A 57,671-nucleotide genomic window follows, 5' to 3' on the forward strand; every position below is an offset into this window, starting at 1 on the left:
CAATAGTTAGAAGGCAAAAGTTGTAAATGATTTTCTATCATTTGTTTAAATATACATATTGTCCATAAACAGCCCTATGGTCGCGGCTATAAGCATAAGGCTTTTCCCCACGAAAAATGATTGATATTTACTGAAGTGTTCTCTGCGTAGACGATCTGTCAATTCAAAGCAACCCCTGCCTAAGGATGCCTTTCGCCCACTTTTCTTGATTTCCGAAACGCTAGTTTATTGAAATTTAAGGGAATTTACTTGAACAGTCTCAAAAAATAAACGTATAAGAGGACAAAACATCCTCAATTTATTCAGCAGATGGGAAAAGCACAAGTTATGTTGTATTGAGTTCAGATATGAGAATTATAGATGCAACCAATCAATTTGTGAATTTTCCGATCTGCTATATCCTGATTTGCTAAAATCTCAATCACGAAACATGATTAGGACTGGACACGATGGGATATTTCTTGTAAGGAAAAAAGATGTTGCTGACTATGTGACCTTATGGAATCCAAATATTCTTAAGTATGATAAGAGGACAGATACTTGTGGGTACGAATCGTACAACTTTGGCGCTTCAAAAGGGCTAACTTTTGATAGAGTGTTGATTTTCCCTAACGGTCCTATCAATAACTACTTGAGAAATAGCACTCATCAGTTGAATGGTCAGACAAAAGCTAAGTTTTATGTTGGTATTACAAGGGCAAGATACAGCGTAGCATTTGTTTGTGATTATGAAAGTTGTAATGATGCTATGCAGATTTACAAACCTATACAACAGTAGTCGTCGTTCTGCACTTCCAATGAAATGGTGGGAAGGGAGTATGCGCTCCTGATACACCGATAGGTTCATCTTCTTTGTTATAGACTATCTGATCGTTGCTGACCCATGGTGACAAGGCTTTGATGTAATCTCTGGCATCGTCCAGGCTGTTGGATTTGGTCTCCAGAGCCATCAGGTTATCCATTACTTCAGTGGCATCGTTTAGGGGATAGACTTTGTCTATGGCAGCCAATTCCCGGCAGATGTCGCTGGTGCGGTCATCGAGGATTACTACGAGCTTATAATACTTCGCTTTGGCTTTCTTATAACCCTGCAATCTCCCAAACTCTCGTATCCGGAGAGCAGTGTGTTCCGCAAGTCCCTGCCAGTAATGCGAGGATTTATTGGCTATATCACCAAACTGCTCTTTGAGAGTGTCTGCCAGCATATCTTTGGTATATCCCTGTTCTATGGCTTTGGATAGCACATCAGCGAAGTTTTGACGGATATCAGCATCAAAATGGTTACCGAGCCAGAAAAGTTGCTGCTTCTGGATAGTGGATGAGAGATGCTGATCTTCAATTCCCCACAGACCAATGGATGTCTTGACTGGTGCTTGCACTTGAGTATCTCGCAATCCGAGCCGGATACAGCGGTCTATTATCGCCTTTGTGGGCTCATTTACTAGTGCTGCGAAGTCGTCTCCCAACTGGGTGTTGATGATGTCCATCATCTTGTCTATTTGGTCTTTATTGAGTTTCTCAGATCGTGGCATGTCACTCAGCATCTGGATGGTAAGCTTGGAGGCATCCTTGATCTCGGTCTTCCAGGCATTGTTGAGGACCCTGTAGTACTCAATCATCAGCTTATCATAGTAGTTCATTAGTAGGAGAACCTCCGGACCTTGACCCTATTCCTACCAATATCATATTCGGAGAAGCGCTGTAGTCGCTGCATTCCCATGCATCATCAGCCTTGATCCTAATCTCTTCCTCGCTCATCTTCTCCGACTGCAGCCAGGGTCCCCGGAACTGATTCCACCAGTTCTTATAATGATACTCACCTGCGTAATGATCAACCTCAACTGGTTGTTGATCAGCCACCAGATATTCAATAGGCTGCTCCGAACCATCCTCTCTCAGTAGCACTATCTGGCTGCCCGATAGCGCCATCTCCTCCAGCGTTTCTTGCCCTTTGCGATTCTTGTTTTGCTTGGTCATCTTGATCTCCTTCTCGGTTACCCGACTGTTGATTAATAGGTTCTACTTAAACCCCCTCGCAATAGCGGTCAAGTCCTTTCTGCACAATATGATAAGAAAGAATCGATTTTATGGGCTCTCATTTGTCACAGCAATATGCCATTTGCAAAAATCGTGAGCTAATTTGCAAAAGCCTTGATCCTTTCATTTGCAAAAATCGTGAGCCAATTTGCAAAAACCTTGATCCAAACCGAGTGCAAAAATGCCATTTGCAAAAATCAGTGAGCCAATTTGCAAATTCAAGTGACCCTTTACACGAATTGTGTGGGATTTGGGATTTGGGAATTTTCGATTCCGCAACATTGGCATGCTGCGCTACTACTTGACAGCGTTAATCAAGCCTTAATCAAGCGTTAATCAAGCGTTAGTTTTATTACGCTTGATTAACGCTTGATTAAGGCTTGATTAACGCTTTGAAAAGAGGAAGGAATAGCAAAAGACTGATAACAAAGCAAGTTGGAGCAAGTTGGAACAAAGTTGAAGCGCAATTAAAACACATTTTGGAGAACACTTTGGTGCAACAGGTGGAGTATGATTTGGAGCCCTTATTGCTCAAGACTCACTAACCGACAACGAATTGGGACTAATCGAATAACCGATCTACCGATTCCAACAACGCCCTTTCCCTCTTTTCCAAACTGAATCTTGTCGCAATACTCTTGGAAATAATGTCTCTACCCGCGTCAAGCACAAGTGCTCTGTTCAGAGCATCTTGTAAAGACAGGGCATCTCGCTTGGTAAAGACAATCCCATATTGATCAATGATCATCGGAATACCGGCTACGCTTGATCCGACCGGCACGCAACCCATGAGCATGGCTTCCATCAGCGAGTTTGGCATCCCTTCGGAGATCGAGGGCTGGGCAAAGATCATGCTATCCCGCATTAGTTCAAAAACCATAGTTTGTGGAAGGGGGGGCATCAATCTCAGGTTCAGAATCGAGGATACATGAAAACACGCCTCGATATCCGGCATCCAACAATCCCTGATGCCGACGATAACAAATTGATAATCATGCATTTGCTTTGCAGTCTCGATCAACAGATCATAGCCTTTGTTGTACAAATCCTCATAGCGTGGAGTGCTGCCCACCGCCAAGATGTGAATGTGCCGATCTCTGTTTATACTAACCGGCGGAGAGGTCGTAACCGCATTGTAAACGACATCCACGGGAGTTTCAAGTCCTGCTACCAAACGTTTGATCCCTTCGGGGTGTCCCTCGGGATTGTAGTAAAAATTATCCGAATCAATTAGCGTCTCATGATTGACGATAACCCGGTCGCAATGTTTCAACGCGAAAGACGCGCATTTGCCTCTGAACGCATTGACATAGACACCCATGCCGAGCTGAGGATAACGCACAGCGTCATATCCACCCACGAAGATCAGCGACTTTTTTCCCAAAATGCGTGCCGTGAGCACCGCTATCGCAGCATGATAATCGGCAAACCACACAATCACGAGCTTGGTCTTGAAAGAAATCAGTATCCTTATCATCATCAAGAGAATACGCCAAAAATAGACCCCCTTGGAAATATCCTGCGCCAGATAGATCGCGGAGAGACGGAACCGTTTGGTGAGAATGTTTTCGTCTATGTGGATGAAAGACGATCGGCTGGGTTTGATAAAGATGGCGGGCGGGAGCGCTTTATTCATATCAAAGCCTTGTCGATCAGCGCTGCAAGCCGCATCGCCTGTTGCTGACGCGAAAATCCGTTTATATAATCCTTGTCCGTTTTCAAGTCCGATAGTCTGCCAGCCTGCCATAGTTCATAGACCTCTTTCAGACAGCGCTTTATGCCATCAAAATCACTGTGTTCCGCTACAAATCCACTACCTGCCTTAAGGACAATCTCTGCCGCCAAACCTTTCGGAGGAACGATCGCGAGGATGGCTTTGCCGCTGCGCAGATAGTCAAAGATCTTTCCCGTCAATACCGAATCGGTGTTTTTTCCTGAAGGGATGAAGAGCAACAGCGCGTCTGCATTATACATTGCTTGCAGACTGACGCGATGCGGTTTGAAGCCTTCAATATTCACTATTTCGTTGATCAACGCATCTTTGGCAAATGCGCCCAAAACAAACGTGGGAGTGTTTTTACCGATGATCTCCACCCGGAAGTGCTTGGGATTGATTGCTCCACTCTGCGCCAGTTCCGAGATCGCTTTCCAGAGAGGATCGGGTTGGCGCCGGTCATAAAAGGAACCGCTGTAGAGGAGCACGAAAGTGTCGCTTGAAGGCTTGACGGTCAAGCCCTTGAAATCGTCTTCATCAAAGCCGTTGGGAATTATCTCAGACGGCTTTTCTCGTATAAAGGGGTAGCTGCGCTCAAAGTTGTCTTTCATGATCTGAGTCAGATAGACGATGCCGGCGCTTGCCATCAGAATCCCGGCTTCGAGGATCAGTTCCCGGCTCTGAGTGGAAGCGGGATAATCCAGATTGATACGCTCAGGATTATTCGTCCATTCATCACGGAAATCGCAGATAAAGTGAACTGAATAACGGTTTTTCAGTTCCAAGCCTAAAAACAATACTGATGGCGGACCGGAACTGACCACCGATATAGCAATATCCCGATGCGCCGTCAGGATAGCGTGGAGTTTCTTTCTGGCAAAGGGTAGCCACAGTTTTTCGGTATCGGGGATCAGAAGTCTTTGCCTGATCAGCTTCACCAGCCAATTTAAACGTAAACCCCACAGCAATTTGAAGAGCCAATTCATGTCCGGACAGAAAGCGCGGTGGACTTCCACGGAATTAGGAAGCTCCAACAGCAACTCCGGATCCTTGGGATGGCGCAGATATTTTGCTTGAACGGAAAGCACGATGATGTTGTAATCCATAGCAGCGAGGTGCTTTACGAACTTCATACTACGGATAGAGGCGACTCCCCCCAAAGGAGGAAAATAATAAGATATAAAAAGGATTTTTCGCATCGCTATTTTCTCAGACGAGCGATCCCGTCGCGCAGCAAGCTTTTCACCAAATCAATATCATAGGGCTGGATAGCTTTGAATACCCATCCCAAGATGAGGTATGCAGTCATAAACAAAAATAATCCGATGAATTGCGAGAGCAGTGAATACTCCATCCCCATGATCAGCAGCCAGGTCATCAAGCCTGCTCCCAGCACGCTCGCCGCGGTTCTAATCACTGGAAGGGGTGTATAATAATCCCTAATCCGTAGTCCGAGGGATGTCTTCATCCAAAACAGATACAATAGCACAGAAATCCAGGTGACGATAACGGTCGCCAAAGCTGCTCCCATCATACCGATTTGCTTGACTAAGATGATATTCAGGATCAGGTTTAGGCATAGCGTGACGGCGGCATTATACAAGATATACTTCGTCTTTCCCAAAGCCAAAAACAATACTCCGAAAACCGCGACCCGCAGGGGAAGAATCAACAAATAGACCTGAAAAAATGGCACCGAACCCAGATATTGCGATGTGTAAAGCAAAGTTACAATGGGCTTTGCATAGATGAAAAAGAGCATGGCGAGCGGGAAGATGATCAGCGCATTTTTGCGTACCGCGCCGCGAAAGATCTCCGCTTTGTTGCAGCTTAAACCCGGTTCGCTCATGCTGGGGAGCAGCACGGAATTGACTGAATTGCTGAAAATGGAAATAAACGGCAGTTCCATTGCCCCGATGGAAAAGACTGCAAATTGCTCCGGTGTGAAGAATCCCGAAATGACAAACTTATCGAGCTGGATGGATAGCATTCCAATCAGGGCAGACAAACCCAGCGGCAAGGAATAGTGAAACTGCTCTTTGAAATATGCTTTGGAAAAGTAAAACCTGCTCTGATGGGCAATAAGTTGATATTGCGCAAATGCCCACTGCAAAAATGCGGAGGCGATCAGAGCGATCACAATCGCAGATAGATTACGCGTCAGAAATGCCGCTGAGAGGATGAGCACGGCATCGCAGGCTACACTGAACAAAGTAAATTGCGCCGCCTTGATCCCTTTGTTCATGCCCAGCATCACAAAACTATAGATCTGCGTGACAAACATAAACACCGGATAGACGGCATAGATGAGGAGCAGGTCTTTCAGCGCCGGGTTGTTGAAACTGGTAGCGATAAATGATCTGCTGATGAGGATCGTCGCCCCGAAAGCGAAGGCGAGGATGCTCACCAGATTCACCGTTCGGCTGATGTATAACCTGCGATCCGCATCGTTTTGGAGCTTGGGAATGAAGTAGAGCAGGCTGTTTGGAATGCCCAGCAGCATCAGAGTGGAAAAAGTGCTATAGATAAGAAAGAGTTGACGATAGCTGCCCAAATCCGCGGGCACGAGGATCCTTGCCAAGATGATTCCGATCACGGATTTCATGCCAAAGCGGACAAATTCCGCCGCGCTGATGATCCCCGCTCGCTTGACTCGATCACTCATACACGTTTCTCAAGCCGTCGAAATGCACTGGGATGATATATTCAAATAGGTCTTGTTCGCGGTAGATGCAGATCAGATAATTCCCTTCCGGCAAACGATCACCGCTCTCGGTGATGCCATTCCAATAATCCAGATTTCTGCCCTTGAGATAGTAGCGGTTGCGGGTATATACGACGCCCTCCAACGAGCTGCGCACTTCCCAAAACCAGTTTCCTTCGATAGGGATGTGCAGGTTGATCTGATACTGGTTGTGGCTGCGGTTGATGGCAAGATCGGCTGCATAACGCAGATATCCTTGTCCCATATCTTGTTTCAGTAAAGTATCTTCTTGAAGTAGTGATAGCGCCGCGATAGTTTTCTCGCCGAAGGTCAATCCGCTCAACTGATTGAAGGCGTCTCCTTTGACAAGACCGTCATAGCTGAACAACGCGATGCCGGAAAAGCGCATCCGCCGAATGATAGCGATGCGGTTGGCGACGTCGAAGATGCTGTATGAACCTGCCGGATCTCCTTCTTTGGGCAGTAGCGAGCCGCCATTAGTATCCCAAGCTCGCACTCCGACCACGATCCTGTCCTTGTAACCCATGCTCTCCATAAGTTTTAGCTGGGATTCAAACTGCCGGATATCAAGATGATATGCCATCGGATAGATCTGATCGACGATCCCGCGATCCAGCCAGTCCTTCCATTCCTGTGCATAGAGATTCACAGCGTCCGAATAATTGGCAAAAACCGCGGCGCTGACGATCAGATCAGGGTTGAGCTCTTTGGCACGGATGTAAGTTTTCTCCACAAATTCGCTGACTTGGCGGATTCGCCATTGATTCCATGTGATCGGGATATTGGTTTTATTATATTCTTTATATCGGTTTTCGGAGATGGGATGAAATCCCAAGTCGTTGTTGGGATAGCGGATATAATCCAGATGCAGACCGTCCAGATCGGGATAACCGAGGATTAGATCGGAGAAAACGTTTAGCAAATAGTCATGCACTTCGGGTATGCCGGGATCGATGAAATTGCCGAACTGGGCGTTGGAATTCATCTTTTTACCCATGCGGTCATGAGTGATCCAATCGTTATGATAACGATAGATATAGTTCTTGGCAATCAGATCGGCAACCAGCGGAGTAGCGTTGAATACCACCACCCAGGCGTGCACTCTCAGATTATGGCGATGCGCCGCCTTCAAGGTATAATCCAGGGGGTCGAAGGAATTGTTTGGCAGGATATAGCTGCGCGGTTCGGGGTTAAAATACTGGTTGGGAACGCGGTTGGGGCGATAGAGAGCGTCCGCACGGTAACGAACCTCCACCAGGAGATCTGTCTGATTTGATCTTAGCGCCTGCGCGATGTATCCATCCACCTGCGCGGCGGAAGTCATGCTCCACGGCAATATCCACATAGCGCGGATTTCAGCGCATAGCCTTGCGGCACAGAGCATTAACAATAATGGAAGAAGACGCAAGAAACTAATGCGCATCACTCTCGATACCGATTTTGATCTCATCCACGGATACTATCGCGCTGCCGTTCTTCATGATCATATCCAGTTTATCGCCGGGATCGATATCATGTATGGAAGTGAGCGCTTTTCCTTCCTTGAGCACCATGCTGAATCCTTTGCTCATAATGGTTTGCGGGGAAGCGAGCCGCAGTTTTTCGCCGGCCAGATTGAGGCGTTCGCGTTGTTTTGCAAGTTCGATAGTGGAAAGCTGTTTCAGTTTATAATCGCAACTCTGTAAATCGTGCATTGCATCTCGTTTGAGCATCTGCCAGAGGTGGCGGAAACCGGTGAGTGCCCGGTTATTAAGCAGTGCAAATTCGTGCTGGAGGGGTGTCAGATAATTAGCTGAACCAAAGATCGCGGAAGATGCCATGTCAAAGCGTTGTTGATAGGCTTGCAGGTGTTTATCTGGATGAAGGAGGGCGAGGCGGTGATGCAGATTCGCCAGATTCGCAGATTCCCTCCCCGTCAGAGCGCTCATGGTCAGACTGATTCTACGGGTGATCGAATTCAAATATCCCATCAAATCAAGCTTGTCCGGAACCGCCAATTCCGCCGCTGCCGAGGGGGTCGGGGCTCTCAAATCGGAAACAAAATCCGCAATAGTGAAATCAATCTCGTGCCCCACCGCTGAAATTACCGGCAGTTTCGAAGCAAAGATAGCCCGTGCCAGAGCTTCATCGTTGAAACAGAAAAGATCTTCCTGCGAGCCGCCACCGCGGGTGATGATGATCAACTCCACGTCTTTGGCTTGGTTGAAATATTTGATCCCCGCGATCAATTGCGATGGAGCATCGGAGCCCTGAACTACTGCAGGGTAAACGCTTACCCTAACCGGAAACCTGCGCGAGAAGATGGTTTTGATATCTTGAAGAGCCGCTCCGCTGGGGGAAGTGACGATTCCGATTCTTTCCGGATAGCGGGGCAATGCTTTTTTATGTGCCTGCTCGAAGAGACCTTCGCGTTTCAGCTTTTCCTTGAGGCGTTCAAACTCAAGCTGTAAAACGCCCGCGCCGGAGAGGCTCATGTCGGAAACGTTCAGATTGTAGCTGCCGCCCTTTTCGTAGAGAGTCAGTCTGCCGAAGCAAACCACCTCCATTCCGTCCTCGGGCTTAAAATCGAGCCGCATATTGAGGTTACGGAAAAAAGTGCAGCGCAGGGTGGCGTTTTCGTCCTTGAGGTTAAAATAAATATGTCCGGAGGAGTGATGGGTAAAGTTGCTGATCTCTCCCCGCACATACATCGCATCTATCTGTGTCTCAATCACCTGCTTGAGATGGAGACTCACTTCATAGACGCTGAATATCATCAGATTATCGTTCATCGTTCCCTTTTGGCGGAGCCCCCCATAATTGTCAATAGACTATCAAGCCAGGCATCTTCGGCTATCTAAGCATTATTGCCTTTTGGTTGGCTGTATGTCCGTTTTGTTCCAAACGGAAGAAGTAAATGCCGGAGGAGACGGGTCTGTCTTTGTCGTCTTTGCCGTTCCAGGAAAGAATGTGTTTCCCTTCGGGGAGGATGCCGTCAAACATGGTCTTGACCCGTTGTCCTTTAATATTATAGATCTTCAGGCTGGCGGGTGCTTTTCCCTGAAGCTCAAAGCCGATTTTGCTATCGTTGCGGAAAGGATTGGGATTTATGGACATCCGGATCGGAACGCTTATCGTCTTTGAGCTTCGCCGCTGTGCCATAAATGCGTATCTCTGTTCGGAAAAACCAATGCTCAGGGATTTTGCTCCTTGGGAAGTTTTGGCTTGCATCCAGAGATAGTTATTGGGATTGGGAATTGTTGCCAGAGAGGATAGATCGAGCCAATTCGTCCATTCTACCATACCGACGTTGTCAAAAAGAGCTTGAACGGTGCCGCCGGCGGAGTTTGTGATCGTGAGCAGGATGTCATAGAAATATGCGTTGGAAGGGAAAGTCAACTCTTTGTAAAACCATGTCCATTCAGTGGTTCCATTGATGTTCGCGGTGATGTTTTCGGTGCCGACGGTGCTTGTCGAGGTTCTGGTATTCCAATAGCGGATGATGATGTTGGCGTTTGTAGCGCTGCGGGTCTTGATCCATCCGTGCAGAGTGTATTTCTTGGTGTTGTCATAGCATTTCATGCGGCGCTTGAAGGTGGCGGTGGTGGTTTGTCCGTTTGAGGGGGCGAGCAAAGCGCTTCGGGCACCGTCAAAGGCGTTCATAGTCTCAAAAGCGGGTATGCTCCACAGGGAACTGCCCTCATCTTCGAAATTGCCAAACCAGATCAATTCTTTACCGAGTCGGAGCTGTCCATCGCTCACGGGAGAGACATTGGTGACGCTGTTTATGCTTCCATAGCGTGGGAGTTTGAAGGGTTGAGTGGTGTTTCCGATCGTGCCGCTGGGTTGCAACTGCTTCTGAAAGTTATAGTTGGAAGTATTCGCAGTGAGATCGTCCATGTCCATCACCACCTTGGCGGAACAATCCTGATAATCCACGATGAGTTTGGTATTGAGCTCTGTGCTGCGCATTGCGAGGTAATCGAGAATATGCGCCGCGAGCACTCCGGTGGCTGGTTTGGGGATAAAATCGTCAATATACAGAGGACGGACGAGGAAGTTTGAGAAACCGGAATGATCCGCATCCGCGTAGAGAATCATCGAAGGCATAGTCTCCGGATAGGTGAGATCAAAGGCAAAGTTTCCCAGCGAATGCGCGATGAGTTTGCCGTTATAGACTTCCAATCCTTGGATGATGTGGGGATGATGCACAATCACGAGGTCGGCTCCGGAATCGACAGTCCATCTGCGAATTTCCAGATCCCACAGGTGTGGAACGTCCGTGCGATAGTTGTAATCCTCATCCTCGAGGTCGCCCAGGAAGGGGTTGTTTTTGTCATAGCCGCTGCCCGGCGTCACGGAATACTCGCTGCCTCCGTGCATTTCCACGATCTTGAGATCGGCAAAGCCCTGCACGGCATTGATTTGCTGCATGATGTAATATGGGGTCATGTAAGCAAAACCAGGTTTGTTGTATCCCGCTTGCAAATAGGGCTGAGCGTTGTTATATTGTCCGGTGCGGTCGGAGCTTGCCAAAAACGCGATGTTGAGCCCGTCTTTGTTTATGAAAACCGGTGCGTATGCCTCGTAGGAATTGGCTCCCGAACCGCTGTGGATGATGTTGTTTTGTTCAAGCAGACCGATCATCTGTTGCATGCCCACGAGCCCATAATCGAGCGTGTGGTTGTTTGCCGTGCTGACCTTGTCGATGCCGGCATAGACCAATCCGCTGATGTTGGAAGGGCTGCCGCGATAGACCACGGATTTGGTAGGATGCGGAGTGCCAACGTTGCAAAGCACCACTTCGAGGTTGGCAACCGTGATATCCGCAGCATTGCCAATCAGATGCACTGTAGGTTGAAAGATGGCGTTCACGCCCAGGGTGGGGATGATGCCTCCCGCTTGTTCATAGGCGCGGGCGAGCATCACGTCACCGATGAAGTTCATCCGGATCGGAAGAGAGCTGATGCCATCATCCACTTCGACGAGGCATGAAGCGTAGCCCCATTTTCCGCCGCTGTCTCTCACCCTGAGGGTCGCCCTGTAGGGGTGGTTGTCCGCAACAGTGTAAGTGTGATAGGGGTTGGCGAGGTTGCTGGTCGTGCTGTCTCCAAAGTTCCATGCATAGGTGAATGTATCGCTGTCGGGGTCAATCACGAGGCTGCTAAATTGCACTCCGACGTTCCGGGTAGTTCCCAATCCGGCACTTTGGAAAGTAATTTGGTATGAGACGGTTATCTGCGGTGCCTGATTGATATCACTGGTGATGTTGAGGATGTTGTCAAAGAAAACCGAGCGGGAGCTAATTCCATCCAGATCATTGACATAGACGATCGAAGTGATCAGCGGGTAATATTCGAAAAAGGAAAACCAATCATCCGCGATCGGAAATAGATATTGATTCCAGGTGTTGTTTGAGAAAGCGCCTTGATAGACGGGTACCCACTGTTCGAGATTGAGAATCCTCGTGCCGCCGATGGAATAGAAAAGCACATTAACGCCGTCTGAGAAACCGATGCCCTGGATATTGGCACCGCTCGAGGTCTTGGCGGCGATCTCGAAAACGGTGCTGCTACTTACCAGTATAGGAGTGATGAATTGTTGTTTCCAGGTGTTTCCAGTCAATGACAATGAGTAGGCGCTGTTGTTATATGTTCCTGTAGTAACGAGTTGCCATGCAGTGGGTTGGATGTCCTCATTCAGCCAGGAATAGAGCGTCACCGCCCCGCTTTCGAAATTTTCGATCACGTCAAAGCGGCTTTGCGCAAAAAGTGTTCTGCAAAGTATAACCATTCCCAGGCAAAGCAATATCGACCGGGTGTTCTTGAAGAATCGGTGCGGTTTCATGGCAACTCCTGTCAAGTTATTTAAAAGGGCAAGAGGCACCCGGATTGGGCACCTCCATGCGTGAAATTATGCTATTCTATCTCGGCATTGATCCCCGCTTTCAAAGCGCGCAGATTGCCTTCCACGATTGCTTCGCCTTTACGGGAAAAGCTCGCGGTGATGGCATCTGCGATCTCATCCGAGGAAAATCCGAGGTGTCCGATCGCAGCTCCAAGGACGACGATATTCATACTGCGGTTTGCCTTCACCGCTTTGGCGATGACGTCCGCATCGATGAGCACGTGATTGGGGATCTTGCGAATTTCGGCATAGATCGCTTCCAGATCAGGATAAACAGCGACGTTATTGAAGGGTGTTTTATTGGTGATGATCCATCCATCCGGGGCGAGGTAGGGCAGATAGCGCAAGGCTTCCATCGGTTCCACGGAAAGGATCATATCAGCTTTGCCCAAAGAGATCAGATCGCTCCAGATCGGTTCGCTGGATAGGCGAAGGTGGGATTGCACGTCTCCGCCGCGTTGGCTCATACCGTGAACTTCGGCTTGTTTGAGATGCCAGCCACGCTTCAGCGCCGCGTGTCCGATGATCGTGGCGATGGTCAAGATGCCCTGACCGCCCACTCCGGCGAGAATGATGTCCTTTTTCATGCTGGTGTCTCCAATTTGTTCTTTTTCTTCAGGGTTTGCACGCACTCGCGGCGCGGAATAATCACGGAAACGCCATTGTAGGCGATCTCCTCTTTATAGATTCGCACCATATCCTCATAGTTTTTCTTGAAGGGGACGAAAACGCGGATGTGATCTCTGGAAACTCCGATACCGGCACAGATATCTTCCAATCTGCCAACGGCGGTGTAATCCTGTCCGCCGGTCATGCCCGTGGTGGCGTTATCAAGGATCACGACCACCACGTTTGAGTTTTCATAGATGCAATCCATCAGTCCCGTCATGCCGGAATGCGCGAATGTGGAATCTCCGATCACTGCTACAGCGGGAAAGAGACCTGCGTCGGAAGCACCTTTTGCCATCGTGATTGATGCACCCATATCCACGCAGGAATTGATCGCGTTGTAGGGTGGTAAAAAGCCCAAGGTATAGCAGCCGATATCGCTGAAGACGTGTCCTCTGCCATATTCTGCAACCGCTTCGTTGAGAGCGATGTAGCTATCGCAGTGAGGGCAGCCGACACAGAGAGCCGGAGGTCTTGGACAGATGACAGCGGGGATGATTGATCCGAATGTATCCGGAAGCCCAAGTGCGACGGCGACTTTATTTGGATTGAGTTCTCCATCGCGGCTCAAAGTGCCGTCCAGTCTGCCTTTGATCGGCTTTGTGCCATTGAAGGAGGCACCTTTGATGCTTTCTTCCACGATCGGCATGCCTTCTTCAAGCACCAAAATGCTGTCGCAGAGGTCGTAGAGCGCGTGGATGGCTTTCATCGGAAGTGGATATTGGCATATCTTGAGCACGGGATAGGGAATCTCGCGATCTTGAAAAACCTCGCGCAAATAGTTGTATGCCAGCCCAGTGGCGATGATTCCGATCGTCAAATCCGGCGCTTCCAGATGGAAACTATTGAATGGACTCTCCAGCGACGCGTGCACAAAGCTATTCTGAAGCTCGATCAAGTGTTTGTATTTCCTGCGTGCGATCGCGGGAAGGAGCATAAATTGAAAGAGGTCGTCCGGTTTCTTCAACGGATTCTGCCGCAAAGGTTCTCGGCGCATCACTCCGCTGCGGGAATGCGACAGACGCGTGGTCAGACGAATCATCACAGGGATGTGAAATCTCTCCGAAAGCTCGAAGCCATGAAATGCCATATCATAACATTCCTGTTGGTTGGAGGGTTCGAGCACGGGGATCATGGCAAACTTGCCGTAATATCTCGAATCCTGCTCGTTTTGGGATGAATGCATGGAAGGATCATCCGCCACAGTGATTATTAGCCCGCCGTTGGCACCTGTGAAAGCTGAATTCATAAATGGATCGGCGGCTACGTTCAAGCCCACGTGCTTCATGCAAGCCATAGTGCGTTTGCCGCTATAGCTCATTCCGATGGCGGATTCCATCGCGGTTTTCTCATTGGAAGACCATTGTCGGTGAACACCGCCGGCTTCCGCTTGTTTGCTGTGTTGGACATATTCCACAATCTCCGTGGAAGGCGTGCCCGGATAGGCGTAAAACCCCGATATACCAGCATCCAGGGCGCCTTGTGCCAAAGCTTCGTCTCCCAATAACATCAGTTTTTCCATCTAAGTCTCCTTAGTCTATTTTTTGTTTATCTATATCTATTGATCACACTTTCTAAAAGAGCTGGCAAGACTCACAGCGAGATATTAAAACTATGCAAACTGCATGGTTAGCCTCAGCGCACAGAATCACAGGCATTCAATTATAGTCAAGTATTTTATCGTGCCGAGTTGAATCACTGATCGGGAGACTGTTCAAAATCTCCCGCGATACTTCCCTGCATTAGGTAGGTTTCATCGAGAAATAGTGGTCTGAGTATTGTCTTTTATCGTTTTCGCTGTAGTGCAGAATAAACCAAATCAATTAGTTTAACGCCAAGCAAACCACAAATCCCCTCATGGATGACATTGAGCTAACAATATGATATGTAATGAGATATGTCGCCCCTATCGGGGCTTTGTTTATGGTTTTGGGTACTTACTTTGATAAACTTCTTTATTTCACCAAACTATGATAGTGTCACGTCCAGCTTGGGCTGGGGAATTCCGATTCCCCACAGCCTAATAAACCATAGCCGAATCGGAGTTCGGCTTCCCAAAAGGCTGGGGAGTTCGGCAACCCAAGTCTATAATTTTAACTCACAAATAGCCCTCCAATACCTGTGCAAGCAGCACAATCCGGCTAAGGCTTATTGAAAGTCAAAACCCGATACCCCAATGGCATCTTTCTTGCAATCGGCTTGTGTCATTGTTGTACTCGTAGTATCTGCTCTGATCAAGAACCTCAATTCTGTTGCATTTGATCCGGCTCCCTTGAGGCTGATATTGGGTTGCAAAACAAGTTGATCACTGAAATCGTAGGTGCGGCTGGGATGTAGATCTGTGCATGAATGCCGTTTGTTGCGATGTTATCTCTCATCCAGATTATTAACTTACTGAAAGAGAAAGAGTCGTCAATTCCATCGGTTGCATTTGCGCTGGGGATTGAGACATCGACTCCGTTGAGCACATAAGTTACACTATCTGGTATTGCTGTTACATTTATGGAAAACACTGAATCAATAACAGCATTTGATCCTGCTGAAGCCCATTTAGTATAGATTGAATCTGCAGGTTCCGCTGGATTATCGAATTCACTATCAATTACGTATGCAAAAGAAAATGAACAAGATATCGTAACGATACGGATATATTCGCTACTAATAGTATTGAATTTAAGAGCAATATAACGTTGATCCTTAGACATAGAGAACATTGTATAAGGGTAACTGCTCCCGCCTTGATTGTCCACAGTGCTTCTATCGCTCCCATCGAGTCTGGAACGGAACAACCCCGCTTTTTCGCAGTAAACATAATTCTCTATCTCAGAGTAACAAGGATTGACCATCCCCTTTGCATTACGGAATCAATACGGACTCATTACGGACTAAGTCCGTATTGACTCCGTAATGCTAAGGAAGTAGTGCAGGATGCCGATCCTGCGAAACTGTTTCCCCCCGCAGCATCGGCATGCTGCGCTACTCGTCACTCAGTGATGTAAAATACTCCGGGATTGTCCACCAGACAGACCGCGCAGTTTCCGATCATGATGAATTCATAGATCGGCTCGTCTGTGAAAGCGGGAACGTGGACAAATTCCGTCAATGAGCCGTTTATATCTTTGAAGAAAAGACGATAATCCTGAGCTGGTACAAAGTCCGGAATGGGAATATACACAAAAGGCAGATCCGCATCTGATGGCAGATCGTAGAAATTGGGCGCGATCATCACTCCGGCGGGATTGCGAAACTCGATGCGATAGGCGTTCAGAGGAGTTATCGGAGCCTGGTAATCAGGGATTCTGATCATGTTTATCCGCGAAAACAGGGGTAGAGGGTTTCCGATCAGGTTTGCCGGCACATTCATCTGTGCCTGGTAGAGGGAAACGATGTGATCGCGGATGTTCGTGTTGATGACCGTGTTTACAAACAGATGGGGGTTGGAGTCAATCATAACTCTGTAAAAGCCATTTGAGGACAACAGGAAGGAAATATGTCCATCCGCGCTTGAAAAGTGCCAGGGATCTGGATCCACAGCTTGCGGATAGCTATAGATGCGATAATATTCTCCCTGCACTTCGGAAAAGAGCAGATTCTCGTTTCTGGCGCTTTGTTTAATGCGGATAAAGGGGTTATGATTTGCAAAGAACAGATCGGGAAATTCGATATAAAAGGAGTAAGCGTCACTGAGCGGGCTTAGCTGATATTGATTTGCCAGCACGGAATAGGTATCGGGCAGCCTTGTTTCGCGCTTGATCCTCAAAACCCGATTCTCGCCCAGGGGCTGCGATGAATCCAGATGAACTTCCCAGTCAAAATCGTCGAACTCCATCTTGGCAAACATACGCAGGTTTAAGATGGAAGGAGCGTCAAATCCCTGTCCCTGAATCAGATATCCTGGAAATGCCGGGGATATTTCCAGCTTCCCATTCACATATCTAAAGGTATTATGTTCCAGTGTGTTGGATACTCTGTAGCGGACAAAGCGAGGAAACTGGAAATCGGGAGCAAAATTCACGATGCTTTGGGTTCCGGACTGATGAGCATAACTTAAAAACAGGTTAGCAGGCAGGGAATTGCGCTCACGTTTCTCGGAAACGGCGGAGATTTTAAGCATGGAAACTGTGCTGCCCAAAGTATATGGTTGTCCGCTGAGCCATGGATGCTGCTGAGCGATCGGGGCTTTGTGCTCCAAAAGCACGCTGCTAAAAGCAGTGTCACTATCTTGCCAGGAAACAAAGCCCTTGGCATACTGGATAATGGCATTGGGTTTGAGGTGGGGGATAGAGGTGGCGATTGGGCTTTCGGATGCGTTTCCAAATAAATATGTTCCCGAAGAGTTAATCCCGCTATAGACGAAATCCGAGGAAACACTATAGTGCGATGCATCATAATCCGTGCCAAAAGACTTGTAATCCAGATGATCAGTCGTCTGGTTTCGGAAGATCCTAAACAACCGTGCCTGGCTGGCTAACGAATGCCGGTTGCGAAAGCCAAATTCGATCCAAGCGTCATTGGGGAGGCTTTCGATCGTGGTGCCGGATTGGGAAAATTCAAAGTGAAAAGCCTGCCATGGATTCGCCAAAGCGAAGGGAGAACCGTTGAAATAATCATGGGTGATTGCTGAGACAGAAGGTAGCAGATTAACTTTGAGATTGAGATTTGGCATTGCCATATTCCTGAAATCGAACCAAATATCCTGCAGGAAGATGCTGCCAAAACTGCCGTCGAGAGGAATGTTCAGGCCTTGTTGATCGGAAAGCGGAGTGATCAGACAATACCTACCGCTTTTATTCAAAAAACTGATCAAGGTGCCATCCTGCACCAACCAGGTGTTTTCGCCTGAATCCCAACTGCTGATACCGGATGCGCCGACGCAGATCCATTGCTGATTGAAATTGCGTGATTCCGGCATGGAATAATGCACGATGACGGGATCATTTTCCGGGGCGGGGGCTTGGGTTTGCAGAGCAAGGACTTTTGTGTTCAGGGCAAAACCGGGGAAGAGAGTCTGTACAGCAGTAACATCTTCGCCACCGAGATTGTTTTCAATACTCAGATCAATCCTTTGCACGGATGCCATATATGCTTGCGGAAACCATAAGCTGATCCGTTCATGATCATCAAAGATCAAAGCTTCGACCGCGCAATTGTTATCATCAATGCTCAAATTCCCTGTTTCTCCGGGAATCTGGAGCTCGAGATCGCCATTGCCGCTGACGGCGAAAAAGCATCTTCCGGAGCCGTATGGATAGACCGCTACGCGCTCCGCGCTCAGTTGATATGTGTTCTTTACCAGATGGGCGTCTGCGAGATGCTCATTATTGATCAGATCGGTATAGATTGTGGCAAAATCGGGAATGGAATCTAAAATGATCTCGCTGCCGCCTCTGAGGACAGAGATTCGGTAAGCATGAGTGAGGGCGGCGTTGGATTCCGCAAAGGCAAGGCTGTCTCTTTGCGTCAGAGCCGTCACTTTGCCAAACCGAAGCACATCTCCATACCAGAGAGCGTTATCGGCGATGCTTTCCTTTTTGATATAGAGAAAGCTGTTATCGTTGTCCGAGCGGATCAAATGATCCATATAGATCTTGATCTCACTATTTTCTATATATAGTTTTGGATCGAGATTTGGAGGCAGTAGAGCATTTTCCCGCAAGTTGCAGGAAGCAAGTAGAGCAACCAATATCAGGCTGAGGAAGATCCGTGCCTTAGTATCGGAGAGAAATGTTAGTATGGATGAGATCGCTGTATTCATCGTTTTCTATTCCCAAATGATAGTATAAACCCAAGCTTAAACTCCGGCTCAAAGATAAGTATGCGCTCAGTCCGTAGATTTCGTTTGCTCCGTAAAAATCGTCGTAGATAATACCCGAAGCATCGATCCACCATGAAGTTTCTCCCTTTATCCAATGCAAAGCCATTTTCAGAGCGGGAAAAATCTGGTATGCCGCACCGAGAGTATGTACGTATTCCCGCAGGTCAGAATCCAGCGCTTCCAGATCATGATAGACTCCCGAGAATCCATAGCTAACACTCATCCTGCCATATCTGGCATTGAATCCCAGATCGCCTTGATAGGCGTTCATTCTTGAATAAGAGCTGAGATGGATCGCTACTATAGGTTTGATCAGCGCATCGCTCAGATACAGTTTTCCTGTAGCTGCCGCAAAAAAGCTCTTGCCTGGATAGACAGGCTCGTACTCTCCTATCAGAGTTGCCGCCCGAAATCCGAAATCGGCATATTTCGTTTGCTTTCCCAGTTTGAAGCTGCCCATATAGCGATAGTGGGCATCCTTGACATATTGATCATGATATGAGGCAAGCATCGCCCAGGTGCGTTTCTGCAAACCAAGCGAAGCGGAGAATCCATAGTTGCCGGTTTCTTTGTAGCTAAAGCCGGTCGTCAAAAATGTATGCCAGCGTGTGGCTTCTCTCAATGGTGAGGAAGGGGTTTCAATATCTCCTGAAACAGTGATCGCTCCGCCGTAATCGTTCACCGCCAGGTATGCCCATCCCAAACCGTCTCTTGCCAGTGCCTGAGAGAGCGAATCACTTTGATCACTGCTTAAAACCTTTTGGTAGGATAGCCTCGCTCTCAGCGGCTTGCCGCTTTGGAGTTCCGCCTGTCCTTTATAGACGCGGTACATGGAAATATGGGGATGATGGGCGATCAGACTGTCCGCTTTGGCGAGTGCGTGTCGATACATTTTCAGAGAATTCAAAGCCCAGAGGATACCCTCGCCGGCGGTGCCGGAATTAGGATTTTCCCGTTCCACCCATTGATATTGCGCCAAAGCCATATCAGGTTTGGAATCCATCATGTAATAATAGGCAAGATTGATGCGCTCGCTTGCGTCCGCGGGATAGACATTCAGATAGCGGATTGTTTTTCCGATCAGATCGGGATAATCCATCTGCGCAGCACCAAGAATGCCAATGAGCAGAAGAAATGCAAGCAGGGCGTATATTTGTTTCATGGTTGGATTCTTGAGTGGTGGGTCTATTCCAAAATACCTTTGTAGATGGTGATTATAGCTGATTGGGGATAGTATTTTTTTAGCAGCCGGAAATGTTCTTTAGCGCCGTTGATATCTCCGCTCAAATAAAGATTATTCACCAGATATCCACGGTTTTCCATATCCCAGGGATAGACTTGGAAGATATGCGTGTAGAATTGAGCGGCTTTGGCATAGTCTTTGATCATGTATGCCGCGTATGCTGCTTTGCCAAGCAGGGTGGTGTTTTCGGGGTGTAGCTTCACCTGCATCGATCCCAGGGACAGCGCGTCTTTCCAGTTTCCCAACGCCAACTGGCAATTGATGATGCCGATATTGGCATCAATGTTTTCCCGCAGGCGGTTGGCGTTTTGATAAGAGACTAACGCTTCGGCATATTTTCCCATTTGATACAGAAGCCAGGCACTGCGGATCTGGAAGAAGGGCTCGTTTTTATCTTGCTCTAAAAGCTCTTGCATGATCAGATGAGCGAGCACATAATTGCCATCAGTTTCTGCCTGGTAGGATTCGCTGATGCCGCGCAAAGCGAACAGGGGCATCGTTATCAGGGATAGTATGATCAATAGAAATATCGGTCTATTCATTGGATTCCTCCTCGGGTTGGATTCGGGTAGCGGTCACCAGTTCCTGATCTCCACGATGCAGAGATATTTCCCGGATTCCGTTTTTGCGGGTGATTGTCACTTTGGCGAGATACTTTTTGATCGTCATCCCCAAAACGCTCAAATCGGTAGTGCTAACCAGAAGGATATCTTTCTTTTCCACTACGATCCTGGATAGCGTGCGCACCCGGATCGGTTTGAAAAAGGGGATCAGAAACAGGGTCACATTTTTCCAGAAAGGACTCATCGTCACGGACAAGCTGGGCTCGTCGGTCCAATTTAGATTGTGGTTCTCGATCCAGGGGATCCTTGACGAGGCAAGGGCAAAGGCGCGCAAGGCTCCCGGTTTCAGTTTGGTTAGATTCAATGCGTTAAAAATACCGTTGTAGATGGAATATTCAAGCTTTGCCCCGCTATCGGAGTGGATTCTATGGATTCCCATCAGATCGAGCTCAACCTTCCAGTTCTCCACAAATTTCCTGCCGTTGGTTTGGACATGGTAGCTTTGGCTTTGATCATAGCTCAGATGCAGGATATTCGCAAGCTCACGTTCCGCGACCAGCGGCGAGATGATGTCGCCCTCTTTGGGGATACCGCTGGTGATGAAAGTGTAATCGCCGATTTCATCCAGATATTTGTAATTGACGATATGACAGAAGATGGATTTTGTTCCGGCATCGATTCCGCTTTGCGCCTGAAAGTGCAGATGCGGGATCGGAGACCTGCCGGAATTTCCCACCAAACCGAGCTTTTCACCTTGTTTGATATAATCGCCCTCGGCAAGTTTCACGGAGCCTTCCTTCAAGTGCGCATAGAGGCTGTAGAATCCGTAGCCATGGGAGATAGTTACGTAATTTCCCCAATTATCCTGTGTATTCGTGATACCGATTGGGTTGTCAGGGATTTTGTTCACGACTTTTACCACATATCCTGCTGCCGCTGCATAGACGTTTTTGCCGAAAGCGTAATAGTCCTTGACGCTATCGGGAACATCTGAGTATTTCTTGCCGAAGCGGTCTTCAATCTCAAAATCCCAAGCGAACGCCCATTCCTTTTTATGAGTATGTGTCCCGTTGTGCCCTTGGGTCACAAGCCATTCACCAGTCACGGGAAGCTGCATTTGGGGGATGCCGGTACTGGAGAAACGTTTGTATCTTGAAAGATACGCGTCCAGCGCCTTTTCGGGGTGCAGTATGCCAAGGTCGTTGATGATCGGAGATCGTGGTAAAGCTCTCAAACGGAGCGCGAAGATCACAATCAAGACGACGATATTGAGCGGGAAGGCAAAGATCGGGATCAATAGCACATCTCCCCTGGCGGGCATGTAATCCGGAAAATAGTACTTGCCGGAAAGAACAAATGCCAGGGCAAAGCCAATCACTGTAGCGATGGCAGCAGTCAGATAAGCAGATTTACTGGGAATCAGAAACACCGAGCCGATGGTCAGGCTAATCAGGATCAGGTTAAATCCCGGGAAAAACATCCCATAAGTACTGCCGATGTTGACAAAACTGAGCAGGAAATAGCAGATTCCCCATCCCATCAATGAAAGCATGAAGGCGATCCTCGAGATGAAAAGCAGGATGAGCGTAACCGCAATCCCGGCAAGGATATCCGGCACGAACACAATGCTCCCCATGCTGAGTAAATAGTCCCTCCAAAACCAGATCAGATCAGGCTTCGCGCTCAGGATTATCGGCTTGGCAAAACCTGTTCCGGTGAAATCGCCGCTTCGAACCAAATAATACCAAAAGACGGTCGCAGCTATGGAAAAAGCAAGACTCATCGATGGCAATTTGAACCAACTCAACGTGAAATGAGTGAGCACCGCGTAGAGAAAAAGCGTTGATAGCGATGCCACAAGCAACAGTGCCGCATACTGTTCCGGCTGCGAGGCGATTCCACTCAAGGGATAGTAGTATCCGATCGCTAGGGCGATCAGCAGGCTGTTGAAAGAATTGATTCCGCTGCCGCTGTCCCAACCTTCAAACCCAACCGCCCGATTTGCGAGTAGGGCTATCACAAGCCCCGCCAAGCCGGAGAGACCCACAATGGGGGAGAGCATGGTGAGCAGCATCAGGATCAAGCCCAGCCAGAGATTGTCCGAAAACAATATCGTCGCGTAGCTGTGCGGGATCGCTCTCAGAAAAGAAAAACCACGGGTCATAACGGCTGATTTGGTCACAGTTTCTTCAAGTGCTCCGGGATTCTTTCACGGTCGTTGATGTCGGAAAGTTCTTCTTTCTCTCGGATCAGCTCATGTTGTCCGGTTTCACCGATCAAGACCACAGGCGGTCGAAACTCGATAAATTGCATCCACTGCGTGTTGTTGTAGGCGCCGACGGGATGGATCAAAACATGCTCACCGGTATAGAGATCGGGGAAGGGTAGCGCGGGACGGATCACGTCAATATTCATGCACAGTGGTCCATAGAAAACAGTATTTTGATATGCTCCGGAAAATGGCCGCGTGGGGATGACTTTGAGTTTGTACCACCAAGCGGTGATCAAGGTATTCACTCCGGCGTCGAGGATGATTGCCCGCTCTCCGGTGGGGAGGTTTTTCCTGCCGATCACGCCACTGATCATTGTTCCAGCTTCGTCGATCAAAGCCCTGCCAGTTTCCAAAATGAGGGTGGGCAGATGCTCGCTCACAAACGGCGATTCGTTGAAGGCGTTGCCGATTGCGGCGGCATATTGATCATAGGAGGGAGAAGAAAGCTCGCCGGGCGTATATTGTTCGTGGAGGGTGTTTTGAGAAGCGAATCCACCGCCCAGATCGATGTATGTGACCACGATGCCCAGCTCTTTTTCCACTTGTTGGGCGAGAGCTAATAGCGCTTTGGCAGCATAGTAATAGGCATTCGCGTCGATGATAAAAGTGCCGATGTGGGTGTGCAAGCCTTTGAGGTTCATCATCCTGCCGGTGACCAAACGGTGAATGGCGCGCATCGCTTCTCCGTTTTCATAATTGAAGCCAAAGCGCGACCACAGGGGATAGATACCGGTGTCCATATTGACTCGGATCGCCACATCCGGGATGGTGTCCAATTCTTCGGCGATCCGTTCGATTAGGTAGAGCTCATCCAAATGGTCGATGTGGATCAGAGCGCTATCTTTGATTGCCGTCACCAGTTCTTCGCGGCGTTTTCCCGGTCCGTTGAAAATGATGGATTTGCCCTCGACTCCGAGCTTTCTTGCCATCTGATATTCCATGCCAGAGACGACTTCCGCGCGGGCTCCTTCCTGATGGAAAATGCTGCAAACTGCTGCCAGATAGTTGGTTTTGTAGCTCCACGCCATCTCGACCTTGGAATAGTGCATCTGCATCGTTTCATGGAGGCGGCGATAGTTTTTACGCATCCGGCTTTCGGATATCACGAGCGCGGGGGAACCATAAGTCGCCACGAGTTCTTTGATTCCGATGCCGTCGATGTTGTCCTGATGGCGAACGACACTTTTGGCGCCGTATTTATTCATGTTTCCGTTATAATTGCGTTCGATATAAGGTGCTGTGTATGCCTTTTTCAATTTGTAACTCCTATAATTAGCTCACTCTTGGCGGCGATCTCTCCCATGGTGGAAATGTCCGCGATGAGGTCTTCGGCGTGGCGGATGAACATGGTGCCGGGCTTGCAAACCGGAAGTGGATCAACTTCCTTGCCCAAAGCAAGTAAAACGACCGCCGCGGGTTGGTTTTGCCCTGCGCCTTCCGCAAGACGAACCCAAGCGGGAAAACGCGGATTAATTTCGATCAGATAGTAGATCCCGTCTTGTCCTTTGATCGCTTCGAGTTCGCAGGGCCCGCGCCATTTGAGGATGCTGATCACTTTCTCTGCAAATGCGTCGAGACCGGCATTTTTGACCACGACTCCACCGAAACCCTTGCCTTTGTCCGTGATGACCAGTTTTTTCTGGGGAACCATACCCAGCATGCCGCCCTTGCCGTCACCAACGATCACAATGTTAAATTCCTCGCCGGGAACGATTTTTTGAAATATGATGGGTAAGCCCCAGCGGGATTGGATATCATAATAGTGTTTTAGAGCTTCCTCGGGATTGCGAGCTTTGAAAGCCTCGTAATATCTGCCCTTGACCATGAGCGGATAGGGTATCTGATCTGATATTTGGTAGATCTGAGAGGGATCGCTCACGAGTATCGTCTGAGGCACAAAGATGCCCTTGGGTGGAAAGAATCCGGCGAGCGCGGTCTTGTCTCTGAGCAAAAAACCTCTTTCGTCCGTGATATAGCAATGGACACCACGGTTTTTCAGCTCCTGCTCCAGACGGATGAAGAGGATGATCTCCGCGTCGAGGGTGGGGATGATCACATCGATTTTTGTCTTGCTCAGGATATAATCGATGCGGCTCATAAAAGCTTCCGCACCGGTGGAAGGATATGGCATCTGGTAGATCTCGTCCGCGAGACCTTCCAGATAGATTCCGGATTCCATCGAATCATAGACCAGACCGATGATCTTGCCCTTGAATCCGGCATTTCGGATACTGCGGATAACAGGAACCCCGGGTTGGGGATTGTCGCCGGTTTTGAGACCGCTGACGGCGATCACGACATCGAGCGTGGAAAGATCAGGATTCATCGCAGCGCCCTAAAAATCGATCAGATCGAGGGATTCGAGCATCAGGACATAGTGTTCGAAATCGCTGTTGAAATGATCTTCGCTGATTTCATACTCATCAAGGATCTTTGTTCTTATCTCACTTTTCCCCAATCCCTGGCTGAGGTATTTCAATATCTTGAGCCCGGTCTCGTTGACCGTGTAGCTGCTGCCGCTTCCGGGATCGAATACAAAGCCATTGTCGTTCATTGCAAGGTCTTTTAGTTTGTCGGTATTCATCTGAAACCTCTTTTTGCATCACATATATTTTGGCTAAAATCTATACATTGGGAAACGGAATATACTGCACGATTTAACCGTTCTTCTCAATACAGCAAAAGATAAGCCAACCTACAGGAATGTTTGTATTTTTGCCTTATTTGTTGCGGATGAAGTGTTTGGAATCGCCCCACTGATTATATCCGACAGTCTCGCCGATGCTGTGAATGCGGTTTTCGAGGCAACATCTGCACTGGGTTGCGTTTTCGTCCATGCAGGGTTTTCCATCATAGAGTTGATAGCCTTCGCGGTATTTGGTATCCGTGAGATTGGGCATGATGATGTTTGCCCCGGCGAGCAGCCCCAGCTCCCTGCCGGTGGGCATCAAAGCCTGTAAAGCGGTGGTGGACGCGATATTGACGTCTTTGAGAGCGATGCGGCAGACGGCGATCATTTTCAGGGCGTTTTGAAGAGCTTTGTCCTGATCGTATTGTTCCGAAAGATGTCCCAACGGTGTGTCATGATGAGGAATGAAGGGTCCCATGCCCAGCATGTCGATATCCTCATCATAGAAGAAAAGAATATCGTCGGCAAGGTCTTCCACCGTCTGTCCCGGCAAGCCGATCATCACTCCCGTGCCTACTTGATAACCGACTTTTTTGAGAACACGGAGACAATTCACCCGATGCTCAAAAGAATGATCCGCCGGGTGGAGGGTCTTGTATAACACCGGATTACTGGTTTCGATCCTCAACAGATAGCGGTGTGCCCCGGCATCAAACCATCTCTGATAAACCTCTTCGCTCTGTTCGCCAAGGGAAAGCGTGATTCCCAATTCTGAATTGGATAGCTCTTTAATGGAAGACACAAGTTCGGTGATAAAATCCGTGTACCATCTGTCCTCACGTTCGCCGGATTGGATGACGATGGAACCATAGCCCTGTTCCCAACACCACTTTGCCTCGGCAAGGACTTCCTCTTTATCAATGAGATAACGTTCCACTTTGTCGTTGCCGGCACGGATTCCGCAATAATAGCAGTCTTTGGCGCAGATGTTGCTCAGCTCGATCAAGCCTCTATAATAGACGTTCGTGCCGATGTTTTCTTTCTTGATTTCATAGGCGCGGCGATACAAAGCATTGATCTCTTCGGGGTCTGTGATGTTCAGAAGCCTGATCAGTTCATCGCGATCGGGTCTCATTTGCTCACTCTTTTTGCCCAATCGGTATGCAGGGTTTCAGCCTTATTCAATTGCTCCGCGGTGAGTTTTATCGCCAGTTCGTCACGATGTTTCTCAAAGAGCGCCAGATCTTCAGTATTGCAATTATGAGCAGCAAGGCGAAAGAGAGCGTATGCTTGCACGACGTCTTTGGAAACGCCATGTCCAAGATTGTAGCAAACTCCGAGGTTGTGTGCAGCGGATAAATTACCTTGTTCGGCTGCCATTCGATACCATTTCACAGCTTCCGAGAGGTTCTTTTTCACGCCCTCGCCATTGTATAAACTGTCTCCCAGATAGAGCTGCGCCATTGCGTGTCCCTGTTGTGCAGCTTTTTGATACCATTTGACTGCTTCGCTTTGATTCACTTTTGTACCGGATCCCCAATAATAGCAATTGGCAAGGCAAAACTGCCCCTCGGGATTACCCAGGGTGGCGGCTCGGGAATACCATTGAAACGCTTCTTGCTCATTCACAGGGATCCCGTCTCCGGTATTCAGACAATTTGCCAGGTTGAGCTGCGCTTCAATATGATCTTGTCCCGCTGCGAGGCGATACCAATGCGCTGCTTCCGCGCGATTGAGGGTGATTCCCAAACCGTAGAATGCGCAAACGCCAAGGAAAAATTGTGCCTCAGGACTACCGTTGGCTGCCGCCTGACGATACCACTTCAGCGCTTCGGATCCATCCTGCAACACACCGTTGCCGTTGCTGTAATTTTGCGCCATCAGAAACTGTGCCAAACTGTCCCCCTGTTTGGCACGATTCAGCAGGTCGATCAGCTCTTTGGGGTTGGCGCGCAATACCGGGATAAAGCACACCCCGACTATTAGTAGTATATGCAATTTATTCACTTAGGAACTACCTCATTAAAATTTATTGTCTATGCCGCCAATCTTTTGAAACTGCATAAGTTGTCAAACTATTTTTCAGGATTTTTTTCACAACCCTTAAGTAGCTGCATCACAGTATATTGAACTTCGTGTATGGCGAATTGAACGGCATTCATGAGTACCCGACATGAATTATTTTCTTGCCAAAATAGCGCCCCTGATTAGATTGGTTAGTGAATGCTTACTTACACAAGGAACGAATGATGGAAGTTACTAAAAGACAAATGGATATCGTTGAGGCAGCGATCTCGATCATTGCCAATCAAGGATACCGTGAACTCACTACCAAGAATCTGGCGCAGCATATCGGCGTCACCGAAGCAGCGCTATATCGTCATTTTGTGAGCAAAAACGCATTGATCAGCAAGATCCTTGATTATTTCGAGCAGGTTTCCCAAGATGTCATCCAGAAGATCAACCGATCGCAGGCAAGCCCTTATGAGCGGGTGCGGATGTTTGTCATGAACCGGTTTCAGCTATTCATTTCAGACCGCGATCTCGCCAAGGTGATGTTTTCCGAAGAGCTTTTCAAAAGCAATCCCACCCACGCGGAGCACATGCAAAAGATCATGCACATTCACCGCAGCGAAGTAATGGGATTTTTGATCGAAGCGCAAATCAAAGGCGAGGTCGATCCCGCTCTCGATCCTCAACAGATATTCCGCATCATAGTCGGCGCCATGCGCTTGACGATCACTCAATGGAATCTTTCCAATTATGCTTTCGACCTCATGGAAGAGGGCGATAAACTGATGAATACAATAAAACACATGATAGAGGTAAGAAAATGAAAAGACAGATCATCAAGATCGACGAAGACAAGTGCAACGGCTGTGGAAACTGCATCACCGGTTGTCACGAAGGCGCCATCCAATTGATCGACGGCAAAGCCAGACTGATTAGCGACCTGTTTTGTGACGGCTTGGGAGCGTGCATCGGAACCTGTCCTGTGGACGCCATCACCATCGAAGAACGGGAAGCGGAGCCTTATAGCGAAGCCCTCGTGATGCAGCACATCATTCCACAAGGGGAAAACACCATCAAAGCCCATCTGAAACACATGAAAGATCACGGTGAAATGGGCTTTTACAACGAGGCTATACTGATCCTCAAAGACAAAGGCATGGACATCGAAGCCCTCAGCAAGGAAGAAACCATGGCTTGCGGTTGCTCAGGAGACCATGCCAAAAGCATCGAAAAGAAATGTGCAAATAGCGATCCGGCAGGCTCGGTGGATTCCGAATTGCGTCAGTGGCCTGTGCAGCTTCATCTGCTCAATCCCGCTGCGAACTACTTTGAAAACGCGGATCTTTTGATCTCCGCAGACTGCGTTCCCTACGCCTATGGCGATTTTCACCGCAGATTCCTCAAAGGCAGGATCGTCATCACCTTCTGTCCCAAGCTTGATAAAGACATCGAACGCTATGTGGACAAACTGGCACAGATATTCACCCTTCACAAGATCAAATCCGTCACCATTGTCCGCATGGAAGTTCCCTGCTGCGGTGGCACAGAGATCATTCTCCAAAAAGCTCTTGAAAAAGCGGGTAAAATGCACTTTGTCAAAATCAACGTCGTTTCCGTCGATGGAAACATCATCTAAGGGAGATACCATGAACAGTAATATATGGAATAAAGCCGTTATCGTGCTGGATAAAAACGGCATGCACGGCACCAAAATCTACAGCGCGCCCGAGGGTGAGATCATCCACTTGATGCTTGAACCAGGAGCTCATCTCAGCGCACATATCACTCCCGTAAACGTAGTTTTCTACGTGCTGGAAGGCAGTGCCACGCTCACGATCGGAGACGAGGTCAAAACCTTTGAAAAAGACGCTCTCGTCGAGAGCCCCAAGGACATTCCCCATGCCGTCACCAACGACGCGGACACCGTTCTGCGCCTGCTTGTCATCAAAATACCAAAACCATAAAATAAGGAGAAAACCCATGAGCATGTTCTGTTATCAATGTCAGGAAACTTCCCGTAACCTCGGCTGCACAATGCGCGGAGTTTGCGGAAAGCCAGACACCCTTTGTCACTATATGGATCTCTTGATCCACACACTGAAAGGCTTGGCACACGTTTCTGCCGGTCTGCTGAAAAAAGGCGTCTATCATTCCGAAGATTCCCTTTTCGTGATGCAATCCCTCTTCATTACCATCACTAACGCAAACTGGGACGAAGCACACATCATTGCCGCCATCACCAAAGCCATCGAATTGCGGGACAAACGCAAGGACGAGCTTTGCGAAATCCTCGGCGGAGATTGCGAAACCTGTCCCGATGCCGTCACTTTCAAGGTCAAACCTGAAGATTATCAGACTTTTGGTCAGAAGGTCGGCGTCCTCGCCACCGAAAACGAAGACGTCCGTTCACTGCGTGAGACCATTATCTATGGCGTCAAAGGCATCTCCGCCTATGGCGATCATGCCGCTATGCTCGGTTATTTTGACGACGACGTCAACCAATTTGTCATGGAAGGCATTGCCGCAACGATCAACGATTCGTTGTCCGCGGACGACCTTGTCGCTCTGGTGCTCAAAACCGGTGAGTATGCCGTCAAAGTGATGGCTCTGCTGGACAAAGCCAACACCGAAACCTACGGTCATCCGGAGCCCACCAAAGTCTTTCTCGGAATCGGCAAAAACCCCGGGATCATCGTCAGCGGACACGATCTCAAAGATTTTGAAGAGCTGCTGGAACAGACCAAAGACCAGGGCGTGGACATCTATACCCACAGCGAAATGCTGCCCGCCCACTACTATCCCGCTTTCAAGAAATATCCGCATCTGATCGGAAACTATGGCTCCTCATGGTGGCATCAGCTCGAGGATTTTGAGAATTTCAACGGCGCCATTCTGATGACCACAAACTGCATTGTTCCCCTGCGGGAAAAGAACACCTATCTGCCCCGGTTCTTCACCACCGGCATGACCGGATATCCCGGTGCCAAACACATTCCCGATCGCAAACCCGGCGGGAAAAAAGACTTCTCAGAACTGATTGCCGCTGCCAAAGCATGCCTTCCTCCCAAGGAACTTGAAACCGGATATATCACCGGCGGATTCGCGCATCACACAGTATTGTCATTGGCGGACAAGATCGTGGACGCAGTCAAAAGCGGAGCGATAAAACAATTCGTCGTGATGGCAGGATGCGACGGACGCATGCCCAGCCGCAAAATCTTCACCGAGATCGCGCAAAAACTTCCCCAAGACACAGTCATTTTGACCGCAGGCTGTGCCAAATACCGCTATAACAAACTCGATCTTGGCGATATCGGTGGCATCCCGAGAGTGCTGGACGCCGGTCAATGCAACGATTCCTATTCCCTTGCCGTGATCGCTCTTAAACTCAAAGAAGCCTTTGGCTTGGACGACGTGAACAAACTTCCGCTTTCCTTCGCCCTCGGCTGGTATGAACAAAAAGCCGTGGCTGTGCTTCTGGCACTGCTTTTCCTCGGATTCAGGAACATCAAGGTCGGACCCACCGTCCCCGGATTCCTCTCCCCAAACGTCGCCAAAGTGATCATCGATACCTTTGGCTTGCAAGTCACAAGCAATGCCGATGATGACGTAGCTGCCATCATTGGCGCCTGATAGTACCCAAGCAAACTAATAAACGGGTGAACAGGTGATGCTGCACCCGTTTTTGTTGTGATGGACGTTGGACACAGTTTCCACAGAGATGATATGTATATTCATATAGGTATTGAAATTACGATCATGACATATCAATGGGATCCGTATGACAAGATATTCCTGACAGCGCCATTGGAACAGTCCTGATGCACCGATCAAAATGGATTCATGCTCAGTAATGCCGTAAATTATCCATAGAGGTCAAAAAATTGATCAATTATCGGGAAATCCAGCGTTCACACCGCATGGATTCCACTCGGTGCTTATTGTAATCAAATCTATTTCAGCACTTTTTTAGAAGTGTCAATAAAGATTGGCATAATACGAATTCCAACCCTCCTGTTATCCTCACAACGTTTCTCTTGAACAGTTTTAATCTTTAATCTCGATTCGCCATAAGCAGCGGGAATCAGTTCTATCTCCTTCCCTTTAGGCATGTTTGAATACTTTGTGATGGCATCAATAACACTTAATGATCTTTTTAAGGACAGGTCATAGTTATATTCTGGACTTCCCATTGTGTCCGTGTGACCCTCAATAACAATAGTATAACGCGTATGTCGGTCGTTTTTCGACATGTAATCATCAAGGCTTTTTCCTAACTTTTTTGCAAATGTATTACCTTGCTCTTTTATGTCATGTTTCCCAAAGTCAAACAACAACGATTCAGGTATCTCAAGTCGATGTGATGCGTTATCCCAAACGAGATCAAGGGAATTGGTTATCGCCTTAAGATCATCAATGTCCTTTTGAACTGCCTCAGATGTCTTGCGAACACTCGTATAATAGATAGCAAACAGGATCAGAAAAATGAAGAAGAGAGACGCGAATATATCCACAAAACTTGGCCAATAGTTTAATTCGCTTCTATTGTCGGAGTCCATGATTACTTCCCTTTCCCGGTAATCTTTTCCCATACGGTTCGGTGTTTTATATTTTGCTCGATCTTTTTTGATATCTCTGTCAATTTCCAAACGAGGTCATTCAAGTTCCTAAGCAACCCTTGATTGCGATCTGCCAGTGTTTTCAATTCCCTCAGTGTATCAGGATCGTAGTAATAGAGATCTACCTTGGTCTCTCCACGTTGGATACCCTCAAACAGAGACCTTAAATCCCGATCATAGTCGGTAAAGCTTGTTGTCATTATGTTATGGAAATTTTGCGAGTTCTCAATGAAGGAACGCAGTAAATCGTTCATATCATTTGTAAATCTGCTCAAAACATTTGGTATATCTGCAACCTGCTCACTCACGGCGATGGGATCGAGATTGTATTGCTCCGGTTTCTTGGCTTCGATATAGCCGGTGATGTGAGCCTTGCCATCCCAGATCCGAAAATCCGGATTTCCGGCTTCGGTAGTCTTGGGCAGGATGCCCACTTCGCATTTGCTGATCATCTTTTGCCCGGCATAGGCATCGATCATGTCCTTCAGACAGTGATAGAAAGATTCTTCCCTGCCGTCACCACGGTTGATGATCTTCTGCAGATCACTCATGTATGTATCCAGTATCTGTTTCCTCAATTTGCTACCCCATCGTTGCTAAATATCCATGAGAGGCAAGCTCCCATGAGAGGGATATTCAGTCAACGTTTTTTTGTGAGGGGTAGGTGTGTTTTGTTCGGGGTGTATCTAACAATAAGTCACCAGAGGATTAGTCCGTCAGGACGGTACTATAATAGCACGGGGTGGAGCGAATGCGGAACCCCGTGACATTAATCCCCACTACCTCTTGAGTCCGGTAGGACGGCACAAACGGGTAGAGCATCCTTGCTTATGGGAAGCTTATGTTGTCAATCCAAGCACAATCACTACCGGAATTTACTGTATCATCCTTCATATATGTCCACTTGAATATCCTGGTTCCAGCTGATACAGAATATGTAACAGATGACCAATAAACTTCGCCGGACCATCTGGCTTTCTCAACTCCGTCAATGTAAAAAATAAGATAATCATAACTCAATTCAGATGATACTTTTCGGTAGAAAGTTATATTGCCGGAAGAACAGCTCTTCGATATCTGGATTGATGTTATGCCATTATGGAGAATAGCTCCCGATTTCGCAGAATAAATGCCAGCATAAACATTCGATCCGGTTATAATTGACCATGGATTAGCCGATGAGTTATTCCAAGGTAGTGCACTGAAGCTTCCGCTTTCGAAACCCTCAAAACTGAATTGACTTATAGTGTATATTGATGAAGAAACCGGGCTATCAGTCCACCCAGTCTTGAAAGCTTTTGCTTTAAGCGTAGTCGTAACTGAAATAGTGATTGGTGATGAATATAACGCTGATGAGGAAGTGGGGTCACTGCCGTTGGTAGTATATCGTATTGAAGAGCCACTTGTCGCACAGCTGATTGACACATATTGTGTCGAACTATATGTTCCTCCAACCGGGCTAAACGTTGGTGTTGCCACTTGACTACTTGAGTTAATTGTATAGTATGCAGAATTGATGGCACTTTCAATCCAGCCAGTCATGAAAGCCTTAGCTTTAAGCGTAGTCGTAACTGAAATAGTGAATGGCGAAGAATATAACGCTGATGAGGAAGTGGGGTCACTGCCGTTGGTAGTATATCGTATTGAAGAGCCACTTGTCACACAGCTGATTGACACATATTGTGTCGAGCTATATGTTCCCCCAACCGGGCTAAACGTTGGTGTTGCGACTCTCAGATTGTAAACAGCTGAACCTACAGGACTATCAGTCCACCCAGTCTTGAAAGCTTTTGCTTTAAGCGTAGTCGTAACTGAAACATTGATAGGTGAAGAATACAATGCTGATGAGGAAGTGGGGTCACTGCCGTTGGTAGTATATCGTATTGAAGAGCCACTTGTCACACAGCTGATTGACACTGATTGCGTAAAATTATATGTCCCTCCAACCGGGCTAAACGTTGGTGTTGCTACAGTCAGGTTATAAACTGCTGAACCAACAGAGCTATCCGGCATGCCTGCTTTAAAAGCCTTAGCTTTAATCGTAGTTGTAACTGAGACAGCGATTGGTGTAGTATACAATGCTGATGATGAGTTGGGATCACTGCCGTTGGTAGTATAACGTATTGAAGAGCCACTTGTCGCACAACTGATTGACACAGATTGCGTAGAATTATATGTCCCTCCAACCGGGCTAAACGTTGGTGTCGCGACTGGACTGCTTGAATTAATAGTATAGGTCGATATATTAATATTACTATCACTCCAAGCAGATTTATACGCTTTGGCCTTGAGGGTTGTAGTCGAGTTAACAATAACCGGAGATGAATAGATTGCTGAGTATGGTGATGGATCATCCCCGTTTAGTGTATAACGAATAGTTGCACCACTGATTGCACATCCAATCGATACTGATTGTGCTGATGTGTAGGTTCCGCCAATTGGATTAAACGAAGGCATTGGGAGTTTCAAGATATATGAAAATGTTGAAGTGCTACTCGATGTCCAGGATGAATAAAAGGCCTTAGCTTTTACTATAGTGCTAGCAGATACTTGAATTGGGGCAATATACATTGTGGCTTCTAAGGACGGCTCCTGACCATCTGTTGTATAACGGATCTGCGCATTATAAGTTGAGGATGATAGACTTACGCTCAAAGGGGTTGAGTAGGTTCCTCCAATGTATGACGCAGAAACTGGGGCAACAGCAAACTTATAGTCAGCAGTTACTACTTCACTGGGGAATTTATATTCTTCGTATGACCTGAGTTTGAGTAATGTGTTTTGGTTTATTTCAATCCACTGTGTATATAACATGGATGAAGGAGTTGGGATAGTTCCATCTATAGTGTAGTAAGTTTTCGTTGCATTGTTTGCCTGAGCTACGGATACAATTTGTTTGTTATAATATGTGCCACTGCCATTACTCAGCTGTGGAGCTCGAGTTATTTCTATGGTCCTGTCTTCACAGCTACCCAACGTGATAATAAAAACACATATTACCAGACCCATCAAGACATTACTGATTCTTAGTTTCATAATAAATCTCCTAGAGTTACTTGAGAAAGCCAAGGCTTGGAGTGTTAAGCCCCAGTGAAATAAACAGGTAATTTTTATCTAATGCAAAATTGCTAATTGGAAATGCGGAATTGTCCGTATATAAGGCATTATCACCATTTTGAAACCACCCGCCCTCACTGACAAATTGACTACGTAGCCCTACTGCTAAAAATACTCCTCGATCAAACCTTTTATATCCAGAAACAAAAGTACATGACACTTCTGTAAATACCTGGGTCCAGTCATCGAATCGATATTCATCAGGGTTTGAATAATACTCATATCGATTATTACTAACTATGTAACGATACAAGGGCTTTTGCCATGAAACACCAGTTTTGGCCTGAATACCGATTGATGATTTACGTGATAAAGCAGCTCCGGTAAGGCCAACATTTGCGCTAATCCAGTTAAACATAAATCCGTGAGAGTCAATGCCGTGAATACGAGTTTGTAAATACGATACATCCTCAAACACATTTATGCCCACTGATGCGTAAGACTGTGTTCTGGCATTTAGTGGTATCATGTATTTAATCTCGATTGCGGTGGCGGATAATGAGCTAGTTACCGTACCAGATCTCGTGCCGTAATATTGCCTATAATATACATTGTCGACTAGGGTGTAATGGAATCTGGAAAAATGAGTTTCGCTATCAGCATCAAAAGGATTCTCGTCAGTATTACTATCCGCAAACTTATTACTCCTTGTCGAAGATGCTATCACAGCCTCATCTTTCTTTAGTTTATCCTTGCTCTTTTCCTTCTCTTTCACAGTGATCTCATTTTTACTTTTTTTATCCTTTTTTTTGGATTCCCCGTCACGAGAATAGAGGCTTATTTGAATCTCCTCACTTCTTCCTGTTATTACAGCATCGACTAAACGAATTGATACTGGCATAGACGTGCATATGGACCTAACATCTGAGATCGATTCTTGCAATACTCCCACGGATTTTTGAACATTGGCAAGAACTTTGGGGATTTTGAGCACACTGAGCTTTTTTGCCTCAGATGGCAGCGAAGTTGAGTTACTAATGAGCTGTTGAATCTCTGAGCCTATATACTCAACATCCGTACTTAAATCCTGCATTTCTCGTTTGCATTCAGATAGGTGGCCTTGTAACACTTCAATATTATCCAAAGAGAGAATTGATATAAATCCTGATGTGTTAAGTGTTAAATTGCCCTCTGTTTTTGAATATCTTGCATAAGCACTGTCCGCAGCTGCGGAGTAAGACAATCCGCTAATGCACCGATTATAATCTTCCGGGTCATTCATGATCCACACCAAGTATGAGTTTACCCGATTGATCTTCTGTTTGATAGTAGAGACCCTTTCTCCAACACTCTCGACATTGCCAAAAAATTCATTAATCTTTTGATTCCCGGTGTCCTCCACTGCAAAACATACTCCAGAAAACAAAACAATTACCAAAGATAGCGCTGCAACTCTATGCATACCAACCTCCATTGAATCATTATTTGCATCTTATTTTTTCCCATCGATCTGCAAAGCAAGTTTGCAAACACAGTTATGATGCAGTTTAATACCATAAGTTTGGCTCCTTTTATTAACAACATGACCACTGGCACCTACAAATAAGTAGCGTAATATCCTGTCAAGAAAAAGTTATTTTTTGAGAATATATGAAAGTCGAGACTGTTCAAAACCCATCACCATTCTACGCTGCTTTATCCGAGCACTATGGAGACTCAGTGATCTTTAGTGTTGCCAATCATTATTGTCGCAGAAGCGCAGGATGCCGATCCTACGGAGGGAAAAACCTCTCAGAGAGAATTTACGCTTTCGTAGCAACGGGACACCTTCCCCCTTAGCATTACGGAATCAATACGGAGTCAATACGGACTAAGTCCGTATTGACTCCGTAATGCTCTCGGGGAAGAGAACCCTTTCACAGCGCCAACTTCAGGACATGAATATATCTTAAGCAGCTATGAATATATGACATTATATGATTATAAGTTCGGTCTATACACTCAGGCTCCGGCAGAATGATCAAGATCACAAAAACCATATACCGGCAGCAGCTTGATCCGACACGTGAAAAGATCGGAAAAACTGCGGTTTTAAGCGGGCGATGGAGGCACGAGCCACTTTTGTCTTGACAGGAAAGTGAAATTTCATTGTTGTTGACTTATGGAAAAGTAGCACTCGGTTATCGAAGCAGAAATGCTTAATATATCTAATAACCCGGTTTTTTGCGAAAGAAAAATCGAGAGCCCTGTGCCGATATTGACCAAGAGAAAATGTAAGTAAATAATACTAATATAAAGAGGTTGCAATGTCCAAGCAATCCCACTTGGCAAAAACGATCAAGCTGGATGATACCCTACCGCCCGACCCAGTTTTCGAAAGCGGTATCCGCCGCGCGCCTGATCGACGCTTGTCGCTCAGTGATGCTGAAACGGCTCTGGCAGTCAAGAACGCCTTGCGTTATGTTCCAAAACATCTGCATTCAACCCTTGCCCCCGAATTTCTATCAGAGCTGAAAACCATGGGCAGGATTTATGGGTACCGCTATCGTCCCTGTGGAAGGATCTCCGGCAAACCGATCGACGAATATAAAGGAATCATCTCCGCCCGCGCGATGCAGGTGATGATCGATAACAATCTGGATTTTGATATTGCGTTATACCCTTATGAACTTGTCACATACGGAGAAACAGGGCAGGTCTGTCAAAACTGGATGCAGTATCAGTTGATCAAGAAATACTTGGAAGTGATGACCGAGGAGCAAACCCTCGTGGTCCAGTCCGGTCATCCCTTGGGCTTGTTTCCCTCTTCCAAAAACGCTCCGCGGGTGATTTCCACAAACGGTCTCGTGATCGGAAAATGGGATAATCCGGAAGAATTCAAGCGTCTCACTGCATTAGGCGTGGCGAATTATGGACAAATGACAGCCGGCGGATGGATGTATATTGGTCCGCAAGGCATCGTGCACGGTACCTATATCACGCTTTTGAACGCCGGCAGAAAGTATCTCGGCATTCCAGCGGATAAGGATTTGAGCGGGATTCTATACATATCTTCAGGTCTTGGAGGGATGTCCGGAGCCCAACCCAAAGCAGTGGAGATCGCCGGTGGGATTGGGATCATCGCCGAAGTCGATTTCAGCAGGATCGAGACTCGTCACGCACAAGGTTGGGTGGGCAAGGTAGCATCCGATCTTAGGCAAATTTTCAATCTTGTTGACGAGTATCGCAAAACAAAAAAATCCCTTTCCATTGCCTATCACGGCAATATCGTCGATCTGCTTGAATATGTGGACAAACACGATATCAAGGTGGAGCTCGTTTCCGATCAAACGTCATGCCACGCTGTCTATGATGGTGGATACACTCCCGCCGGAACGAGTTTTGAACAAGGACGCGAGCTCATCGTCAGCGATCCCGAAAAGTTTAAACATCTTGTGGATGAATCGCTTATCCGTCACTATCGGGTGATCAAAAATCTCACCGAAAAAGGGGCAAGATTCTGGGATTATGGAAATAGTTTCATGGCTTCGGTTTTCGATGCCGGAGAACATCGCATCGCCAAAAACGGAATCAATACTTTCGATGGTTTCATCTGGCCTTCCTATGTGGAGGACATCATGGGACCGATGTGTTTTGATTTTGGTTATGGTCCTTTCCGTTGGGTCTGCCTTTCGCGTAAGGACGAAGATTTAAGGAAGACCGATCTTGCCGCGAAAGATCTAATCGATCCAAACCGCAATTCAATGGATCGGGACAACTATCATTGGATCAGCGGTGCAGAGGAGAATAAACTCGTCGTCGGAACCAAGGCTCGCATCCTGTATGCCGATGAAGCAGGCAGGATCCGCATTGCATTGAAATTTAACCGGATGATCCGCGAAGGAGCTATCGGGCCAGTGATGTTGGGACGTGATCATCACGATGTTTCTGGAACTGATTCCCCTTATCGTGAAACTGCCAATATCCGCGATGGGAGCAACGTCATGGCAGAAATGGCGACGCACTGCTTTGCCGGAAACGTAGCTCGCGGAATGAGCCTCGTGGTGCTTTCCAACGGAGGCGGAGTAGGAATCGGACGCAGCGTCAACGGTGGAAACGGAATCGTCCTCGATGGCAGTGAACACATGGACAATGTGATCAAAAGCGCTCTGTCCTGGGATGTCATGGGTGGTGTGGCAAGACGCAACTGGGCAAGAAATCCAAATGCAATGGAGACATCGTCAAAGTGGAACGAAACGCATGAAGACGAGGGGTTTATCACTATTCCGGCAGAGATCGATGAAGAGATGATCGACGCTCTGATGCAGAGTAAAAAATTGCAATAAAAGGAGACGAAGATCGCATGTTGAGTCACTTCATCAAACTAATGAAAAACGAAGGGATCGCGGATAGCGTGATCCGCACCTTCAGCGCTTATTATCAGGAATTGGAAAAAGGAGAGCGAGGCTTGGTGGGCAAGGACATGATCACTCCGCCATCGCCGCAAAATGTTGTCAACTATGACGATATCAGCGAACTCCGCAACCAGGGCATCCTCAAAAACATTGCCATGATCAAGCTCAATGGCGGGCTTGGAACGAGCATGGGTCTCAGCAAGGCAAAATCATTACTTCCCGTCAAAGGCAATATGACCTTTTTGGATATCATCGTTCGCCAGATATTGGCACTGAGAGCGAGAACTGGCTATGATATTCAGTTGCTATTTATGAATAGCTATTGCACCGAAAAGGACACTTTGGATTATTTGAAAAAATATCCTGACCTCACGCGCAGCGATCTGCCGCTCTCCTTTATGCAAAACAAGTTTCCCCGCATCCGGCAGGACGATCTCAAACCCTTTGAATCCAAGGACAAACAGCAAATGTGGAATCCGCCCGGACATGGAGACATCTATGCTGCTTTGTGCGTTTCCGGTCTTTTGGACAAACTCATAGACCGTGGCTATCGCTATGCTTTCGTCTCAAATTCGGATAACCTCGGTGCGACTATCGATACCGCCATACCGGCATTCATGGAAAAGCAGGGAATTCAATTTCTCATGGAAGTCTGCAAACGTAGCGAAACAGACAAAAAGGGCGGTCATCTTTGCGAGGACAAGCATAGCCAATTGATGCTGCGCGAGATCGCACAATGCCCTCCCGAAGAGATGGAAGACTTTCAAGATATTGAGCACTATAAGTATTTCAATACCAACAATCTGTGGATTGATCTAAAAGCCTTGCAATGGAATCTGATCGCCGGAGACGGGATCATGCTGTTGCCGCTTATCATCAATCCCAAAAACGTGGAAGACACTCCTGTCTATCAGCTCGAAACCGCGATGGGAGCGGCAATCGGCGCTTTTGGAAAGAGCATGGCGCTCTTGGTTCCAAGGCAGCGTTTTGCCCCGGTGAAGAAAAACACCGATCTCCTGGCAATCTGGTCTGATGTCTATGAACTCAACGACCAATATCAGATTCAGCTCCGGCGCGGTCTCTCATCGCCACCAAGCATTGATCTGGATGAAAACTTCTATGGCAGCATCGACCAGCTGTTGGAGCGTTTCAAGGACGGCGTGCCGAGTCTTATCGATTGCAAGTCCTTGAAACTTGAAGGAGATATCAGTTTTGGCGATGATGTGATTTGCGAAGGTAGGGTCAGCATCATCGCAGGAGAGAAGATTCATTTGAAGAGTCGTCTGCTCGCAGGTGATATCAGATATTAACTGTAAAAAACGGGATGGAAGTATGACATCAAAAACTGTAAAAATCAGGCTGGGGATATTCATCACGCTGGGATTGGCTTTGCTGGCGACCTTCTTTGCCGTCGTGGCAGGAAATCGGCTCATCCAAAAGCGGGATATCTATTACATCCAGTTTGAAAACTACTCCGTATCGGGTCTGCAGGTCGGCGGAACGGTCAATTATCAAGGGATCAAGGTTGGTCGCGTTGAGCAAATCAAGATCGATCCCAAGGACATCACCAAGATCATTATCACCATCAGCGTGGATCGCGGAACCCCGATCAAGTCTGATACCGAGGCAGTGCTCGTCGCTGTTGGTATCACGGGAATCAAAGCAGTCGAGATTCGAGGCGGCTCAAACGAAGCCAAGCTTATGAATCCTAAGACTTTTATCAAATCCGGCACTTCCATGTTTGACGACATCACGGACAAAGCAATGTCCATCGCGGAAAAGGTTGATGAGATCGCTGCCAATATCAGCAGCCTCACCGATGAAGAAAACCGCAAGAACATCGCCGCGATACTGAACCAAACCAGCTTGTTGTTGTATGACACCAGGACAAATCTTTCGTCCACGCTCGCCAGCCTGAATGAGATCGCACGCAACACAGCGGAAGTGACTGCCGGATTGGGAAACAATTTGGATAAATTGACCGATAATTTGACCAAAAACTTGGATAACCTCACAAACTCCACGACCGGAAGCATTGACGCCCTTTCCACAGCCACGATTGCCAATCTGAACACCGTGACTGTGAGCACCACCCGCAATCTGGATAGTCTTTCGGCAGTAACCCAAAAAAGCATCGAAGCTATGACGGCAAAACTGGGCAAGGAACTTGATCTGATCAGCCTGAACCTCAATAAATCGATCTCCGACATCAACACCCAAACCTCACTCCTGCTGACCGATACCAGATTTCATTTGAACAACATCGGATCGCACAGCGATGAGCTGATTCTTTCCACCACCAAGCAGATCACGGAAATCACCATGAATATCAACCGGTCTCTGGATCGGGTGCATCTGCTTTTCGCCTCGGGTGAATTTGAATCCCTGCTGCGCAATGTGAATGTGCTTTCCGTCCAGCTTGCCGATGCCAATGTCAAAGGGCTCGTGACCGAATTGGCGACAACGGTCAACCGGGTGGGATCGTTGATCGCAAACATGGACAGGACATTGGTGCGCAGCCGGTCAAATCTGTTGGAAACCATTGAATCTCTGCGGGACGCATCGGAGAATCTGAACGAATTCAGCCGTCAGATATCGGATCAACCCTCAGTCCTGATACGCGGAAACTAAGGGAGGCGGAAATGAAAAACGCCAGAATCATCTTTGCTCTTGCCACGATCATCGTGTCTGCTCTGTTGAGCGGATGTTTTGGAAAAGTGGAACGGGCTGCCACCAATTATTACGTCCTGGACTATAAAAAAGCCACCGAGAATCCCAGCCTGATCATGAAAGAACCTTTTCCAAAAACACTTGAGGTAATGGAAACGGATGTGAACCGCACTTATGCGCGCAACAATCTGGTGATTAAAGAGAATTTCTCCAAAATACGCTATTTGCCCAATGATGTATGGGCAAGCAGGCTCAGCGGCGCGGTTCCGGATTTGATCGTCCAAAGGTTGAGAGCGTATAACATCTTCTCACAGGTAGATCGCAGCACCGGGGACGCGGCGCCCAGCTACTACCTGGATACTGCTATCCATAGCCTGGAAAAAATCGAATCCAATCGACCCCGTGCCTATCTCAGAATCGAGTATTTCCTGCGGGATAGCGGCACCCAGGAATTGCTTTTAACGCACAAAGCGGAGCGATACAAAGATCTCTTCGACGAGAGCATGATCTTCCTGATCCAGTCCTACAACGAAATGATCATGCAGGAGACAGATATCTTTGCTGTCAAGGCAAGGATGTTTTTGGAGGGGAAACCAGTTTTGCCCATCAAGCCAAAAACTGAAATGAGCACACTGGAAGCAATCGTATCTGAATCCGACAGCCAAGCCGCTCTGCAAACATCGGACGGCGAGCTACTATTACAGCTCATTACCAAGTCACAATACGATGTCCGTTTTACCTACGAACAAATTGATGAAAACAGACGCCGCCTGTATAAATCGGAAGGCGAGTTTGGCAAGGAAGTCACGCTGCCGCCGGGACGTTATCGTATATTGGTGGGTGAAGACCAGGAGATTCCGATATACGTTGATGTCAAACCCCAGCTCCGCACCGTAGTGGAAAGTCAATGGGGCGAAATTGTAGTATTGATCATCGATGAACGTCGCACAAATGTCCGGCTTACCTATGACATCTGGAAAAAGACCGTCGATGGCGATGAGTATTATATGTATGGCTCATATACTTCACGGGGCGACGAGGATTTGGGGCAACCGGAAAAGGTCTGGTTGCTGCTACCGGGAACATATATGCTGAAACTTAGCGGGGGCTCATGGAACGATCTGAGGGATTTTGCCACAATTGATGTGAGAGTTGGAGAAAGTAAAGTTATCACCGTGGTGGTCAATCCCAGCGGCGAAAGAAACATGATGGTCGGCGCCGGCGATTTGGGATACAGCGAACTCCTCGGCAGTAGAACATCGATCCACAAAGGCGCTGTGCATGGGAATATCAGCGTTTCTTCAAACAACAACGTTGCGAAGAACGATCCGTCTTTCTCTGTCTCGCTCTCAGGACAGCTCGATAATTCCATCGATGCCGATTATGGCATTTTGCGCTATAATGCCAGAAGCATCTATGATATCGGAATGAATCTCAGCAACGACAGAAACCTGAGGATCAGCCCGGATAATTATTCCTTGAAAAACGTGGTGTTGCTCACTCCCTGGCACAAGAGCGATTACTTCCGCAATTTCTCCTTCTATGGCAGGGCGGACATGAGCACTCATTTCTTTGACGAGACACTATTTTTCCCTTCAAATAAAAACCTGATCATGATCGATGATCTGGGCGACACTCTGTCTATTCATACCGATCAAGACAGATTGAGAACCAAGATCGCCTTCTATCCGATGCGGCTCAAAGAAGGAACCGGGATCACCTATCGCCTGATCTTCAATCCCAAGGTCACTCTCAGCTTACGCACAGGATACGGATGGCAACAGGAAATCAACAATCGATCCCTTACCTTCAATAGAACCGGAAACAGTGCCGTGCCAGGCGATACGCTGATCTACGATACCTATAAAGAATATGTCGATCTTAGCAACCGGGGGATCGAAAGCACGCTGATCCTGTCCGCGCTGAATATCGGGAAGTTCTTTAGTATCAATTCCACCATTGATGTGCTGTTTCCAACCAAGATTGAGGATGGGAACGTGCAGTTCGAAAGCGAAAACCGCATGAACATTCGGCTCTACCGCAATATATCACTGGATATTAATGCAAACATCCAGTATGACGAATCCAAGAAGGATTGGATTGTATGGGACTACAGTTCATTTTTGAGGATGTCCCTATTCTATTGATTTTATGAATGTCCGCATCAGCAATCACACCCTCGTTCTCAGCGGTCATATTGGTCTGCACAATGTGGATCATCTGATCGCGGATGCAACAAAAGCGATCAAAACCGGACACCTGACCCAGCTTGATCTTTCAGGGATAGAGAGCATAGACAACGCGGGTGTGGCAGCGCTTGAGGAGATTATAGTTCTTCTGGAAGAAAAGCAGAAAATCGTGTTGATCTCCCCGCCCGGACCGGAAATAAGTGAGTTGATCGAAACATTCGCATCGGCGAAAGTGAAAGATGTGTTTCCGCCCGAGCCTATTTCATATTTTGAGCGAACCGGACAGGTGCTCCTGACGCGCTTTGATTCTTTCGTCAAGGCTTTGACTCTGGCTTCGGAGATATTCTATTGGTCGATCGTGGCTATATTTGACCGCAGAGCGCAACGCAAAGGCGTTTTCTTACAGCAGGGGACTCAGCTTGGCTTTGATGCACTGCCGATCGTGGCGCTGCTTTCTTTTATCATCGGTTTCATCCTCGCTCTGCAGTCGGCAGTACAATTACGCAATTTTGGCGCTAACATGTTTATCGCCGATCTTTTGGCGGTGACGATGGTCAGGGAGATGGGACCTATGATCACAGCGATCATTGTCGCTGGAAGAAGCGGGTCTTCGATTGCATCCGAAATCGCCACGATGAAAGTGACCGAGGAGCTTGACGCGCTCAAAATGATGGCGCTCAATCCGATTCGCTACGTCGTCGTACCCAAGTTTCATGCCATTACCGTAATGATGCCAATACTGGTGGCATTTTCCATTTTGGTGGGAGAAATGGGCGGAGCGGTCATCGCCATCAGCTATCTTGATCTGAGCCTTGAGACTTTTATGTCTCGCACCATTGATATCATCACTGCCAAAGACCTGATCGTAACATTTGCGAAAAGCACTGTGTTTGCCTGGTTGATCGTTATCATCGGCGCCCACTACGGATTTCAGGTTAGTGGTGGGGCAGAGGGCGTCGGCAAAGCGACTACCGCCTCCGTTGTCGTTTCCATATTTGCCGTCATCATCGCCGATGCTGTTTTTTCGCTGATATACTTATGAGCGAAATCAAAGAACAAGCAATCATCAAGGTTCGCGGGTTGGAAGCCAGATATGGCGAAACTGTCGTCCTCAAAGACATTAACCTGGATATCTTTGCCGGAGAGATCACTGTGATCCTTGGGGGCAGCGGATGCGGCAAAACCACGCTGCTCAAAAACATATTGAGACTTCAAGAACCATATAGAGGCAGCGTGAGTTTTTGGGATGAGGACATCCTCGCTCTCGAAGAAACGAAGTTTGCAGAGGTTCTGAAAAAGATCGGCATGCTGTTTCAAAACGGAGCATTATTAAATTCGATTTCGGTATTTGACAACATCGCGATTCCCTTGGAACAACACACCCGCCTGAGCCGCAGCCTGATCAGTCGTATCATACGAGTCAAATTGGGTTTGGTAGGAATGGAAGACGCGATCTTTCTTCTGCCCTCCGAACTTTCCGGCGGGATGAAAAAACGTGCTGCTCTTGCCCGTGCCATGGCATTGGACCCCAAGATCCTGTTTTGCGACGAACCTTCCGCCGGGCTCGATCCACTCACTTCCGCCAATCTGGACGAGCTGATCCTCAACTTGAAAAAGCAGCTTAAGATGAGTATCGTCGTTGTCACACACGAGCTTGCCTCGATCCATCGTATCGCCGATAAAATCGTCTTTCTTGATTCCGGCAAAATCGTCTTTCACGGCAGTCTGGAAGATGCCAAGCAAGCCAAAATCCCCGTAATCGACACTTTCTTCAATTCAGGTGAATATGAATGGTGAAGTGCCCGGCACGGTACCAAATCTCGCCATCATCGTGGCGATGGATCGCAATAGACTAATCGGAAGGGAAAACCACCTGCCCTGGCATATTCCTGAAGACCTTGCATATTTCAGAGCCAAAACTCTCAGCCACAACGTCTTGATGGGAAGGAATACCTGGCACTCGCTTGGAAAAGCCCTTGAGCGCAGAACAAATATCGTGCTTACGAGGGACACAGATTTCTACATGCCGGGCATAATAGTGTGCCACAGCATCGGCGAAGCAATATCCTTCTGCGCGGGAGACCGGACTTTCGTTATCGGCGGAGCAGGCATCTTCGCACAATTTATTCCGATCGTCGATAAAATGTACATTACAAGAATCGATGCAGAATTTGCCGGGGACTTGTATTTTCCACGATATGATGAGAAAGACTGGAAATTGTTATCTTATGATACCTTGCAGCCAGAATCCGGCTACAAGCTCAGCTTCAGCGAATATTCACGCGAACTAACTTGAAAGGAGATGAATCATGCTAAACTGCGCAGAAGAATTGATCCTAATCGCCATCGACGACGAAAGCGGCGATTTTCACCGTATGACCAGCCTCAATTTCAACCTCGCCTTGGTGGGAGCCCTGCTGGCTGATCTGGGACTCAAGGAACGTATCGACGTCTCCGAAAACTACCTCCACATCGTGGGGGAGGGGCATACCGGTGATCAGGTTCTGGACAACGTTTTGGATGTCCTCAAGGATTGCGAAACCCCCTGCGATACGGGCAAATTGATCAGATACCTCTTTAACACTATGGACAAGCTCAAGGAAAATCTACTTGCCAGCCTCGAGCAGAAAGGCATCGTTGCCTGCCGCGAAAGCAAATTCCTCTGGCTTTTTAACAAGCGGCGCTATCCCGTGATCGACAACCGCGAGGAAATCGAAGCCCTCACTCACATCCGCAAAGCGGTACTCACGGACGATCCCCCCGATCCGAAAGACCTGGCATTGATCGCCTTGATCGATATCTGCGATCTGATGGACAAGATATTTTCCAAAGAAGAACTTCACGCTCGTGCCGAACGCATAGAAATCCTAAGAAATCTTGATTATATCGGTCACGCCGTCCACAAGATCCTAAACGATGTGCAGATAATGATTGCCTCGGCTTTCGTCACCTGAACATGTCAATTTGACGCAGCACCGTAGCCTCACTGCCTCGAGTGATCAGCAGTCACGACAGTCGAGACGGCTGTCATTATGCTTTCGTGTGACGAAGGCTATTTCAGCATTTCAGTCTCGTACATCTCCCCCGGTTTCATCAGCCGGATTGAGTGAGGAACGAGCTCATACAACGCGTAACCTTCATCCGCAGCCTCCGGAAAATAATCATAGACGAAATCGGAGAAATCGGCGATAGTCTTTTTCAAAGCGAGGTCGGTAATCAGGACAGCTTTGGCGGAGATGCGAATATATCCTGAATTCTGCTCTTTCTTGATGTGCAAGAGAGCTTCACAAAGCGGGTTTGACGCAAGTTGGGCGGATTTGGCATCAGTGGTTCCCGTGGCGATCCAAAGCTTGTCCTCAAGGTGCATCAGCGTCATGGGACGTAGGCGGGGTTGACCATTATCACAAGTGGCAAGGTCGGCAGCCATCTTGTCTTTCAGGTATTCTTTGATTGATTCGAGCATTTGGTAAACTCCTTGTTTGTTGTGGTGAAACTGAGTGACATACCTATTTATTCATTCCAGCAGTCATTCCACCGAAGGCTAAAACGGAAATCCTCCCGTCCGCATTCTATTCATTATCAGCATCATACGATAGAACCACCTGAACCTTGTTCAGGCAGAAATAACGCGTAATTAAGTCATTTGACGGAGATCACTTCCTTGACTTCGGGGATTTCTTCTTTGATGATGCGTTCGATGCCGGCTTTGAGGGTCAGGGTCGCCATCGGACATCCTTTGCAGGCTCCGGTGAGGCGGACTTCGACCACGTTGTCTTCACGCACATTGACGAGTTCAACGTCGCCTCCGTCTGCTTGAATGGCGGGACGGATTTTATCCAGAACGGTCTCAATTTTTACTTTGTCGATCATCATGTCTGTTTCCTTTATCGTTTATAGAAAATAAAAAAGTAAGACGCGGTAGCACAATGCCACCGCGTCCATAAATACCAGCCTTATTTGGTAATATCGATGGTCATGGTGTTTCCAGATGGATAGATGAGGTTCATCTGGTTCCCTTCCACAGTGGCGATTTTGATATTACACTCGGCTGTCAGCATATACCAGGATTGATTGTCGGTATTGAATTTCAACTGAACTTTCTCGCCTGCGTTTTCACCGATGATTTCTTCCACTTCGATGGAGTTTTTCTCGATAGTGATTTTGAAAGTTTTACCATCGTTTTGCGCATACTTGACCACTTGTTCACCCGCCTTCATTGCCATGGGATTTGTGCCAGTCCAAAATTCGATCGTGTTCAGGACGATAAAATCAACGCTGGTTGCGGCACCGTAAACAGGCAGGAAAATTAGAATCCAAAAGACCACGTTGTTGATCTATTTGTCTCCAAGTGAACCATTCCACTCATACAGTTTGCGGGTTAGAGTGAAATTGCCATAGCATCCGAACATGCTTACCATCAGAAAGATGGATAGCATCGATAGAATGATCACAGTTCTGAACTTTTTCATAAGTTTCTCCTTGATTTATTTAGTTTCCAATTTATTAGCATCCTGTTTTGTCGTCAAGTAATAAAATGCAGGAATAATTACCAGGGTCAAAAACGACGATACGATGAGCCCGCCGATGGTAACCGTTCCCATCGATTGACGGAATTCTCGCGCGGAAGATCCCACTCCCAAAGCCATTGGCATCATGCCGATCACGATGGAAAGGGTGGACATGATGATGGGTTTCAGTTTGTGTTGTCCCGCTTCCAAAAGGGCGTCGTGGGTGCTCATGCCTTCGCGTCGTTTGGCATTTACGTAATCCAAGATGAGGATGGCGTTGTTGACCACAATTCCGACGAGCATGATCACCGCCATCATGGAAAAGATATTGATCGCCATTCCGGCTAAAAGCAATGATGCGACCACGCCGATCAGCGCCAATGGCACGGTCGCCATGATCAACAGCGGTTGTGAGAAGCTTTCAAGGATCGCCGCCAGGAGCATGTAGGTGAGCAGCACCGCCAATATGAAGGTGCGCATCATGTCGATCACCGTATCGTTCAGCATTGCCGCATCTCCACCCCAAACGATCTGATAACCAGGTGGCAGCGTCAGCTCTTCCAATTGCTTTTTGACCCCGGTTGTGACGTCTCCAAGATTGGCGCCCTTAGCGATGTCTGCGGAGAATTGGATGGATTTGAACCGGTCGCGGTGTGTGATCTTGCTCGTTCCGGCGGAAAAGTCTATATCGGCAAGCTGGGAAAGTAGATAGCTCTCTCCCCGGATCACCACACTGAGGTTTCTGAGCTTATCCGGTGCGTCAACTGCATCGTCTTCGAGAGAGAGTTTGATATCATACTGATTGCCCGCTTCGCGGTATTGGGTAGAGACGAATCCTTCCACCGACGCGCGTAAGGCAAGGGCAAGTTCATAGACAGTAGCGCCCAAGTCCGCCATGCGGTACCGCTTTGGATTGATGGTTATTTCAGCGCGTCTGCTGCGGGTGCTGGTATCCAGATTGATCATACCGGGGCTGTCCTTGATGCGATCGAAGACCACGGATTTAAGCTGTTCGAGCCGTTGGGTATCCTGTCCCTGCAGGAAGAATTCGATTGGAGAGCCTCCCCCACCAAAGCCTTGTGCCACGCCAACTTTGATTCTGCCGTTGGGGATATCCGCAAGCTCTTGGGTGAGCAGATCCATCATATCCGTCGTGGAGCGTTTACGCATTTTTTTATCCACCAGTTTGATTTCGGCGGAGGCTAGATTTGAGCCGCTTTCCAGTATACTCAGGGTGCCGATATTGGTGATGACATGCTCCACTTCCTTGTGTTTTGCAGTGCGTTCGAGGATGGTTTTAAAAACCGCCGAAGTCTCTTCCAGATTATATCCCTGGGGCAATTCCACCGTGATACTCATGCTGCCCTGATCCATGGAGGGAAAGAGTTCCAATCCCAAAATCGGAACCAAGGCAAAGCTCCCGAGCAGAATTGCAACCGTGATCAGGATGATGCCGATGCTGCGTTTCTTGGAACTTAGCACTCCGCCGAGAAATCTCTGATAGAGCCTGCCAAACTTGTCGAAAATAGCATCGAACCATAGTCCGAAACGGCTGTTGTATTTTCCCTCAGGGATGATCATCGAAGCCAGCATCGGCGTGATCGTAAATGACGATATCAGTGAAAAGATAGTGGCAAATGTAACCGTGAGCGCAAACTCGCGAAAAAACTGCCCCACCATCGATGTCATCGTGGCAATGGGTAGAAAGACCACGATGTTTGTCAATGTCGAAGCCAGCACCGCGACCGCAATCTCTGCTGTTCCTTTGTCCGCTGCCTCGCGTCGTGAATTTCCCATATTCTTGTGGCGGAAGATATTTTCAATCACCACCACGGAATTTGTCACCAAGATGCCCACCGCAGTGGAAAGTCCCATCAGAGTTAGGATGTTGATCGTGAAGCCCGCCATTTTGATAAACACAAAGGTGGAGATGATGGAGATCGGCATGGAGAGTGCCACGATGAGCGTGGAACGCAGGTCATGCAGAAACAGAAACAGGATCAATCCCGTGAGCAAGATGCCCATCCAGATGTTGCCAAGCGTATCGCTGACAGTGCTGCGGGTGAATTCCGAATCGTCTCGGATGATCCTGAGCTGCACTCCCTTGGGCATTTCCTTTTCGATCAGGGGTAGTTGTTTGCGCACTTCTTTGGCGATGTTGACCACGTTTCCATCGGCGCTCTTGGTGAGGGAAAGACGAATGATGTTTTCATCCAGTTTCTTTTCCGCGGCGTTGAAATAGATCGCGCGGGAACGGACATCTTCAATTCCGTCCTCGATCTGAGCAAGCTGCGAGAGTTTTTTCACTCCGAAGGCGGTGGGGATATTGGCATCCGCAATCTCTTCGATGCTGGAGAATTCACCCTTGAGACGAACGGAATACTCCTGTGAGCCGCGAATGAAATTGCCGGCAGGCATATCCATATTCTGCGCAGCTAAAATCTGCATCAACTGGGGCAGCGAGAGCTTGTTTTCAAAGATTACGCTGTCCTTGAGTTTCACGTTGATCTGGCGTTTGTTGCCACCGGTCATATTGACTTGGGCGACTCCTTCGATTTGGGCAAAACGGTCTTTGAGCTTGGTGTCCGCAAGCTCATAAAGTGCTTTTCCGTCCATGTTTCCGGATAGCACGATGTCCATGAATGGAAAGGCGCCGATTTCAATTTTTTGGACGGTGGGTTTCTGAGAATCAGCAGGCAGTTGGTTGATCACGGCATCGATCTTGTCCTTGACTTCCTGATTGGCGATATCCACGTTTTTACCAAGCTTGAAAGCGATAACGACGATGCTGACGTTTTCCATGGAATAGGATTGGACGTAATCGATCTGACTGACCGTCGCGACCGCGTCCTCCAGATTGTTGGTGATCTGGGATTCGATCTCTGCCGGTCCCGCTCCCGGATAAATGGTCTGGATCGAGATAAATGGAATATCCACATCCGGCATCAGATTGAGCGGCAACGACATATAGGCAAGCGCGCCAAAGACCACAAACACCATTATCGCCATCGTCACCAGGACGGGGCGAGCTATAGAAATTTTGGCTAAAAACATGCAGAGCCCCTTATTCGATCACGCGGATAAGTGCGTTTTCGGCTAATTGATTGATGCCTTCCGTGATCAGCGCATCTCCGGGACTGATGCCTGAGAGCACTTCATATTCAAGCTGATTGTCCAAACCCGTCTGAATCTCCACACGTTTAGCACGATTTCCCTCTGCCAGCCAAACAAAACGGGATTCGTTCTCGGATACGATATGCGCTCTTTCCACTACCAGAACATTGGCTTTGGAAAGCACGTTCAGGCTGACCTGCGCTGTGCTCCCATAGCTGATGTTTTTGTTTGTTCCGGGAAAATCGGCTTCCACGCGCACCGCTTTGCTATTGGGATCCACCGCCAGTCCGATCCGGCTAATTTTGCCTTTGAGGCTGTGAGTGCCGATCACTGCTGTGGCGGGAGTGCCAACGCGTAGGTTTTTCACTTCGGAATCCGGAACCATCAAAACCGCTTTGTAGCCACCGGTGCCGGAAACTGTGAAAAGGTCTGCACCGTGAGACACTTTTTCCGCCTGATTGACGAAGATATTGGTGATGACTCCGCTGATCGGAGCACGCACTTTGATCATCTGTTCGGAAGCTGCCAGATTTGATTTGGAGACCTTGTATGCGTTTTCGCGGTTATCCAGATCCTGTTGCGAGATGGCGCCCTGGGCAAAGAGACGCTGCATGCGTTCATAAACCTGTTTTTGAGCGTTGAAAGCGGTGCTCGCCTGTTCATATTGAGCGGCGGGAGTATTTTGCGGAAAACTCATGATGAGCTGTCCCTTGCTGACGCGTTCGCCGATTTGCGCATGGATCTGAAGGACGATATCGCTCACCATAGCTTGTGCGGTGGATTCCTCGATTCCGTTCAAGATGGCGTTGTAGCGCAATTCTTGAATGAAAGTGCTTTCCGTCATGGCTTTCACGCGGACGGGAATGCCTTGTTCCTGTTGGATCTGCTGCATGTTTTTGCTGTCGCTTTGTTTTTTCCCGCAGGCGAAAAGTCCCACGAGTATGATCAGTGCCAAAAGTATGATTCTCTTCATTTTGAATTCTCCCTTAAAGGCGGATGCCGATGGATTTTTGCAGATTTCGCTCTGCCGATATTACTTCAAAGATGGATTGATAGTATTGTAGTTTCAATGCCGAAAGCATGATCTGGGCGTCGAAAACCTCGAGCTGGATGCCCATCTGATTGTCAAAACGCACTTGGGCAAGCTGCAAGCTACGCTCCGCCAGCCGGATGTTTTCGGATTGAACTTCATAGTTTTCCAGCGCGTGCTGCCAGCTTTGATAGTTTTGCTTGATCTGCATGGCGATCAGCTCTTCGGAGTCCTGCTGCTGAAGCCTTGCTTTCAGATAACCGTGCTTTGCATATTTGCGTTTCGAGGTATTGGAAAACCCCGTGAACAGCGGAATCTGAATGCCGATGCCGATCGTGTAGCGACTGCCGAAATCTTTGCGTTCAATGCCAAATTCATCCGCTGCGGTATAGATCGAATAATCCGCTTGCAGTGCGACGTTGGGCAGATAGTTGCCTTTTTCCGCGTTCCATCTGATCTGCATTATCTGGGTATTGATATCCGCCAATTCAAGCTCGATGCGATTGTCAATACCCTCGCGGATGGCATCTTCAAGCGTGATAATCATCGCTGGGGGCAGCACAAACTCAGCATCAGGGATGATGTTTTCATCTGCGGCTCCGATCTGTCTGCGAAAAGCGGTTAGCGCGAGTTTATAGGTGTTTTCCGCTTGAAATACCTGTGGCTTGAGCTTTGCCACTTCGAGACGGGCTCTCAAAAGATCAAATTCCGAGACCTGTCCTTCGCGATAGAAGGCTTCCACCCTTTGCAGATGCCGGTTGGCTGTCGCAAGTCCGTCGCTTTGCACCTGCTGAAGTTTCTGCGCCAATAAGCATTGATAGAATAGCTCGGTGGTTCCGAGCACGACGTTCTGTTCCACCAATTGCTCCATCAGGCGTTGTATGGAACGGTATCTATCCACCGCACGGATGCCGTTGATCAATTTCCCGCCGAGAAATAACACCTGTTGAAGCTGCACTTGCATCGCCAGGGAGCCTTCATTTCTGGGGGAGGAGGGGATCATTGAATTCACCACCGCGTCGAGCGCTCCGGCAAGATATTCTTCATTTTCGGTTGGGGCATCAAGCTCGGAGGAAAAATCCACCCGTGGTGGCATCAACCCATCCGGCAGCCAGGTTTTTTTGAGCGTGTAACCGCCTTGCAGCATGACCTGCGGCAAGAGATAGCCGCGCACGTCATAATAGGTCTGTTCCGCTTTGAGAACTTCTTCACGCGCCATCAGCAGCTCTTTGTTGTTTCTGCGGGCGAGCTCGATGCTTTCCTCAAGAGTGATTCCGCCTGCCAAAACAGTGATTATGCACATTAGTGCAGCAAAGATGATTTTCTTCATCGTCATCCTCTTTTGATTATTCCATACAATATCATATTGATCAAAAACTCATGATCGCGTTCGATGCGCTTGATCAGGCGCACTTCGTCGTTCAATACAAAGCTGGTGTCCGTCAGTAAAAACCAGTCGTTGATGATCTGGCTTATTCTTGCCGAGTCAAAATCCTCCGCCAAAGCGTTTTGCTCTATGCCAATATCCATGATTTCCCTGAGTATGTCATACATCTGATTGCGGTTTGATAAGCAAGATTCCTCCACCCTATTTTGATAGCTGAGGGGGATTGCGTTCATGGCATCGACCAGCATCGGCATGTGGTCATTGATATATTTCACCGGCAGACGCAGAAATTCACCCAACTTGTCTTCAAAACCATCGCTCGCATTGATTCTTTCCCTGAGCATACCAAAGAACTCTTCCGTCTTGATCCTCACTACTTCCAGGAAGATATCTTCCTTACACTGGAAATAGTAATAGATCGTCGCCTTGCCGATTCCGGCGCTGTTGGCGATTTCCTCCATAGAGGATTTTGTGTAGCCGAAACGGGTGAACAGCGAAGTCGCCGCGGCTATAATCAGCGTTTTCTTCTCGCTTGAAGCAAGCATTCGAACCTCATATTATGTTTATAAAGAACCCATGATCAAGTATTTGCAAAAGCATGAATTCTATTCGACCCAATTTCTCTTTTCGGTCGAAAATGTCAAGAACAGAATATCAAGAAAAGAATTTCTGACTTTCAATGGCTGGCATGCTGCTCTCCGCCTTGGCTGCGTTAATCAAGCCTTAAACAAGCGTTAATCAAGCGTAATAAAACTAACGCTTGATTAAGGCTTGATTAACACTTTGGATGTAGCGCAGCATGCCGATGCTGCGGAGGAAATGGGAGGAAATGGGTGGGTGGTGGCATCTTTCGGGTATCACTTTCATAATTGCACGGCAGTTTATTGTTGACAATTATTAGCCCGGAAACTATCTTATACTTGAGGTATTTATGAAAAAGAGAATGATCATTTCAACCGCCATAGTCTTGGTTCTGCTGTTTTGCGTCCAGCTCATCGCCAAACCCTATAACAGGATAGCCAAGCGTTTGGTTGTAGTTCAGGGAGTGGTTTCAGACACCAATGGTGATCCGATACTCAATGCCGAAGTACGAATATTCAACATCAGTAATGTCCCCGCGTTGACTAATGATAACGGATTCTACCATATTCAGAGAGGTATCATTAGTTCAGGATTCCTGTTCATCAGGGTAAGCAAGCCGGGTTATACTACGATGACAAAAACTAATATCATTGTGTCTCCAGACGGACCCTTCAGCTTTGTTGTCGATTGCACGCTTCCCTTTGCTGCAACTAAATAATTTAGCCTAACACGTTCATAGCTGGATGATCAAAAGTCATCCTCTTCCCTGCTTATCCACCTACAGAATCCGCCGTCTATTGACGATATCCACAATTCTCTTCACCTCTATCAACTCTATATATAGCATATATTTAGGCGCACATAAGTAATATTTTTCTTGACACAAAACGAAGAACTCAAAACGCTGTCCTTGAGATTTAAGCAAAAACAAACGAGAAAATTATGAGTAAACAATTGAAAAAACTTCTCGCCACCTTTTTTGCGTTTCAGTTGCTATTTATAGCGCCTATTATCGCAGAATCCGTGTCGGGATTGGGAAGCGACGAGATCATGCTGGAAAATGCAGCTTTGGTCATCGATTCCCTGCATACCCAAGAACCCCCTGGGGCACCGCCGGGTGAGCGTATGGTGGCTTCCTACTATTATGGAAAGTTTCACGGACGCAAAACCGCCAGTGGTGAACGCTTCGACCAATATGCACTTACTTGTGCGCACAAATCCCTCCCCTTTCAAACAATCCTCAAAATCACCAATCTAAAAAACGGCAAAACCGTTGTCGTCCGCGTCACAGACCGCGGGCCTTTCATCCGTGGCAGAGATATCGATCTTTCCTATGCCGCGGCAAAAGAGATTGGGATGCTAAAAACTGGCGTCCAACGTGTGGATGTTCAGATTCTCGAAAACAATGACAAAGAGTTCGTGATCGCATCAGAGAAAACCCCTATCACTCAATGAGAATCGCCTGGAATCAATCATTATTCCCCCGCGGTGATAACAATTAATTCCAATATATCATCTCAATGAGAGGCAATGTGTTAGATGGACTGAACGTCTCTATCGTCATGTCTCAAAGCGTCCGCAACGCACTTATTCATAACCAGCCTGTTGTGGCGCTTGAATCCACTGTCCTGGCTCACGGACTCCCATATCCCCGTAATCTGGAAGTATTTCACCGGCTCGAAGCGCTTTTATGGGCGGCTGACGTAGTTCCCGCCACGATCATCGTGCTCGAAGGAAAGGCGCACGTGGGGATCGATGAACTCTCTTATCGGGAGATCGAAACCATTCTCGCGCATAGGGATCAGCATCAGGTGTTCAAACTCGGGATGAGAGATATTCCCTACGCGTTTGCCAAAAAACTGAGCGGTGGTACGACCGTTTCTGCAACAATGAGGTTGGCGCATCTGGCAGGCATCGATATCTTCGCCACCGGAGGAATCGGCGGAGTGCATCGTCTCTGGCAGGAAAACCTTGATATTTCCAGCGATCTGAGCGCTTTGGCGAGGATTCCCGTGACGGTGGTTTCCGCCGGGTGTAAGGCGATTCTGGATATCCCCGCCACGCTGGAAGTGCTTGAGACAAAAGCTGTTCCCGTGCTCGGTTGGCAATGCGACTGCTTTCCCAGATTTTATACCCGCGAGAGCATACACATGATTGACAGTATTGCCAATGAAGCCGAATTCGCAGCTTTTCATCAATTCCATCAAATCACCAATTTACCTGCCACCGGCATCCTGATCGCCAATCCGATACCTTCTGAATTTGAGCTCCCGTCCGAGCAAATCGATCCCTTCATCGAGAAAGGAATTGCCGCAGCCCGGGAAAATAATATCCGTGGAAAAGCCCTGACACCTTTTCTGCTTGACTTTCTGGCGGGAATCACAAAAGGTGAATCCGTGAGAGCCAATCTGGCGCTATTGGAAAACAACGTCCGGCTCGCCGCATTGCTCGCTAAGGCTTTGAAAGGATAGAAGATGAAATTGTATCTCTCGATCGACATGGAAGGGATGCCCGGAACCTATAACTGGGATCAGGAAAAAACTGATCGAGCGACG

46 protein-coding genes and 1 pseudogene (1 of these 47 running past the window's edge) are annotated in these 57,671 nt (G+C 47.8%); 16 read left to right on the forward strand and 31 right to left on the reverse strand.

Features of this window, described 5'->3' with window-relative positions; all coding sequences use genetic code 11:
- Positions 1-764: 764 nt before the first annotated feature.
- The 20 genes from Q8M98_08785 to Q8M98_08880 form a co-directional block, all read right to left on the reverse strand.
- Positions 765-1,640 (reverse strand): hypothetical protein, encoded by an 876-nt coding sequence (locus tag Q8M98_08785; GenBank protein MDP3114859.1) that lies wholly within the window; start codon positions 1,638-1,640, stop codon positions 765-767.
- On the reverse strand, positions 1,627-1,977 hold the full coding sequence (locus Q8M98_08790) for a hypothetical protein (GenBank protein MDP3114860.1): 351 nt from the start codon (positions 1,975-1,977) through the stop codon (positions 1,627-1,629). Before Q8M98_08790 ends, Q8M98_08785 begins: the two co-directional genes overlap by 14 nt.
- A gap of 622 nt (positions 1,978-2,599) precedes the next feature.
- Entirely contained in the window at positions 2,600-3,673 is a 1,074-nt protein-coding gene (locus tag Q8M98_08795) for a glycosyltransferase family 4 protein (GenBank protein MDP3114861.1), read from the reverse strand.
- The gene (locus tag Q8M98_08800) at positions 3,670-4,884 is read right to left on the reverse strand and encodes a hypothetical protein (protein MDP3114862.1); all 1,215 of its coding nucleotides are present in this window, start codon (positions 4,882-4,884) and stop codon (positions 3,670-3,672) included. Before Q8M98_08800 ends, Q8M98_08795 begins: the two co-directional genes overlap by 4 nt.
- A 68-nt stretch (positions 4,885-4,952) precedes the next feature.
- Positions 4,953-6,416 carry an oligosaccharide flippase family protein gene (locus Q8M98_08805; GenBank protein ID MDP3114863.1) on the reverse strand — a complete coding sequence of 488 codons (1,464 nt, stop codon included), beginning with the start codon at positions 6,414-6,416 and terminating at the stop codon, positions 4,953-4,955.
- The gene (locus Q8M98_08810) at positions 6,409-7,821 is read right to left on the reverse strand and encodes a family 10 glycosylhydrolase (protein ID MDP3114864.1); all 1,413 of its coding nucleotides are present in this window, start codon (positions 7,819-7,821) and stop codon (positions 6,409-6,411) included. Before Q8M98_08810 ends, Q8M98_08805 begins: the two co-directional genes overlap by 8 nt.
- Positions 7,822-7,888: 67 nt before the next feature.
- Entirely contained in the window at positions 7,889-9,247 is a 1,359-nt protein-coding gene (gene xseA, locus Q8M98_08815; protein ID MDP3114865.1) for an exodeoxyribonuclease VII large subunit, read from the reverse strand.
- Positions 9,248-9,308: 61 nt separating this feature from the next.
- Positions 9,309-12,302, reverse strand: coding sequence for a CapA family protein (locus tag Q8M98_08820; GenBank protein ID MDP3114866.1), 2,994 nt, complete (start codon positions 12,300-12,302; stop codon positions 9,309-9,311).
- A 71-nt stretch (positions 12,303-12,373) separates the two neighbouring features.
- A complete protein-coding gene (locus Q8M98_08825) occupies positions 12,374-12,949 on the reverse strand; it encodes an indolepyruvate oxidoreductase subunit beta (GenBank protein ID MDP3114867.1) in 576 nt (191 codons plus the stop codon).
- A complete protein-coding gene (locus Q8M98_08830; protein ID MDP3114868.1) occupies positions 12,946-14,553 on the reverse strand; it encodes a thiamine pyrophosphate-dependent enzyme in 1,608 nt (535 codons plus the stop codon). The genes Q8M98_08825 and Q8M98_08830 overlap by 4 nt, the downstream gene beginning before the upstream one ends.
- A 721-nt stretch (positions 14,554-15,274) precedes the next feature.
- Positions 15,275-15,736 (reverse strand): hypothetical protein, encoded by a 462-nt coding sequence (locus tag Q8M98_08835; GenBank protein ID MDP3114869.1) that lies wholly within the window; start codon positions 15,734-15,736, stop codon positions 15,275-15,277.
- Positions 15,737-16,014: 278 nt separating this feature from the next.
- Positions 16,015-18,786 carry a hypothetical protein gene (locus Q8M98_08840; protein ID MDP3114870.1) on the reverse strand — a complete coding sequence of 924 codons (2,772 nt, stop codon included), beginning with the start codon at positions 18,784-18,786 and terminating at the stop codon, positions 16,015-16,017.
- Positions 18,740-20,008 (reverse strand): hypothetical protein, encoded by a 1,269-nt coding sequence (locus Q8M98_08845; protein ID MDP3114871.1) that lies wholly within the window; start codon positions 20,006-20,008, stop codon positions 18,740-18,742. Before Q8M98_08845 ends, Q8M98_08840 begins: the two co-directional genes overlap by 47 nt.
- A gap of 23 nt (positions 20,009-20,031) precedes the next feature.
- On the reverse strand, positions 20,032-20,631 hold the full coding sequence (locus tag Q8M98_08850) for a hypothetical protein (GenBank protein MDP3114872.1): 600 nt from the start codon (positions 20,629-20,631) through the stop codon (positions 20,032-20,034).
- Positions 20,624-22,834, reverse strand: coding sequence for an urea transporter (locus Q8M98_08855; GenBank protein ID MDP3114873.1), 2,211 nt, complete (start codon positions 22,832-22,834; stop codon positions 20,624-20,626). The genes Q8M98_08850 and Q8M98_08855 overlap by 8 nt, the downstream gene beginning before the upstream one ends.
- Positions 22,831-24,180: an alanine racemase gene (locus tag Q8M98_08860; GenBank protein ID MDP3114874.1), complete on the reverse strand. Its 1,350-nt coding sequence runs from the start codon at positions 24,178-24,180 to the stop codon at positions 22,831-22,833. The genes Q8M98_08855 and Q8M98_08860 overlap by 4 nt, the downstream gene beginning before the upstream one ends.
- Positions 24,177-25,250: an ATP-grasp domain-containing protein gene (locus tag Q8M98_08865; GenBank protein MDP3114875.1), complete on the reverse strand. Its 1,074-nt coding sequence runs from the start codon at positions 25,248-25,250 to the stop codon at positions 24,177-24,179. Before Q8M98_08865 ends, Q8M98_08860 begins: the two co-directional genes overlap by 4 nt.
- A 9-nt stretch (positions 25,251-25,259) precedes the next feature.
- On the reverse strand, positions 25,260-25,508 hold the full coding sequence (locus Q8M98_08870) for a PqqD family protein (protein MDP3114876.1): 249 nt from the start codon (positions 25,506-25,508) through the stop codon (positions 25,260-25,262).
- 136 nt (positions 25,509-25,644) lie between these two features.
- Entirely contained in the window at positions 25,645-26,688 is a 1,044-nt protein-coding gene (hydE, locus tag Q8M98_08875; GenBank protein ID MDP3114877.1) for a [FeFe] hydrogenase H-cluster radical SAM maturase HydE, read from the reverse strand.
- A complete protein-coding gene (locus Q8M98_08880; GenBank protein ID MDP3114878.1) occupies positions 26,685-27,560 on the reverse strand; it encodes a tetratricopeptide repeat protein in 876 nt (291 codons plus the stop codon). The genes hydE and Q8M98_08880 overlap by 4 nt, the downstream gene beginning before the upstream one ends.
- A 242-nt stretch (positions 27,561-27,802) precedes the next feature.
- On the opposite strand from Q8M98_08880, the gene Q8M98_08885 reads away from it, so the two are divergent.
- From Q8M98_08885 to hcp, 4 genes are read left to right on the forward strand one after another with little or no spacing between them, the layout of a single operon-like run.
- Positions 27,803-28,390 (forward strand): TetR/AcrR family transcriptional regulator, encoded by a 588-nt coding sequence (locus Q8M98_08885; GenBank protein MDP3114879.1) that lies wholly within the window; start codon positions 27,803-27,805, stop codon positions 28,388-28,390.
- Entirely contained in the window at positions 28,387-29,202 is an 816-nt protein-coding gene (locus tag Q8M98_08890) for a 4Fe-4S binding protein (protein MDP3114880.1), read from the forward strand. The genes Q8M98_08885 and Q8M98_08890 overlap by 4 nt, the downstream gene beginning before the upstream one ends.
- A gap of 10 nt (positions 29,203-29,212) precedes the next feature.
- Complete coding sequence (locus Q8M98_08895) at positions 29,213-29,530, forward strand: cupin domain-containing protein (GenBank protein MDP3114881.1); 318 nt, start codon at positions 29,213-29,215, stop codon at positions 29,528-29,530.
- Positions 29,531-29,546: 16 nt separating this feature from the next.
- Positions 29,547-31,199: a hydroxylamine reductase gene (gene hcp / locus Q8M98_08900; protein ID MDP3114882.1), complete on the forward strand. Its 1,653-nt coding sequence runs from the start codon at positions 29,547-29,549 to the stop codon at positions 31,197-31,199.
- Between the two features lie 320 nt (positions 31,200-31,519).
- On the opposite strand, the gene Q8M98_08905 is transcribed toward hcp, so the two are convergent.
- The 4 genes from Q8M98_08905 to Q8M98_08920 all read right to left on the reverse strand — a co-directional run bounded on the left by Q8M98_08905 (position 31,520) and on the right by Q8M98_08920 (position 36,704).
- A complete protein-coding gene (locus Q8M98_08905) occupies positions 31,520-32,158 on the reverse strand; it encodes an OmpA family protein (GenBank protein ID MDP3114883.1) in 639 nt (212 codons plus the stop codon).
- Positions 32,128-32,736 carry a hypothetical protein gene (locus Q8M98_08910; GenBank protein ID MDP3114884.1) on the reverse strand — a complete coding sequence of 203 codons (609 nt, stop codon included), beginning with the start codon at positions 32,734-32,736 and terminating at the stop codon, positions 32,128-32,130. The genes Q8M98_08905 and Q8M98_08910 overlap by 31 nt, the downstream gene beginning before the upstream one ends.
- 277 nt (positions 32,737-33,013) lie before the next feature.
- Positions 33,014-35,221, reverse strand: a complete 2,208-nt coding sequence (locus tag Q8M98_08915) for a chitobiase/beta-hexosaminidase C-terminal domain-containing protein (protein MDP3114885.1) — start codon at positions 35,219-35,221, stop codon at positions 33,014-33,016.
- A 16-nt stretch (positions 35,222-35,237) separates the two neighbouring features.
- Positions 35,238-36,704: a hypothetical protein gene (locus Q8M98_08920; GenBank protein MDP3114886.1), complete on the reverse strand. Its 1,467-nt coding sequence runs from the start codon at positions 36,702-36,704 to the stop codon at positions 35,238-35,240.
- An 844-nt stretch (positions 36,705-37,548) separates the two neighbouring features.
- Here Q8M98_08920 and Q8M98_08925 point away from each other — a divergent pair.
- From Q8M98_08925 to Q8M98_08960, 8 genes are read left to right on the forward strand one after another with little or no spacing between them, the layout of a single operon-like run.
- Positions 37,549-39,567, forward strand: coding sequence for a urocanate hydratase (locus Q8M98_08925; GenBank protein MDP3114887.1), 2,019 nt, complete (start codon positions 37,549-37,551; stop codon positions 39,565-39,567).
- 17 nt (positions 39,568-39,584) lie between these two features.
- Positions 39,585-40,946, forward strand: a complete 1,362-nt coding sequence (locus tag Q8M98_08930) for a UTP--glucose-1-phosphate uridylyltransferase (GenBank protein MDP3114888.1) — start codon at positions 39,585-39,587, stop codon at positions 40,944-40,946.
- Positions 40,947-40,968: 22 nt separating this feature from the next.
- Complete coding sequence (locus tag Q8M98_08935) at positions 40,969-42,267, forward strand: MlaD family protein (protein ID MDP3114889.1); 1,299 nt, start codon at positions 40,969-40,971, stop codon at positions 42,265-42,267.
- Between the two features lie 11 nt (positions 42,268-42,278).
- Complete coding sequence (locus Q8M98_08940) at positions 42,279-44,453, forward strand: ABC-type transport auxiliary lipoprotein family protein (GenBank protein MDP3114890.1); 2,175 nt, start codon at positions 42,279-42,281, stop codon at positions 44,451-44,453.
- A gap of 4 nt (positions 44,454-44,457) precedes the next feature.
- On the forward strand, positions 44,458-45,537 hold the full coding sequence (locus Q8M98_08945; GenBank protein ID MDP3114891.1) for an MlaE family lipid ABC transporter permease subunit: 1,080 nt from the start codon (positions 44,458-44,460) through the stop codon (positions 45,535-45,537).
- Positions 45,534-46,292, forward strand: a complete 759-nt coding sequence (locus Q8M98_08950; GenBank protein ID MDP3114892.1) for an ATP-binding cassette domain-containing protein — start codon at positions 45,534-45,536, stop codon at positions 46,290-46,292. Before Q8M98_08945 ends, Q8M98_08950 begins: the two co-directional genes overlap by 4 nt.
- On the forward strand, positions 46,282-46,791 hold the full coding sequence (locus tag Q8M98_08955; GenBank protein MDP3114893.1) for a dihydrofolate reductase: 510 nt from the start codon (positions 46,282-46,284) through the stop codon (positions 46,789-46,791). The genes Q8M98_08950 and Q8M98_08955 overlap by 11 nt, the downstream gene beginning before the upstream one ends.
- Before the next feature lie 13 nt (positions 46,792-46,804).
- Positions 46,805-47,449 (forward strand): GPP34 family phosphoprotein, encoded by a 645-nt coding sequence (locus Q8M98_08960; protein MDP3114894.1) that lies wholly within the window; start codon positions 46,805-46,807, stop codon positions 47,447-47,449.
- 98 nt (positions 47,450-47,547) lie between these two features.
- Here the strand turns inward: Q8M98_08960 and Q8M98_08965 are convergent, their stop codons facing one another.
- From Q8M98_08965 to Q8M98_08995, 7 genes and pseudogenes are all read right to left on the reverse strand, one after another.
- Positions 47,548-47,958: a pyridoxamine 5'-phosphate oxidase family protein gene (locus tag Q8M98_08965; GenBank protein ID MDP3114895.1), complete on the reverse strand. Its 411-nt coding sequence runs from the start codon at positions 47,956-47,958 to the stop codon at positions 47,548-47,550.
- 176 nt (positions 47,959-48,134) lie between these two features.
- The gene (locus tag Q8M98_08970) at positions 48,135-48,365 is read right to left on the reverse strand and encodes a NifU family protein (GenBank protein MDP3114896.1); all 231 of its coding nucleotides are present in this window, start codon (positions 48,363-48,365) and stop codon (positions 48,135-48,137) included.
- 83 nt (positions 48,366-48,448) lie between these two features.
- A pseudogene (locus Q8M98_08975) lies at positions 48,449-48,931 on the reverse strand (DUF3332 family protein).
- 48 nt (positions 48,932-48,979) lie between these two features.
- The gene (locus Q8M98_08980) at positions 48,980-52,057 is read right to left on the reverse strand and encodes an efflux RND transporter permease subunit (protein MDP3114897.1); all 3,078 of its coding nucleotides are present in this window, start codon (positions 52,055-52,057) and stop codon (positions 48,980-48,982) included.
- A gap of 10 nt (positions 52,058-52,067) precedes the next feature.
- Positions 52,068-53,090 carry an efflux RND transporter periplasmic adaptor subunit gene (locus tag Q8M98_08985; GenBank protein MDP3114898.1) on the reverse strand — a complete coding sequence of 341 codons (1,023 nt, stop codon included), beginning with the start codon at positions 53,088-53,090 and terminating at the stop codon, positions 52,068-52,070.
- Between the two features lie 13 nt (positions 53,091-53,103).
- The gene (locus Q8M98_08990) at positions 53,104-54,477 is read right to left on the reverse strand and encodes a TolC family protein (protein ID MDP3114899.1); all 1,374 of its coding nucleotides are present in this window, start codon (positions 54,475-54,477) and stop codon (positions 53,104-53,106) included.
- A gap of 2 nt (positions 54,478-54,479) precedes the next feature.
- Positions 54,480-55,079 (reverse strand): TetR/AcrR family transcriptional regulator, encoded by a 600-nt coding sequence (locus Q8M98_08995; GenBank protein ID MDP3114900.1) that lies wholly within the window; start codon positions 55,077-55,079, stop codon positions 54,480-54,482.
- Positions 55,080-55,465: 386 nt separating this feature from the next.
- Between Q8M98_08995 and Q8M98_09000 the strand changes: the two genes are divergently transcribed.
- The 4 genes from Q8M98_09000 to Q8M98_09015 form a co-directional block, all read left to right on the forward strand.
- Positions 55,466-55,834 carry a carboxypeptidase-like regulatory domain-containing protein gene (locus Q8M98_09000; GenBank protein MDP3114901.1) on the forward strand — a complete coding sequence of 123 codons (369 nt, stop codon included), beginning with the start codon at positions 55,466-55,468 and terminating at the stop codon, positions 55,832-55,834.
- A 224-nt stretch (positions 55,835-56,058) separates the two neighbouring features.
- Entirely contained in the window at positions 56,059-56,571 is a 513-nt protein-coding gene (locus Q8M98_09005; protein MDP3114902.1) for a septal ring lytic transglycosylase RlpA family protein, read from the forward strand.
- A gap of 77 nt (positions 56,572-56,648) precedes the next feature.
- Positions 56,649-57,587, forward strand: a complete 939-nt coding sequence (locus Q8M98_09010) for a pseudouridine-5'-phosphate glycosidase (protein MDP3114903.1) — start codon at positions 56,649-56,651, stop codon at positions 57,585-57,587.
- Positions 57,588-57,590: 3 nt separating this feature from the next.
- Positions 57,591-57,671, forward strand: the start of a protein-coding gene (locus Q8M98_09015; protein ID MDP3114904.1) for a M55 family metallopeptidase. The gene runs 762 nt beyond the window's last position; only the first 81 of its 843 coding nucleotides appear in the window; it begins with the start codon at positions 57,591-57,593; its stop codon lies off the right edge, out of view.

Source organism: Candidatus Cloacimonadaceae bacterium (assembly GCA_030693415.1).
Lineage (GTDB): Bacteria > Cloacimonadota > Cloacimonadia > Cloacimonadales > Cloacimonadaceae > JAUYAR01.

Excerpts from the sequence above, each read along its gene's own strand:
- Q8M98_08835 (MDP3114869.1), bottom strand. The coding sequence starts at position 15,736 with ATGTCTAAGGATCAACGTTATATTGCTCTTAAATTCAATACTATTAGT.
- Q8M98_09000 (MDP3114901.1), top strand. The coding sequence starts at position 55,466 with ATGAAAAAGAGAATGATCATTTCAACCGCCATAGTCTTGGTTCTGCTG.
- Q8M98_08895 (MDP3114881.1), top strand. The coding sequence starts at position 29,213 with ATGAACAGTAATATATGGAATAAAGCCGTTATCGTGCTGGATAAAAAC.
- Q8M98_09005 (MDP3114902.1), top strand. The coding sequence starts at position 56,059 with ATGAGTAAACAATTGAAAAAACTTCTCGCCACCTTTTTTGCGTTTCAG.
- Q8M98_08985 (MDP3114898.1), bottom strand. The coding sequence starts at position 53,090 with ATGAAGAGAATCATACTTTTGGCACTGATCATACTCGTGGGACTTTTC.
- Q8M98_08940 (MDP3114890.1), top strand. The coding sequence starts at position 42,279 with ATGAAAAACGCCAGAATCATCTTTGCTCTTGCCACGATCATCGTGTCT.
- Q8M98_08790 (MDP3114860.1), bottom strand. The coding sequence starts at position 1,977 with ATGACCAAGCAAAACAAGAATCGCAAAGGGCAAGAAACGCTGGAGGAG.
- hcp (MDP3114882.1), top strand. The coding sequence starts at position 29,547 with ATGAGCATGTTCTGTTATCAATGTCAGGAAACTTCCCGTAACCTCGGC.
- Q8M98_08930 (MDP3114888.1), top strand. The coding sequence starts at position 39,585 with ATGTTGAGTCACTTCATCAAACTAATGAAAAACGAAGGGATCGCGGAT.
- Q8M98_08945 (MDP3114891.1), top strand. The coding sequence starts at position 44,458 with ATGAATGTCCGCATCAGCAATCACACCCTCGTTCTCAGCGGTCATATT.
- Q8M98_08990 (MDP3114899.1), bottom strand. The coding sequence starts at position 54,477 with ATGAAGAAAATCATCTTTGCTGCACTAATGTGCATAATCACTGTTTTG.
- Q8M98_08845 (MDP3114871.1), bottom strand. The coding sequence starts at position 20,008 with ATGAAACAAATATACGCCCTGCTTGCATTTCTTCTGCTCATTGGCATT.
- Q8M98_08785 (MDP3114859.1), bottom strand. The coding sequence starts at position 1,640 with ATGAACTACTATGATAAGCTGATGATTGAGTACTACAGGGTCCTCAAC.
- Q8M98_08905 (MDP3114883.1), bottom strand. The coding sequence starts at position 32,158 with ATGGGAAAAGATTACCGGGAAAGGGAAGTAATCATGGACTCCGACAAT.
- Q8M98_08820 (MDP3114866.1), bottom strand. The coding sequence starts at position 12,302 with ATGAAACCGCACCGATTCTTCAAGAACACCCGGTCGATATTGCTTTGC.
- Q8M98_08800 (MDP3114862.1), bottom strand. The coding sequence starts at position 4,884 with ATGAAGTTCGTAAAGCACCTCGCTGCTATGGATTACAACATCATCGTG.
- Q8M98_08960 (MDP3114894.1), top strand. The coding sequence starts at position 46,805 with ATGCTAAACTGCGCAGAAGAATTGATCCTAATCGCCATCGACGACGAA.
- Q8M98_08840 (MDP3114870.1), bottom strand. The coding sequence starts at position 18,786 with ATGAATACAGCGATCTCATCCATACTAACATTTCTCTCCGATACTAAG.
- Q8M98_08950 (MDP3114892.1), top strand. The coding sequence starts at position 45,534 with ATGAGCGAAATCAAAGAACAAGCAATCATCAAGGTTCGCGGGTTGGAA.
- Q8M98_08805 (MDP3114863.1), bottom strand. The coding sequence starts at position 6,416 with ATGAGTGATCGAGTCAAGCGAGCGGGGATCATCAGCGCGGCGGAATTT.
- Q8M98_08920 (MDP3114886.1), bottom strand. The coding sequence starts at position 36,704 with ATGCATAGAGTTGCAGCGCTATCTTTGGTAATTGTTTTGTTTTCTGGA.
- Q8M98_08955 (MDP3114893.1), top strand. The coding sequence starts at position 46,282 with ATGAATGGTGAAGTGCCCGGCACGGTACCAAATCTCGCCATCATCGTG.
- Q8M98_08915 (MDP3114885.1), bottom strand. The coding sequence starts at position 35,221 with ATGAAACTAAGAATCAGTAATGTCTTGATGGGTCTGGTAATATGTGTT.
- Q8M98_08890 (MDP3114880.1), top strand. The coding sequence starts at position 28,387 with ATGAAAAGACAGATCATCAAGATCGACGAAGACAAGTGCAACGGCTGT.
- Q8M98_08810 (MDP3114864.1), bottom strand. The coding sequence starts at position 7,821 with ATGTGGATATTGCCGTGGAGCATGACTTCCGCCGCGCAGGTGGATGGA.
- Q8M98_08910 (MDP3114884.1), bottom strand. The coding sequence starts at position 32,736 with ATGAGTGATCTGCAGAAGATCATCAACCGTGGTGACGGCAGGGAAGAA.
- Q8M98_08980 (MDP3114897.1), bottom strand. The coding sequence starts at position 52,057 with ATGTTTTTAGCCAAAATTTCTATAGCTCGCCCCGTCCTGGTGACGATG.
- hydE (MDP3114877.1), bottom strand. The coding sequence starts at position 26,688 with ATGAGACCCGATCGCGATGAACTGATCAGGCTTCTGAACATCACAGAC.
- Q8M98_08885 (MDP3114879.1), top strand. The coding sequence starts at position 27,803 with ATGGAAGTTACTAAAAGACAAATGGATATCGTTGAGGCAGCGATCTCG.
- Q8M98_08865 (MDP3114875.1), bottom strand. The coding sequence starts at position 25,250 with ATGAATCCTGATCTTTCCACGCTCGATGTCGTGATCGCCGTCAGCGGT.
- Q8M98_08995 (MDP3114900.1), bottom strand. The coding sequence starts at position 55,079 with ATGCTTGCTTCAAGCGAGAAGAAAACGCTGATTATAGCCGCGGCGACT.
- Q8M98_08795 (MDP3114861.1), bottom strand. The coding sequence starts at position 3,673 with ATGAATAAAGCGCTCCCGCCCGCCATCTTTATCAAACCCAGCCGATCG.
- Q8M98_08970 (MDP3114896.1), bottom strand. The coding sequence starts at position 48,365 with ATGATCGACAAAGTAAAAATTGAGACCGTTCTGGATAAAATCCGTCCC.
- Q8M98_08925 (MDP3114887.1), top strand. The coding sequence starts at position 37,549 with ATGTCCAAGCAATCCCACTTGGCAAAAACGATCAAGCTGGATGATACC.
- Q8M98_08935 (MDP3114889.1), top strand. The coding sequence starts at position 40,969 with ATGACATCAAAAACTGTAAAAATCAGGCTGGGGATATTCATCACGCTG.
- Q8M98_08830 (MDP3114868.1), bottom strand. The coding sequence starts at position 14,553 with ATGGAAAAACTGATGTTATTGGGAGACGAAGCTTTGGCACAAGGCGCC.
- Q8M98_08825 (MDP3114867.1), bottom strand. The coding sequence starts at position 12,949 with ATGAAAAAGGACATCATTCTCGCCGGAGTGGGCGGTCAGGGCATCTTG.
- Q8M98_08870 (MDP3114876.1), bottom strand. The coding sequence starts at position 25,508 with ATGAATACCGACAAACTAAAAGACCTTGCAATGAACGACAATGGCTTT.
- xseA (MDP3114865.1), bottom strand. The coding sequence starts at position 9,247 with ATGAACGATAATCTGATGATATTCAGCGTCTATGAAGTGAGTCTCCAT.
- Q8M98_08850 (MDP3114872.1), bottom strand. The coding sequence starts at position 20,631 with ATGAATAGACCGATATTTCTATTGATCATACTATCCCTGATAACGATG.
- Q8M98_08965 (MDP3114895.1), bottom strand. The coding sequence starts at position 47,958 with ATGCTCGAATCAATCAAAGAATACCTGAAAGACAAGATGGCTGCCGAC.